Raw genomic sequence first — 57671 nt, forward strand, 5'->3', positions numbered from 1 at the left:
CCTATAACTTTGGGGGCTTTTTTTCTACCCTAAACTTCTCAAACACGCTCTTACTTTCAAAGAGTATGAAGGATTTAATGACTTTAATATTTAACAGAAAAACAATTTCAGCACAGTTACTGGCAGACATAGTTTCTGTGTCAAAAGCCACATTATTGAATTGGGAAAGAACTGGAAAACTAACTTCAGTTCAGAATCCAATTACCAATGCAAAAGAATATGAAATTTCTCAACTAATTCATTTTGAAGAGGTGAGAAACATGATCGGAACAAATTGGAATCAAGAGTTCAACGTACAAGCTCTAAGAAATTATTCATCGATTGAACTTTTTGCAGGTGCAGGCGGACTTGCCCTTGGTTTGGAAAAAGCTGGATTTAGTGCAGTTGCCTTAAATGAAGTTGATAAAGATGCCTGTGATACGCTCCGATCTAATCGACCCTACTGGAATGTCATTCAAAATGATGTAAAAAATGTGGACTTTACTAGGTTCGCTGATATCGATCTTATTGCTGGTGGCTTTCCCTGTCAGGCATTTTCTTATGCAGGGGAAAAGCTAGGATTTGAAGATACTAGAGGAACATTATTTTTTGAATTTTCTAGAGCAATAAAAGAAGTAATGCCCAAAGTCTTTTTAGGTGAGAATGTAAGAGGTTTATTAAATCACGATAATGGAAAAACTTTATCCGTTATTACGTCAGTTATATCTGATTTAGGGTATACACTAATTGAACCACGGGTATTAAAGGCTCTTTTTTATCGCGTTCCTCAAAAAAGAGAACGTTTATTTCTTGTTGGGATTAGAAATGACTTAGTTAAGTTTGCAAAATTTAAGTGGCCATCACCATATCACAGAATACTTGTTTTAAAGGATGCTTTGAAAGCTGGTGAGCTATATGATACTGATGTACCAAAATCAGAAGGTCAATCTTATCCAAAAAGGAAGAAAGAGATTCTATCTTATGTCCCTCAAGGTGGGTACTGGAGGGACTTACCCAACGATCTCCAAAGAGAATACATGCAAGGTAGCTACTTTTTGGGAGGTGGTAAAACAGGGATGGCTCGTAGGCTTTCGTGGGATGAGCCAAGTTTGACGCTCACTTGTTCTCCTGCTCAAAAGCAAACAGAAAGATGCCACCCAGAAGAAACAAGACCGTTAACAATTAGAGAATATGCAAGGGTACAAACATTCCCTGACGAATGGCAATTTCTAGGTTCCATAAGTAGCCAATATAAGCAAATTGGTAATGCGGTTCCTGTAAATCTAGCTCACGCGGTTGGAAGAAGTGTCGTTACACTGTTAAACAGTATTGAGGAGAAAGTCGATCAAACTGGAGATTCTTTAATATCCTCTAATGAGCTATCTCAACCAAAACAATTGAGTTTATTAAACATATAACATGAAGTCATTTTAGGGTGTATCAATGGAGAGTAATGTACCAATTTATTCCTCAATAGAAAATTTATCATTGGAACCAGTACAAAGTGAGTCAAGTAAAATTTGCCAGTTCTAGTAATCATTGAAGGAAATAAAATAATGAGTTTTGTTTTAGAGCACGAGGTACTTCCGTTAAGCGAAGATGAATCAGGAGCAGTTCGGATTGGCAAGTCAAGAGTTCTACTTGAGATTGTAATTCGAGCTTTTCAGGACGGAGCTTCTCCAGAGGCAATTACACAAAAGTACTCAACACTTTCACTGTCTGACGTTTATACTGTAATCGGTTACTACCTTCGACACCAAGATCGAATAGAAGCTTACCTCGATCGCCGCGAGCAACAGGCAGAGTCTGTTCGTCAACGATTATCAAACATTCAACCTGATATGAGTTTGATTAGATCGAGACTTGTAGCTCAGCAAAAAAACTGATTCTTGTTATGTTGCGATTTCTGAGTGATGAAAATTTGAATGGTGATATCGTTCGAGGACTATTATTGCGCCAACCAGATCTTGACCTATTGCGGGTTCAGGATGTTGGTTTGCAGGAGTTAGACGATCCAGCAATTCTAGACTGGGCAGCAAACAACGAACGTATTGTTTTAACCCATGACCGTGCAACAATGCCCGATTTTGCCTACGCACGCTTGTTGAAAGGACAGCAAATGTCGGGGTTATTTGTGATCAACGATCGGATATTGGTCAGACAAGCGATAGAAGAGTTGATTTTACTCATTACCTGTAGCGAACAAAAAGAGTGGAAGAATATCGTTTTATATTTGCCATTGTGAAAAAACAGCCCATATCATGATTCTTAGACGACAAACATTTCACCCATTAAAGTTCTTGACAAGGCTTTTACATTTCCCCATCCAAGCATTGGATCTTTAATCCAACGTATGGGAATGACAACAAAACCAGATTTTCCTTGTGCTACCTTTTTTCAGTTGATTCTTGCTGCCTCAATCCCCCTTGAATCCTTATTCCCCGTAGATTGAGCAATTACCTTATTTTTAATTTGCAGTAATCAGACCATCCTGTACGCGAATGATACGTTTGGTTTGGGCGGCGATATCGGGTTCGTGGGTGACGATTACGATGGTGATGCCGCGATCGTTCAGTTCGGTGAGTAATTTCATTACCTCTTGAGAAGTGTGAGTGTCTAGAGCTCCCGTTGGCTCATCGGCGAGAACCAGTGCAGGTCGATTGACCAAAGCCCGCGCGATCGCTACCCGCTGCTGCTGACCACCCGAAAGTTGACTGGGACGATTGCTCATGCGATCGCTTAAGCCCACCATCGCCAAGGCTTCGGCGGCTTGTTTGCGGCGTTGCGCTTTGGGCACGCTGGCATAGATCATCGGTAGCATCACGTTCTCTAGGGCTGTGGAACGCGCCAAAAGGTTAAATTGCTGAAACACAAACCCAATGCGGCGATTGCGAATATAGGCGAGTTCGTCGTCGTCCATGCTAGTGAGGTTTCTATCTTCTAAAAGGTAGCGACCTGTAGAGGGACGATCTAGACAGCCGATGATATTCATCAGGGTAGATTTACCCGAGCCTGACATGCCCATAATCGCTACATATTCACCTTCAGCAATGGATAGATCGATCCGCTTTAAAACTGGAACATCGACTTCTCCAAGGTGATAGGTTTTGGTAATTCTTTCCATCTCAATCACGATCTTTTCTCCGCTATTAATATTTCTGTATGTGCTAGGCAGAACTAAAACTACATCTCATCCACCATTTTATAGCTATTGCCAGAGTGTTTAGGATTGAAATCCGATCGCAGGGGGGAAGCGCCCAATCGAGGTTGTCCTCATCTAGCTCCGTGAAAGAGGTTAAAAGGAAGAGCAGATTTCCTGATATTCATGACAATCACAATATCCCAAACAAAGAGACGAGTGAAGCTTTAAAGCGTTCTAGGCAATCCGAGCAATTATTTGAGCCGATAATAGCTAACTCTCGCCGAGCTTACTTCAGAATCAGGAAATGGGTTTGCTTTCGATTAATTAGGAATTCTCTCGAAAGAACTCACAATGCTTTGAAAATAATCAGAATTGAGTTCTAGAGGATAGGGGACGACTCCATTCTTGCCGAACCAGCGCTCATACTGACCGATCGCTTTTGGATCGCCATCGACAATGCCCTCAATCAAGCTAAAAATACTGTAATTTACCAGCGATCGCCAATCAGATTCATCCTTAGGAACCATACAAGCGTATGCACCGTTCAAAACTGGTTGATCGGGAACTATCGAGAAATTACTATCTTTTAATGTACTGTTCTTCAAACCTAGTAGTAGAATGCCGTCGCTTGCAAAAGCATCAATCTTACCTTCCTGCAATTGCTTAACACCATCTGCACGGTTTTTTAGCAGCACAACTTGAACGGCAGGTTTCAGATCGTCTACATCTCCTTGGTTACTCGTCCCCTCAATCACCCCAACTTTTTTACCAGTTAGGTCGGATACCAATTTTATTGAACTATTCCCTTTGACTAGAAACTGTGTTCCAGTAAAGAAGAAAGGAACCGAAAAATCAACATATTTTTGTCGATTCCAAGTAAATGTGGTCGAACCACATTCGATATCCACCTTGCGATCTTGTACCATCTGAATCCGATCGCTGCTTGAAACCTCAACCAGTTGCAGCCTCACAGGTCGCTTTAGATCTTTTTCTAATTTTGCTCGAATTCGCTCTAGTAGATCGATAGAATAGCCAACCCACTGTTCCTTTTCATTGACATAGCCGAAAGGCACAGTATCTTTTCGCGCACCTGCGGTTAAAACCCCAGTCTTGGCAACCTTTTCTAAAATTGTGCCAGCCAAACTTGCTTTTGGAATACCAACCAATAAAGCGCTAACTAAGCCAACAATTGCAACTGTCTTACGCATATTATTAAGGTTACGAAGGTTTCTATACTTGACGCCTCCAACATACTTTAGCTATAGTGAAGAGGTCAAGATATAAAAAATGATCGCAAATTAAGTAATTCTAAAGAGGGGGGAATGTGAATTTAACGCATGTTAGCGGTGGTGTAGCTAGTTTATTGCTGCTGATGTCATCATTGACATCTCTCCCAGCAGTAGCTGCTTCGAAACCTCAAGAAGAAGCGTCAGGTACTCGTAGCATTCGCGATCGCATTGCAGCAGTTCAATCCACTTTGATGCAGAATCACGATCGAGCTTCGACATTTCAGGTAGACCGATCTTCTATTAATTCAAAAACCTTGCTTGCAGCATGGGGCGATCGCTGGATCAAAACTAGGCATGGCAACATATGGCAGAAGATCTGGGTCAAGCGATAAGAGTAATCGTTAGCAAGTGAGTGTTGCGAATTATCTGCCCGTTGTCCCAAAGTAAATCTTTTGGTTAGTTATGCAGCAGGCAAGCTTAAAATCACCCTTAGAGGCTACAAACCTTGGGCAGATAAATTTAGTTGTGATTCAAGCAACTCCTTTTTGCAATATTGACTGTGATTATTGCTATTTGCCCGATCGCTCTTCTAAGCAAACTTTGTCGATAGATTTGCTAGAGCCTATTTTCAGAAACCTTTTCAGTAGCCCACTTTTAGGTGATGAGCTTACCGTTTGTTGGCACGCGGGTGAACCCTTGTCGGTTCCAATTTCTTTTTATGAATCTACGTTTGAAAAGCTTAGCAAGGTAGATACAGAGTTTAATTTAGAAAACTGTATCGTCAATCATTCTATTCAAACCAATGCTACACTCCTAAATCAGCGTTGGTGCGATCTGATTAGCGAGTACAAAATTCAAGTTGGGGTAAGCCTAGATGGGCCAGCCTTGATTCATGATAGTCATCGCAAGACAAGATCTGGACTGGGAACTCATGCCAGTGTGATGCGCGGAGTTCAATTGTTGCAAAAGAACAATATTGACTTCCATGCGATCGCAGTGATTACCCAAGACTCATTAGATTATCCTGATGAAATTTTCCAGTTTTTCTGGGAGAATGGAATTAAGGAGGTTGGAGTTAATGCTGAGGAAATCGAAGGAATTAATCGATCGTCTTCACTCGAAAAATCTGGGACGATTCAACGTTATGCTGCTTTTATGCACCGCCTTTGGGAATTGACGAAAGCGACAAAGGGTGAATTTAAACTGAGAGAGTTTGAGCGTATCTGCCCATTAATCTACACAGGAGAAATACTCGACTCAACTGAGTTAACCCTCCCTTTCTCAATTATTACGATTGATGTGAATGGAAACTTCTCAACTTACTCTCCTGAACTATTGACAATGCCAAGTGCTGAATATGGGGGGTTTTTACTGGGAAATGTTTTACGAGATACCTTTGATTCCGTTATTGCAACAGAGCATTTCCAGCGAATTCATCAAGATATTCAGACGGGTGTTGAGAACTGTCGCTCCACATGCGAATATTTCTCTCTATGTGGCGGTGGCTCACCCAGTAATAAGTATTCTGAAACGGGTTCCTTTAAATCTATGGAAACCATGCACTGTAGGTATACGATCAAAACCCTGACTGATATTATTTTGAATGATGTAGAAGCACAGATAAGAAATATTAGCACTGCGCGCTAATCGCTGCGCAAAGCGTTGATGGGGTCTAACTGAGCGGCATTACGAGCGGGAACGACGCCTGCGATTAGACCTACTAACATCGACAGACCAAAGGCAACCACGACGGATAATCCTGAGACAATGAAGGGAAAGCTGAAGATCGTCGCCGCGCCAAAGGCGATCGCAATGCCAAACACAATTCCAATTGTGCCACCAAAGCAAGAGACAATCACCGCCTCGGTGAGAAACTGGTTGAGAATTGCGCGTTTGGTTGCGCCCACGGCTTTGCGAATGCCGATCTCTCGCGTGCGTTCTACGACGGAAACCAGCATGATATTGGCAATGCCAATGCCGCCAACCAGTAGGGATATACCCGCGATCGCACCGATCATGATTGTAAACAAGCCCACGATACTGGTAAAAGTATTGAGAATATCGGCTTGGTTGGTAATCCGAAAATCATCGAGTTGGGGTGGACGAATATTGTGGCGCAGGCGCAGCAAGTTCGTCACCTGAAATTGCGCTTCATCCAAGCGCTCTTCATCAGCGGACTTTAGCCAAACGCCACTGATCGAAATTCCTGAGAGCGAATTATTGCCAACAATGCGGGCTGACATATTTTTGAGTGGAATGTAGACGCGATCGTCCTGATCTTGCCCTCCCGTGTTTCCCTTAGGCTCCATTACCCCAATTACGCGATAGCGATTGCCTTGGATGCGAATGTCTTCGCCAACAGATCTACCTCCATTGCCAAATAAGTCATCTCGCACTTTCGAGCCTAAAACCACAACTGCCGCTGCCGTATCAAGTTCCTCTTGATTAAAAAATCTTCCTTCCTGTGGGCTGATATTGCGAATTGTCGAGAGATTTAAGTCTGTACCCAACGTTGTCGTTGAGGTATTTTGTCCGCCATAAACGATCTGGGTCTGACGCTGCAAAAAAGCCGTGGTTCCTTCTACGGCGGGAACTTGTTTGGCGATCGCTTTGGCATCTTCCCACGTTAGCGTTGAGGCAGAACCACCACCCGAACTAATGCCGCCTGTTCTCGAAGCCCCTGATGTCACCAAGAGCAAATTAGAACCTAAAGCCTGAATCTGCTGCTCTGTAGACTTTTGCACGCCCTGCCCCACAGAGGTAATCGAGATCACAGAAGCAATGCCTATAATCACACCTAACATGGTTAGTGCCGTGCGCAGTCGATTGCTCCAAAGAGATTCGATCGCCATCGCTAGGACTTCGCTGAGGGAGACAGAGATTTTACGCGATCGCGGCAGGTCGGGAAAGCGATCGGGCATCTTTGATGATTTCGGTTTTAACTGCTTGAGCATGGGGAATTACTGATAAAGTTGCTTTCTGATTTCGATCACTTTTTGGATATCTGCCTTAAACCCCTCCTCATCTCCACTATTTTTTTTAGCTTGGCTGCGCAAGCCATAGGCTTCGATATTTTGAGGATCGATCGCGAGGATCCGTTCGGCATCTTTGATCGCCTTGTCATTGTCTTTTGTGGTGATATAGGTGCGCCCTCGTTGCAAATAAACTGTTGGATCTTTGGGATAGAGCGCGATCGCTTGGCTAAAATCGTCAAGAGCAGGTTGAAATTGTTTGAGTTGACGGTAGGCTTCACCGCGATCGAGATAGGCTTTGCGATCGGTAGGATCCCCTTTAATCAAAGCATTCGCAGTCTCTATTTTAGAGAGCAGGAAAGATTTTTGGGTAGGTTCGTCCGTACCCTGTTGTTTGGAAAGTAACACGGCAGTTTTGGTATCTTGTTGCGCTCCTGCACTGTCCCCGAGCATTTGGCGCAGGGAACCTCGCATATCGTAGGCATCGATATTATTAGGGTCGATACGTAGTAGATCGTCGATCGCTTTGAGCGCCTCAGGAAACTTTTGCTGCCCGTAAAACAACTGAATTCGTCCCTCATAGGCAAGTAGGTTTTTAGGATTTAAACGAATGGCTTCGTCAAAGTCCTTTAGTGCATTTCGATCGTCTTTGAGGGATATCCAAGCACTTCCCCGCAGCACGTATCCATCACCATCTTGAGGATTGAGTTCGATCGCTTTTGTATAGTCAGCAATCGCACTCTTGTAGTCTTGAATGAATAACTTGGCATTGCCGCGATCGATATAGGCTTTACGATCTTTGGGATTGGTGGCAAGGATCTGATTTGCCAAACTCAACTTCTGCTCGTATATCTTTTTTTGATAACGATTCGCTTGTTGCTTCGCCTTTTTAAATTCCCCAAGTTCGGCATAGGGGATTAAAGCATTCCCAAACTTCGCGATCGCGGCGATCGGCATTCCCAGCAAGCAGATTAAATAAACGATGCCCAAACCAAATCTGGTAAATCGCCGCGATCGGACATTTTGAACGCGTTGCAGACTACCTTTCGCGAGATTGTAGCGCTTGTAAAAGGGAAGGTCGCTAAATTTCAGCGATCGCATGGCGTCATAAATCTGGGCGAGCAGCTCCTGTTGAGTGGGATTCTGAGCTTTATTTCGGGTTTTGCTTTGGGTGGACAAATCGCTTTCTTTTTGCGATTGCTCTTGTTTGCGAATACTCGCTACGAGTCTGGCACTGCGCCAACTATTGGGAATCGAAAGCGCAACCACAACGCCAATTGCCCCAATTAGAGAACCTCCCGTTCGATCCATGACTGCAATGAACAGGAAAAGTGCCACTGCCAGTACTTTAAAAATGACATCAGTAAATGGATAACGTGAGAACATCAATAAATCGACAATTCTGCCACCATCGAGGGGATAAATCGGCAGTAAATTGGCAAAATTGAGCCCGATCGCCATCCACATCGCTTCTGTCAGCCACTGAGGATAGATCGCACCTTGAGATAGACCAAATGCCAGACCTAAGCCAATTAACAATCCTGGTAGGGGCCCCGCCAATAAAACAATAAACTGTTCCGTTACGGAAGCATCATGTTTGCGCCCTGTCGCCGCCGCCCCAAACAGTGGAATAAAAAATACGGATGTATTCGTATAGCCGCATAGTCGCATCGCTAGCCAATGTCCAGCCTCGTGAAAAAACAATACAGCGACTAACACGAGAAGTCTGCTAGCATTTGGGAACCATGGTAAAAACGAAATCAGGGATAGAACTAAACTGCCGACAAATATCCAAATACCGAAACCGCGTTTTATACTTCCCTGTTCGACCTGCTGCATGCGATCGAAGCCCTCGATTTCTAGCTCAATTGGAACCTTAACCCGCAAGCTAGGATTCTCTTTAGCCAACTCTGCGCGTTTCTTAAGCATGGCTGCGGCTTTACCATTGCCGTTTCGGAGCTTAATCGCATGATGCCATGCAAACTTCCAGTTTAATTGAAACCTAGGCTGAGATGATGCTTGAGTCTTCTTTTTGTCGGGAACTAGCGAAATTTGTTGCCGTTCTAAGAGGCGATCGATATAACGCTTCCCTCTAATTCCTAAATCTTCGACATACTCAGCGATCGCCAGTGTCCTTGATGGTTTACCAATCTCTCTTACCTTGTCACAATGACTTTGCCATTGATACTCCATCGATACTGCATAGGGATCCCAAACCGTCGTGTCGGGAATATCGCCGATGAGTCCATAAGCTTTCCCATTCATGGTCAATAGGGTTGTCCCGTCATCAAAGCGGTTATAAAGCTCCACATCAAACAGGTTCGCAGGATCAGCAAGGTGGCGAAAGTAAACTTCAGCATAGGTGTGATACTCAGGATGACAAAGCAGTACGCCATAGGTAGGATTTGGGCTGAGTGGAATACTAGGGCTTAACTTTAGATAGGTTAAAAACTCAAAGCCCATCGCTTCTAATTCTGCAATCTGAATCTGAAACACTTCGATAAAGGTAGGTGGAACTTCTTCGGCTTGAATCTGTTCGTAGGATGAATATTGAAGTACTATCTTTAAGAGCCTTTGATAGACAATCAGATAGTTACTCCCAATCAGGAGGGCGTAAACAGCCAGACCATAGAGAATCCAAGAGTTCATAGAAGGTGATCGCAGTTATTTAGAGAAATAATTAGAATAGCGAATCGATTGAGTAGATGCCACAATTCGTAATTCTAGGAGATTTACAGAATCATGTCATTTACTATACATTCACTCTTCGTACTTAGCTAACCCTTAGCGACCTCGCGATGGCTGCATTCCCGGTACACCAAGGGGAATATTGGTTTGGGGACGCATTCCTTCAGGAAACGAGATTAGAATGTTTTCATTACCCGTTAGACCTGATTTGACTTCGGTTTTATCGTTTGCCGTCAGCCCTGTGACAATGGGTGTAAACATGGGTGCTCCACTCTCGCTCTTAACATAAACCCCTGTCACTGATACCCCTTTATCTGCTTGCCGAACGATCGCGACCGTAGGCACAACCAGCGCATTGTCCAGTTTCCCCACCTTAAATTCCATATTCACATTCATGCCCGAACGCAGTTGCTGTTTGTTATCCGAAACAATGGCAGCTTTTACTTCAAAACTGGTGACATTTTGGGTCACGGTTGATTGGGGTGAGATCTGCGTTACTTTTCCCTTGAATGTTTGTCCGGGGTAAGCATCTGCTTGAATCGTCACCTCTTGCCCTATCTTGATCAGAGCAATGTTCGTTTCCGCCACATTCGCTACGACTTGATTATTACTCGCTAGTGACAAAATCGAAGAAGAGGTTGCTGAAGAAACCGAGCTACCTGATGTTGCAGGGGAAACAAATGCTCCCGGATCGGCATATTTACGCGCCACAACGCCATTAAAGGGAGCGCGAATGATTGTATCCTCGATCTGTGCTTCGATGGTCTGTAGCGATCCTTGGGCGGCGATCGCCTGTGCCTCTGCCTGAGTAATATCCTCAGGACGCGAACCCACCTGTTGTAGCGATAGAGCCTGTTGGGCTTGCGCTAACTTGGCTCGATTGGCATCGCGGGTGGCGCGAGAGTTCTCAAAGTCTCTCTGCGAAATCGCCCCACTGTTATAGAGTGCTTGGTTTTGTTGAAAAGTGAGTTCGGCTTGACGCAAATCGGCTTGCGCTAAGGTCACGCTTGCCTGAGCTTGGGCAATGTCTTGTTCGCGATTACCCGCACGCAATTTTTGGGCAGTGGCTTCGGCGGCAGTGAGTTGTCCTTGGGCTTGGAGCAATTGGCCTTGCAGATTGGAATCATCCATATAGGCTAGGATTTGCCCCTGCGTTACGCGATCGCCTTCCTTGACCAGCAGACTCTTGAGGCGACCTGAGTTTTTGGGACTGACGTTGATCGACATTTCGGGTTGAACTGTGCCATTGGCTGGAACTGCGATCGGAAGGCTAACCCGCTCTACCGCAACAGTTCGGGCTTTGCGCCGACCCTCGCGGCTAGGTGGCGAAATATAGGTTTGAAACACATAAAACCCACCTGCTCCGATCGCACCTAAAACAAGCAATGCAATCAGTGTCCGCTGAATCGGAAATCTCCGCTTTGGCTTGGCTGGGGTGGCATCAAGATCGCGATCGTTAGGATCTCGATCTAGTGCAGTTTTGCTTTCTTGCTCTTGTGGTGGATTTAGATCTTGTTCAATCATCGAGCCTGCCTGTGTTTACTGTCATACAAGGGATTTTAGATGATTGCCAAAAATTTGACATCAAACAAATGCCACAAATGATACATGACTTTCGTCATATGTTTCCTGAAGAAAATATGTCCAGCGACTGTTGGCGATCGCACGGGCGATCGAATGAAGTTGGCTTCGGCTCAGTTCGACAGCGCTCACTGACCTCTGCTCGGCCAGCGTTAGAAGTTTAAGTAAAAGCTAGATCGTGCCAGTTTGGAAAATCTGGATTGCAGTGAGGTTTAGTTCGGGAAAGGTTTGGGAGATCAAGCGATCGCTATGGCTGTTATGCATTACTAGGGACAAAGAAGATGCTTTCTAAGATTTCTATATTATCTTTTGCCTAAATCAATCTAGCAATTAACAGTTTAAAAGTCTTGATCTCGTAGGGCTGAAAGTTTGCTGTGAAGCGATTCCCTTCGGGATGCGTTCCGCCGCCCGATTTTTCAACCTCGCAAATCGAGTTTTCCATCAGATCGCATTCTTGAATAGATGTGATTTGCAAGTTTGGTATTAAGAAAATATCTGTACTCACAGCCTGACCATAGGACTCATAAAAACGCAGAATCCAACCCGAACGATCTTCAGATTGCTTCATTGCTGAGAGAATGACATTAGCCGCAGAAGTACGCAGGAAACTGAAGTTCTCTTGGCTTAATGCCGAAGTCAACAGGCAAGGATGGTTTAACCCATAGCCCTGTTGCACGATTCCCGCCTCGCGCCAATTGCCTTGATGCGGAACTAAGCGATAGATAAACTCATGCTGACCGCGATCGCTCTGCGGCGAAGGGAAATTAGGGCTTCTCAGCAGCGTTAGTCTGAGTTGGTCTGGTTTGGCATCATAGCCATATTTGCAATCATTCAATACACTCAAGCCAATGCCCTCGCTACTCATATCTGCCCAGAACTGTGCTGACACTTCAAATTTTGCTTTGGCTGCGGCAGTTTCGCCCAAGGTGCTGCGCTCGATCGCACCCATAGGAATTTCATAGGTAGCAAAGGGCGATCGCCAACTGACGGGAAAAGCCACTTTTACGAGGGTATGCTCTTCTTGCCAATCCACCCAATTTTTCACGGTAAGGTAAGCATCATAGGCATTTAGTTGGATATCTTGCTGGAATTGCGAATTCCCAAATCGTCTTACAATTCTTAAGGTGACTCGAATTTCACCTCGCTCGTGGATAGAGATTCCTTCGACCCGAAGTCCAGACAATTGTTTGCTTTCGTACTCAGGATCGATATTCCAAGCATCCCAATATTGTCCGCGATCGCTAAAAAATTGCAGTTCGCAGGGTTGACGCAATAGGGAATGCTGGTAACGCTTATCAAAGATTTGCGAAATCTCACCAGACTCAGTATCTACAGTAACTTTGAGATATTGATTCTCTAAATAGATGGCAGTGCTATCTTCTGAAATATTTAATGACGGAACTGAGACTGACGCTGGTGTTTGGATTTGTAACAGCCGAAATCCATAGGTTCCCATACTGGGAATATCCGTAGCCCTAAACAGGATGCCATGTTCTGTTTGCTGCGTGGGAATCAACTCCGATGGGTTGTTTGGTTCGATAAAGTAAGAATTCTCAATGGGATTTCGATCGCTAGAGAATTCCTTGGGAATTTCAACAGGAATTTCAACTAGTTCGGAGCGCGACCAGTTTAGCAAATTCCATACTTGGTATGTCGTTTCTGGTTCGGATAAAGGCGGAGATGCGGCGGTACGCATTCTGCAAGAAATCGCTTCTGCAATCAATCCATTACAAATATCTCGAACTTCTGCCCAAGTGCGATCGGCATCTTCAAATACTTCAGGGATCGATGTGCCTGGTAAGATGTCATGAAACTGATTGAGCAACAAGCCCTGCCATGCCAGATCGAGTTGAGCTTTGGGATAATTTGCCGCTTTGACGATCGCTGCGATCGCGCAGAGTTTTTCGGCATTCCCCAGTAAGATTTCAGTTTGTCGGTGCTGTCGCTTTTGATCGGCTTTGGTTGTATAGGTGCCGCGATGGAACTCTAGATATAATTCATCATTCCAAGTAGGAATATTCGCATTGGATGCTTCAATCGATGCCTTAAGCGAGAGAATGAAGTTCTCGGCTGTGCCAGATTCCACCGTAAAAAAGAGATCGGATTTTGACCACTCCCGCCCAAGATCGAGCATATCCGCCGTGGGACCACCCCCGTGATCGCCAACACCATAGAGCCAGAGTCCGTCTTGGATGCTATGCTTTTGTTCTTGCCCAGAGAGGAACTTTGCGATCGCCACAGGTTCGATACCCAGACCGATCTCATTACTAAAATAGGTGAAAATTTTACTGCCATCCAAACCCTGCCACCAAAAGATTTGTTCAGGAAATTTGTTCGTGTCATTCCACATCAGCTTTTGCGTAACAAAGGCAGAAAACCCACTTTTTACAAGGATTTGCGGTAATTGCCAGTTAAACCCAAAGGTGTCGGGTAGCCAAGCAATTTCGATCTCGGTTTGGAACTTCTCTAAGAAATAATTCTTGCCATAGAGAATCTGACGGATCAGCGATTCACCGTTGGGCAAATTGCAATCTGGTTCCACCCACATGCCGCCCGTGAGTTCCCATTGCCGTTTTTGCACTGCCGTCTGAATTTGAGCAAATAATTCAGGTTGTTCCCGTTCCATCCAAGCATAGGATAGGGCTGTACTTTGATTGAAAATTAACTCTGGATATTGTTTTTGTAAATTCAAAACCGAAGCAAAAGTACGCTTCACGACGTCTTTGGTTTCTGCGATCGCCCATAGCCAAGCCACGTCAATATGGGCATTCCCCAGTAAATAAACCTTCCTCTGCTTGAGAAATTTGCCGATCGGTAAGAGCGAATCTCTGATTTTTGCCAGTTTGGTGAGGCTGCGCTCGCTAACCTCATCAGCTAGTAAAGTTTCCAATTGCGCGATCGCCTCTGTCAAATCCCTCTCCAATTCCGACTGCGTATGGAGAATGGGCAAATAGGCTTGAATCACTGCCAACTCATCGGCTAATTTACTAGGATCGCAAGGTTTGTGGGGGTATTCAATCAGGACTTCGGATTTTTGTAACGCGCCGCGATCGTGCTTGGGGCTATTCAACTCGATCTCAAGCAAAAATTCTTGCCCGACTTCCAGATTCTCACCCAGTAGCAGCCGACTTTTCTGATCGAATAAATCTCCCTCCAGTACTTTGCGACCATTCACCCATACCGCAGCAAAATCTGCCCACCAGATCGAACTCAATCTGGCAGTGGCTCCCTGTAGCGAAAGAGGTTCTCTGTGAGGAACAGTCCAAGTTTGCCGAAGATGAATGCCCGTTTCATTTTGTACGAAACTCAACATATCCTGTCCTCGGCTAGACTGCGCGATCGCGACAGGTTGCCATTCCGTAGATGCATCTAGATCGGCTTGTCGATACCAACCTGATAAGAGATTCAGACTTGTAAGCTGCCGCAGCTTACAAATAATCTGTTCTAATCTTTGAAGTTCCTGCACAATTCACTCATCCTATAGCTCAAATCTAGATCGCCTAGAGCGTGTTTGAGAAGTTTTTACCCCCCTTAATCCCCCCTTGCAAAGGGGGGAAACTTAAATCCTCTCCCTATCCTGCGGGAAGTCGCTTCGCGGCTAGTGCAAGGGGGAGCTAGAGGGGGTAAAAGCAGAAATTTATACGAGATACTAGACTTCTCAAACGCTTTCTTACAGGACATGTCAATATCCAACGAACTTGGCGATCGCTAGGTAATTCTATAATTAATCTTTGGGAAATAGTTGAAAAGTCTGCACGCAAACAAATATCCGATCCTCTTTTATCCCTTGGATAGAGAGAGGATCGGATGCCGTGTGTTAGCAGCTATAGGAATTACTGCAAAGTACGCTTAGTACTTCGATGCCATATTACTTACCTACCAAATTGCGGAGGAGCGATCGCTGGTTGTCCGATAGGTTATGCAACGCTCTTTTGGCATCATCTTCTTGTAGCAGCTTTAAAAGTTCCTCAATTTCATCTGCCACGGTATCGGGCTTTGCATTGGCTTTTGTAGAGTCTTCCACGATCCGATAGTCCCCATCAACTTCAGGATGACGGCAGACACCCCCCGTACAATCTAGGCCCAGTTGATGCCAGTAGAGTGTAGGCACAATTCTGCCATGCTGCCCAACATGTTCGTGTTTGATAATCTCTGATTGCAAGAAATTTTGCGTGGAGGGATAAAACTTCAACGTCCGAGCATGGGGTACGGTGAAGCCACCAAAAGCTTTACGATATTCCTCAGAACCAAGAATTTCACTGATGACCACGTCATAGCCCCGCTTTGTCAGGATGTCTGTAAAGACCTTAATCTCTGCATGATCGAGCACGGCTCTACCTAAAAAATGCTTAAAGCAAAGCTCAATAAACTTGAGGTTAGAACAGTTGAAATAGAAGTTATCTTGATAGACCTGAGAGCACGCCAGTGCATGTAAAAAATGTCTCACGCCTAACTTGCCGCTCAGAAACTCTTTCTCAGACTTAGCCAGCAACTTGCGCTCAAAGTTATAGGGTTGTCTTTCTAGCACTTGGGCATAGATTTGCTTTAGAGCCACTTGGCGCTCTTCTGGGCTGGATGAGCGACTGAGAGTAATGGGGCGATCGGCATTCATGGTTACACTTCTCCTGTACTAAGTAGCGAAAATATGGAAATAAATGGGAATGCGATTGATTTTGGTTGATGCTCGACGATAGAAATCAGTCATTTCTGGATTCAGTCATTTCTGGATAATGACATTACGGTCATATCGATATAGGGCTTGATCAGAATGGCGCACTCATTCGGCAGTTGTGTATTAATTACTTCTTGCATTTTGCGGTATGCCATCGAGCATTCCGTAGAAACCTGATAGGCACAGAGCACAGTTGACAGCCAGTCCCCCATTTGATCGCGAAAAAATTGTTCGTCATCGCGCAAAATTGCTAAAGCAATATATCGCAACACGTTTGACATATCGTATTTACAGCGATCGGCAAGCTTTGCGATCATGTTTGGATAGTTTAATGACATCAACTGGATCGATCGCTGCACAATGTCTTCACTGCGATCGCGCAAGAGATTATAGGTCTTAGCTCGATGGGCAAAGTCACTTGCATATCTCTCTAGCACGCCAAGATCGCTATCTTTGAGATACACTCGCTCAACTTCACGAGATCTATCTTCTAATACACGGTTAATCGTTAGCATAGATTTAGCCCTTATCTGAAATAGTTTGCGTTTATCACTTTTTTGGAGGAAATGACTAAATCGCAATAGGCATATTTTGAATTTAGATCTAAAAACGCAGTAAGGACTCTATGAGATAGCTTCCAAAATTCACGTAAAGACTTTAGACGTGAATATAAAGTTATGCTTACTTAAAACTATGAATTTCTGACGTTTTAAATTTTGTTAGCTGAATAATTAATCGCGCAAATAACTTAGTGTAAACCTGAGTAAATTGCTGCAATTAGTTGCTAAAACTAAATCGATATGACCATTGCAAGACATTTATAGATTCCCCACCCCCCCTAACCAAAAAACAACCTAGCTTTCAACTTAGGTTATTTTATTAAATCCTTAAACTGAACTTGATTGACACTTTAACAGGCTCCATATGCTTTAATCACACATAGACAACTAGAAATAACCTGTTAATTAAATTTAGTCAGAAATTAGATTTGATTTAACTAGAAACTATGTTTGAGATAGCCCCCTAATTTAAGTATGTATCTTTAGGAGTTTAACTAAAAAACAGTAGACACTCAGTTTTAAAGTTTCTAATAACTCATAAAAGATTTTATAAACAATTCATCTAATTACTGTCAAATCTTTATTCCAAGCCATTTCATAAGTTCAGAATAGATTATTAAGGATTTTTTTAGAGCGGAATTTAAACAAAGTTAATATTTGGAACTAAGTCCATCTATTCATGCCACAACGTTATATTTTGTCATGATAAATTTCTGACTTAGTAACTTTGTAAAGTCTGTACAGGCTTTCAAAAAATCCGAAGTGGTATGCCAGTGGGGATGCAAACGGCATGAAACGTAAAATGCAGATGTAAGTGCAGATGTGTAAAAATTAGTTCATAGAAAGTAATATTCGTCCTACTTACACTTACTCACTTACCTAAACTAGTTACTGATAGAGGCATTCATGCGTCCGGCACTACAAATTGACAATCTGCGAAAGACCTATGGTAGTACCGTTGCTGTAGACGGAGTTTCTCTGACCATTGCTCAAGGGCAAATCTATGGACTCCTTGGCCCTAATGGAGCTGGCAAAACCACCGTCCTGCGTTGCATCTGTACGCTTACCCGACCCGATGCAGGCGTTGTTACCGTTGCAGGCGTCACCGAGCCAAGGGCAATTCGACAAAGGTTGGGCTATGTGGCTCAAGAAGTTGCCCTAGATAAAGTCCTTACAGGTCGAGAACTCTTAAATTTACAGGCAGCACTTTATCATTTACCCAAAGCCCAGATTAAGGAACGGATTGACGCCGTTTTGGATTTACTGCAAATTACCGAGTATGCCGATAAGCTCACGGGTACTTACTCAGGTGGACTCAAAAAACGCCTAGATTTGGCATCTGGGCTATTACATCAGCCGCAAGTATTGGTTTTAGACGAACCGACTGTAGGACTCGATATTCAAACCCGCATCGCCATTTGGGAATTTTTACGCAAACTGCGGGCTTCTGGCGTCACGGTTTTATTAACCAGCCATTATCTCGAAGAAATTGATGCCCTTGCCGATCGCGTGGGAATCCTCGATCGGGGCAAAGTGATTGCGGAGGGCACGCCTGAGGAGTTGAAGTCTAAAGTTGGCGGCGATCGCTTGACCGTAAGAATTCGGGAGTTTGCCGATCGCCAAGAGGCGGAACAGGCCTTAACATGGATTCGCGATTTACCGTTTGTGCGCAGTAGCCTGATTAATGCTGCCCAGGGCAATGCGATCAATTTGGTGATTACCCCCGATGTGAATGCGGTGAGCAAAATTCAGGATATTCTCAGCCACGCTGGGGTGAATATTTTCAGCCTGTCGCAATCGCGCCCTAGCCTCGATGATGTCTTTTTGGCTGCCACGGGTCAGACCATTCTCGATGCTGAAATCGCTCAAGCCGAAGCGATCGCACCAGGCAAAAAACGTCGCTAGGAAAAACACTGCTAGGAATGAGAATTTATGCCCGTTAATAATTCCGATCGCGCCCCAGATGTCACGATCGTTTGGCATCGTCGCGATCTGCGTATTGATGATAATCCCGCCCTTGAGGCTGTCTCACAGATCGCGGATGGATGTGTTGTGGGTGCGTTCATCTTCGATCCTGCCATTCTTAAAAGTGATATGGTGGGCGGCGGTATGGTGGACTTTATGTTGGGTTGCCTGCAAGAACTCGAGCAGAGCTATGCGGCGATCGGTAGTAAGCTCCTCTTTCTCTATGGCGAACCCGTAGAAAGGCTCTTGCACCTCTCCCAAGCTTTGGGCGCAAACCGAGTTTTTTTTAATCAGGATGTGGAACCCTTGGCGATCGCGCGGGACAATGCTGTCAAAGCAGCCCTACAAGCCAATGGTATCGAGGTCAGAGGATTCATTGATATTGGGTTACATGCTCCCGATGCGATCGCGACGCAAGCGCACGAGCCTTACAAGGTTTACACACCCTTTTGGCGCAATTGGATCGACAAACCCAAACCTGCCCCCTGCGATCGACCTCAGAAATTATTGGGCTTACCGAACTATGACAAGGTTGCAGCGATTTCCCTACCAAGTCTGAAAGATTTGGAATTTAGCCACGCTCAAGCGATCGCAAAATCGGGTGAGGCAGAAGCGTTACGATTATTGGAAGCCTTTTGCGATTCCAATGGCATTTTACGCTACAAGGAGGGAAGAGACTTTCCTGCTGAGCCTGGAACTTCTATGTTGAGTCCGCACTTGCGATTTGGTACGGTTGGAATTCGGCGCGTCTGGGCTGCTACTGTGACAGCAAGCGATCGCGTGCGGAGTAATGAAGAACAGATTGGCATTCAAACTTGGCGACAGGAATTGGCTTGGCGCGAATTTTATCAACACGTTCTCTTTTACTTTCCGCAACTCGCAGATACTGCCTATCGCCCTAAGATGCAGCGATTTGAGTGGGATGAGAATCCCACATATTTTGAAGCTTGGTGCGAAGGACGAACGGGTTATCCGATGGTCGATGCAGCGATGCGACAGTTAAACCAAACGGGTTGGATGCATAACCGCTGTCGTATGATTGTCGCCAGTTTTCTCACCAAAGATCTGCTGATTAACTGGCAGCAGGGAGAACGCTATTTCATGCAGAAGCTGATTGATGGCGATCTTGCCGCAAATAATGGGGGCTGGCAATGGAGTGCCTCTAGCGGTATGGATCCCAAGCCCATGCGAATCTTTAGCCCGATCGCCCAAGCTCGTAAATACGATCCTGAAGGAGAATACATCCTCCAATGGTTGCCTGAGTTGCGCGGACTCACCCAAGCCGAGTTACTCAGTGGCAATATTCCTCCCCACCAGTGCAAAAAACGTAACTATCCCACTCCCATTGTCGATCACAATATTCAACAAAAGAAGTTTAAGGAACGTTATCAGGAATGCACCTAGTCAAATATTTCTTGTTAGGCTGTTTCACTCTCCTCAAGAATTTTAGAAGTTGCTTCAAAAATAATATCAAAACGGAACTCATTCAATAATTCCAGTAACATATTTGCTAGAAATTGTTGCTGTGAGGGAATCTTGTCAATCAGTTGTAGGATTTGACTGGCATCAACCCTGATGGTCGCTGTGTATAGCTGTGCAATCCAGTCATTGGGCATCACCAAAAGATCGGAGCGTGTCAAAAGTAGGGACGATCGCTTCAGTTGAGAGAGCTTGGCATCGAGCGTTTCTATCTTTGGCTCCTTTGCATATATATCTTCCTCTATGGAGGTTTCACAGGCAACAACACCTTGAATGCAAAAGCAGAAGGTGGTTCCTACATTCACTGTGCTTGTGAGCGTAATATCTCCCCCCAGCAGGCGTACCAATTGACGACTGATTGCTAAGCCCAAGCCCGTTCCTTCTTTAGATCTATGCCCTGATGCCGATTGCACAAAGGGCTCAAAGAGCTTTGGCATCTCTTCTAAAGCAATACCTTCCCCTGTATCTTCAATCTCAAACCGAACCAAAAGCGATGAGAGCGCGGGCTGATTTAAGAGTTCTATCTTACCTTCTGGGCTTGGGGCATCTACCTTAGCCTTTTCAGGGGCATCCCCCTGAAGACTTTTTGTTTTAGGAACTTCTTCAGAAATTTCTTCAGGGGACACCAAACTAACTCGTAGGGTTACACTTCCAGTCTGGGTAAATTTAATCGCATTGCTGAGTAAATTAATCAAAACCTGCCGTAATTTCCCTTCATCTGTATAGATGCACTGTGGTACATCTGGATTTAGTTCAAAAATCAGGTCTAGACCTTTTGATGAGGCTTTGAGCATCAACATCTCTCGAAGTGTATGCAGCAATTTAAATAGATCTAATACGCGTTTATGTAATGGAACCTTTCCTGACTCAAGCTTTGACATTTCTAAAATGTCATTGATCAAAGTTAAAAGATGCTCGCCACTCTGGCTGATAATGGATAGACTTTCTTGATGATCTTCCCCAATAGATTCGTCATAGGCCATCAATTGGGCAAATCCCATAATTGCATTTAAAGGTGTGCGGAGTTCGTGGCTCATACTTGCGAGAAACTCTCCTCTTTGGCGACTGGCACGTTCGGCTTCTTCTTTAGCACGGTGCAGATCTAGTTCGGATTGTTTGCGATCGCTAATGTCTCGTGCCACCCAAATCACAGTGTCTTCTGAAAGGGGGGAAACATTTGCCGAAAACCAGACTTCCTGCCCATCGATCGCCACGCTATATTCAAGATTTTGGGTTTGTTGGCTTGCCAAAACCTGATGAATACAGGAAATTTGGCGATCGCCGAGCTGTAATGAGAGGGTTTCATAGACCTCTACAATTTTTTCTGGGGGAGGGTTAAGTAATAAATGGGGGGTTGTAGGTGCGACTTTAATACATTGACCTCGGCGATCGTAGACCACGATGACATCAGTCATTGCGGCAAACAGTCCACTCAGCTCGGCGCTGGTTTGTTTTAACTCTGCGGTGCGTTCTTCTACTTGTAACTCTGATTGTCTTGCTTGCTCTTGTAGCTGCTCTACAGAGTCAACAACTTGTTTGTATAGCTCATACTCGATCGTATCCCCATGCTCAGTTGCCGTGACTAGCATGATTTCTAGATCGTTTTTGTCTCTCCATAACATGTCTAAAATTGACTGAAGCTTTGCTTGGGCAAGCTGACGCTCGTTGATCTCAGCTTGTAACTGCCGATTGAGCTGATCTAATTCAGCCTCAACAAAATCTCCATGCTCTGTGGTAGTGAGTAATGCAAGTTCTAGATCGCGATTTTCATGCTGCAACCTACTCACCTCTTGGCGCAGACTTTCCAGCTCTGCGTTGAGTTGCTTGCGATCGTCGTCCCCTGTTTGATTTTCTCTGGACACAGTAGTTAAGTCAGACAGTGCTGATACATAGCATAACCCTTACTCGAACATGCAATGTCCAAATGTTGTAAGGCTATCAGATTTGTGAGGGTAAGCTCAATATAAAATTTTCATGATTTGGTAACAATCTCAAACGAACTAAAACCTCACCAACCAAAACTTCCCTGTTCGCCTTTAAAAGGACCTACGATATCTGGGGTAATCCACCCACCGTAAAAACCACCTGGCTGAGGCTGTACGATTTCACCGTCAACATAGCAAACGTCCATGCTACCTGCATAAAAAGCGACGTGATCCTTGATTGATAAAAAGCTGAGGGTCGGATCGGGATAATACCAAGCCACATTTTTAGCAATGCGATTGCCAACCGTAACCGTGTAATATCCTGCCACACCTTTCCACTCGCAAAAGCTAGACTGGGGCTCAGGTGTAAGATATTCCATTTGAATGTCTTGGGGTGGAATATAGTAAACAGGCGGGTGACTTGTCTCTAAGACACGTTTGGCATGACAGGTGTCCGCGATCGTAACTTGGTTAAAAATAATTTGGATGTGTTTGCTTGTGGGTTCGAGATGTGGGGGGCGAGGATAGTCCCACACAGATTCTTGTCCTGTTTGTGGAGCAATGGGTTGAGGGCGGTTAAATAGGGACATGATTTGTGACTATTTGCTAAGAGACAATTTAGGAGTTAGGGCATCTCTAAAACTATTCTGCGGAAATTTTGGGATGAACTGCTAGGTCTGGTATATTACTTCACCACTCTCTAGCATAAGACGAATACCAATTGAATGGGTAAGGTAACAGATCTTCGCAGATGGGCGGCGTCATGACGTTGTTCCCTGCACTGGAGTTTCTACTGGTTACTGTAGTCCCTCAAAATGGTATGAGCATAGGACTAGCTTGTGGATTTTGGTTTGAAGGCTCTGAAGTAAAAAGTTCTAACACAGGGGAGTTGTAACTATGCGAAACCTATTCCCAATCGCTGCTTTCATGGTCGGTGGGTTCATGCAGCTATGTCTGCAACCGATGCAACCTGTGTCGGCACAGGCATCGATATCTCAGCCCGTCAATATCCCTGCAATTAAGCCCTATCAGCCCAAAGCAACAGCTGCAAATCGGTTGACTTACCAACAGGATCAGCTTCAGAATCTCGTTCCTGAAAACTTTGATGTAAATCGCTACCCCATTAGCGATCGCAATGCCGAACGTTGGCAAAATATTCTTTGGACGGTGACTGTCCTATCTCCTCAGACTGACTTTGTCGCTCAAGCCTTAGACAATATTCTGGCGCTTACCGCAAATCCAAAACTCACAGATAAACAGAAAAGTGTGGTGGATTCTGCCATGCAGGTGGGCACGCAGCTCTACTTAAGCAATCCTGGGTTTTATGCCAATGTCGGTCGCCATTTTGTCCAAACGATTGAGTATAGTAGCGATTCTCAATGGGTTGCCATGTCTTTATCAGCCTTGGCAAAATCTCGGATTCCACCGTCCAATCTAAAACAACTGGGATTGAGGGTACAACAAAGATTTCCCAATTGGCGGCAAGATGTCTTTTTATATACCACACTCCAAAATTTATCCAGTTCCCAAACGGCGAAAGCTATTCCTCCCCTCACTGACTTGCTGGCTTGGCAGATAGCGCCTGGTCAGCCCCAAATGTATGTGCTTTGCCAACCCAATCGAGAAATTCTTTGTCTCGCCGTTGCGAAAGATGGTAATGGGCGGTTTATGGAACAAAATGGTCAATTATGGTCGGTTCCTCTATTATTACAATCAATACATCGCCTAGAGTGGAATTTTTATCGAGGTCAAACCCCACAGGGGATTTATCGGATTGAAGGTCTTGAACCGCAACCTGATGACGAGGTGTTTAGAGCCTATGGTCAGTTTCCCTTGGTTAAGCTATTTCTGCCCTATGAGGATGGCGCTCAGGAGTTTCTCCCCAATCGCAAAGGCAAATTTACGGGCAATTTACAGACCTATCAGACACTGCTTCCTCCAACTTGGCGTAATTATTTTCCGATCCAACAGAGCTATTGGGCTGGCAAAATCGGAAGGTCACTTTTTCGCATTCATGGCACAGGCGAGGCCATTGATTTCTTTCGAGTGAAAACAAACCCGACTATCGATAGCTATTACTGGAATCCTACGCTTGGCTGTTTATCTGCCTTAGAACTGTACGATCGCAACGGACAACTACAACAGGCAGATGTCCCTAAAGTCCTCAATATCTTAAGTTTGTTAGGAAAAGGAAAGATTGCAGGTTACTTAATTGTGGTAGAAGTACCGAGCCGTACGGGCGGGCAAATTTCACCGATGGAAGTGAGAGAAGCGATCGCCCGCAGTAAATAAGAATCCCCCCAACAGGCAAGAGGTATTATGATAGAGACTGCGATCGCATGTTTTAGGGAGTTTTTTTGAATGTTTACAGTTGAGCTAACGTTAAAAGGTAGTCCGATTGCATTGTCAGTGCAACGCAAAGATAAAGAAACTGCCGAAGCTCTCTATAAATCTATTGCTGAGGCGATTAGTGGCAAAGGGGCTTCCCCGATCTTAGAGCTTACCTGCGATAAGCAAGAAACCAAGAAATTAGCGGTTATCGTCAGTGAAATCTCGGCAATTCAGATTTCTGAAAAAGCTGGAGCAACTGCAAATATGGGTGTAGGCTTCGTGCAGTAGCCAAACGTAATTGTAATGCCAGATCAGCCCCCCATCGATCGAGAAACATCCACCGACGCGATCGCCGTTAAAGATCTAACTTTTGCTTGGCAGTCTGGCGAAGTTGTTCTAGACCATTGCACATTATCCGTTCCCAAGGGTGAGTTTTGGATGCTCTTGGGAACCAATGGTAGTGGCAAGTCTACGTTACTCAAACTTTTAGCGGGTTTGCTAGAACCCCAGTCTGGCGAAATGCATATTGCCAGTCCTGCGGGATTTGTGTTTCAAAATCCCGACCATCAACTGGTAATGCCCACAGTAGGTGCAGATGTTGCCTTTGGGTTAGTGTCAGAAAATCTCTCTTATGTTTGGACGCAAATTCGCGTTCAAGAAGCACTCACTGCGGTTGGGCTCGAACATCTACAACGTCGTCCCATTTATGCCCTCAGTGGCGGTCAAAAGCAACGGGTTGCCATCGCTGGAGCGATCGCACGTCATGCTGAGGTCTTACTCTTAGATGAACCCACTGCCCTCTTAGATGGAGATAGTCAAAACGACCTTGTTGTAGCCGTACAGAAATTAGTCAAAGAGAAATCATTGACGGCTCTATGGGTGACCCATCGCCTGAATGAACTAGATTATGCTGATGGTGCGTTCCTACTCCAAAATGGCAAGGTTGTCGATCGAGGCGATCCGATTCGCTTGAAACATGCACTCTCTGAGACTTAATGGTAATTATTTTGGATAACGTTCCTTAATTGGTTTACGAATGTAATCGGGGCTTTTAGCTCTTGTAGGCAAGATACCTATGCAACGAATTTAAACAATCTAATACGATTAATTTGGGTTTCTCTAGCGCATAAGTCCTAAGCTTTTTTGACCTTTACGGTTACCCTATAAAGAGTTTACGAATCTTTGCTTTCTTCCAAGTCCCACTTCTTGATTTTTCTGCTAGAATCTACGCCATCTTGCTTATTCCCCAAATATTAGAAACTTATAAACTAAATAAAACGATTTACCAGAGATCGCAATAATTTACGAATCTCTATAAATTTCCTTTGTAAGGATGAACTAGCAGTGCCTGTGCACTAGTCTTAAAAATTCGTGAATTCTTGGGTACAATTCTTGCCTGAAAGGCTAAAGCTCTCATCTTTTGCTTTGATATATTTGCGAAGTCTGTGCTAAGCGAAATATAGAAGGAAAAAGCTCTAAAGGAGCTATCTGGGTTGCACCAATTTGGTTTTTTGATAAATAAGGGCTCGTGCAAGAGGTCTAGTGCGTTCTCAGTTGGACAACTAATTTCTAGAGTTAAAAAAACCTCTTGAAGAATGTTGCCACATATGGTAAGGTGCGCTACGCTGTAAATCCAAAATGCTTAGTAAGCGAAAAGCTAGTTCCATGAATTATCAAATGTCAACTTTTGTGGTAGAAAGCCACCAAGAAAAGCTAGAAAGGCATCTCCTTGAGTCTGCCATCCTAGATCACGAGCAATTATCTGTGGCAAAACGATTGCAAACTCGGCAGGAAGGTCCATTGTTAATGATCCTTTTACAGCTTAGTTTTATTGATATCAAGCAGTTCAGTCGTTTGTTAGATTGGACGGTACGGACAAAACTGGAAAGTTTTTAGATGGTTTTGCTGCGTTACTAAGGTTTTATTAAGTTATTAAGATCTAGCTGCTGAAGGGCTCTGCTTCCTCACGTTGAAATCATACTAAGCCATCTAAAATGAATAATTTGAGAATGATTTAACGGGGAAAGTAGAAATACCATTTAGCCACCACTTACAGGTGGAATTAATGCGACTTCGTCGCCATTTTGCAAAAGCGTTTCAGGTTCGGCAAATTCAAGATTTACAGCATAACGAGTCAGCGATCGCCAAGGTTCCAATTGGGTAGATAGGTTGGGATATTGGCTCAATAAGCGATCGTAGATTTTCTCAACAGCGGTATGAGGCGGCAGTGTCAGTTCGATTTCGCTTTCCGCGATCGCCTCTTGAAAGGCAGCAAACAGTTTGACCCGAACGGTAATCGTTTCGCTCATGTTTTATTGCTTGGCTGAAGCCTAGACTCGATCGCGGGTTTAATCATTGGCAAACTTTTCCAAAATCTCTAAGAGGTTTGACTGCGCGTGCGATGGAATCAATTCCACCAAGGGAATCTCGCGCCGACCGCCCCCAACCTTGACAAACACATTCGCCAAAACTTTAGTCACAGCAGTTTCATCAATGCGATCGCCACTGCTATCGGTAAGCATCGGGTAAAACTTTTCAGCCAAAACCGTGTGTAGGTGGGCATCCCCTAGATATAGATGCCACTTTGCAATATCAATGTAGACTTCTTCGGCGATCGCAGCGGCTAATTGCTCGATATTTTGAGAGGTACTTTTCATGGGTTTATCCAAGCTCAATTATTCGTCGTTGGGTACTTTTGAGAAAACACCCAAATTCCATGTCCTAAAAGCAATACAGCCCAAACACTTGTAACCCAAACTGCCCAGTCCCATTCAGCATAGGTAATCGATCGCACAAACCACATGCAGCTATTACTGGCTCCAAACACCCCCACATGCACGGCTAAATTGATTCCTCTTTCAAGGCGTTGGTAATCAGGGTCTCTAGGGTCGGGTGGCTTTGATAAACGAGGGGGCATAGGCGTGTTTCGTGAGATTGCTTATTTTTTTTAAGACTAGGTTTATGCTAACCCAAGGAGTGACAGGCTTGCCAGTGGGCTCTAATTTGGCACTTAATCTTTGCGAATATTTTCGGCCATATTAACGATCGGATTGCCGCCGATTGTGTCACCTCTACCCGCTACCATCTTTGCTTCACCGTAGCGCACGATCGCCGCGATCGCTTCAAGGCGATTCACCCATGTGGTCACTCGATAGGGTTGCTCTAGATTTTCTAATTGCATCCATTTGGGTAGGTTCGCAGACATGCGATCTAGGGATAGCGTAGCGATCTTGAGATTTGCGGGAGTTGGTTGGAGGTTTAAAGTCTGAAGGGCGCGATCTAGAGACTCAGCTTCCTGTTGCCAATTAGCAAGATTTTCCCCCTTAACCCATAGGAGATTGTATTTGAGCAGGGCTTGCCATTCCTGTTTGAGCGCTGTGTAACGAGCTTGGGCAGCGGCAAATGGACGACGGTGTGGCAAAATCTGAGCATCCTGATTGGTGTGGGCATGTCTGAGAATGTTCTCAAAACTAGGACGCAAATGCTCTGCGGCAAAAAGTGAATAGCCACTGGCAGGCAAATCTCGGATGGCTTGCAGTTGATCTAAAAGTTCGATGTCAGGTAAATCGCGAATTAACATACCTGGCAGAAATAGGACGGGCGACTGGCCGACTGCTGTCAATGTCGGTTTGACCTCTTGCCGAATAAAGCGGCTGGTCTCTCCCACATAGGTCATGGGCATCAGCATATCGATTTCGCCCTTGCTGACCCAATTCTCCCAGTTTTGCTGCATCCGGCTGAGCCGTTCGTTAAACTTCCAAGGAAATACGGCAGCGGAAATCATTAAATTGGGTTTGATTGCCCGCATCTCTTTCGAGACCCTACCGACAAACTGGTTGACTTGTTGGGCGCGAAATTCTGTCCAAGCCCACCAAAGCGATCGGTTATTGGGGCTAAGGTTAACTGGGTCAACCCCCGTCAACTGCATAAACCTCGATCTTGCCACGGGACTAAACCCAAAATCAGCCGATCCGAGATCTTGGCGTGGGTAGCGAATGTAGTCTAGCTGTAAGCCATCGACTTTATACTGGGTAACAATTTCACGGTACAACCGCAGCAGATAGTCTTGCACCTCTGGGTTGGCGGGGTCTAGAAAGGTCTTCCCTTCAGGCGCAAAAATACTGCCATTTTGCTCGATATTTGCCCATTGTGGATAGGCTTCCAGTACTGGCCCCACATAGTTTGCAGGTTTGCCAATTAAGGTATTGTGCCTTGTATTTCCCACTGCAAATACCCAGACCCAAGCATGAAGCTCCATGTTGCGCTGATGCGCCAACCTAATCGCTGAGGCTAGCGGATCCCAGCCCCGCGTTAGAGGATTTGATTGCGGTGCGACCCGACTGGGGTAAATGGGATAGCCCGCATTTACTGTTTCTAAAAAGACGGTATTTACCCCTGATGCTGCCATGCGATCGAATACCCGCGCCAGTCTCTCCTCTGAGCCAGATGCCACAATCGTGCCGCGATCTAGCCACATGGCACGCACTTCAGGCAAAGCCACCAACAGATCGGAGGGATAGTCTTTCCAAAGGTTTTGACGACTCAACTGCCAAAGCGTTCTGGCTTGGACAAACTGGCGATCGGCAATGAGTTGGGGCAGATCTTTGAGTAACTGTTTGGCGATATTGATCGTTGTGAGTTGATTAGAAGCCGTCCCCAGCGATCGCCCTTGGGCTGTATTGGCGGTAGTCATGGCATTTTCTACCCGCCCGATCAACTCCTGTAGCTCTTGGTGCATGGTTAGCGCTTCGAGGGTAAAGATGGGCTGATCGGAAATCGGCGGTAATGCTGGCGTTGGGGCGGGAATGTAGGTTGCTGGCGTGCGGGGTGGCAGTAAGAGCGGAATTTTTCTGAGAGAAGTCGTTTGGGTTGCTGTAGTTGTTGTGGTTGTTGTGGAAGCGATCGCAGGCGTTTGCGAGGGATTCGCTTGCGTAGGACTTAGGCTTGAAGTGGGGTATTTAAGGATCGGTTGCGAATTTGGCGGGTAAGTGAATGGAAGAGAAGGCTTGGGTATGCTAGAACTCGGAATGGGCTTGGTTAAGATCGAATCTGGGAAGGAAGACTGTTGTGTAGTTCCTCGTAAAGCTTGAGAATCAGATGCTGTAAGAACTGTGGCAACTTCTGACGATCGCCTGCTCGTTGTTTGCGGGTTAGAAACTTGAGAATTGGAAGCTTGAAGATTAGATTCCGCTGCCACAATCAGCCAGTTGCGATCGAAGGCATGATGGGCTTTATCCGTACCCCATGCCCAACCCAGATGGATCACATTGTTTTTGGCTAAAATAGCGGCTTTGTTTGCCGACCAATAGGCAACTGTGCGACTATTGCCCTCCGTAATTCGTAACGTACCTCCATTGGTCAAAGGGGTAGTACTGACTTCAGGGACGGCGCGTGCCCAATCGTACTCAATGCTCGATCGCAAAACTAAATTTGCAGGGGTCTCTACCTTACTATCCCAATAGCCACCCACCAGCGATCGCAACTGCGCCTGTACTTCAGGTTCTGAGTTTTTGCCTGCGGCTCCCGTAATAATTAACCTGCCACCGCGATCGGCCCAAGCCTTGAGAATTTGCATTTGCTGAGCAGTGAGGCTCTCGGCATTGGGCAACAGCACCACACTTGCCTTGTCTAGGGATGTTTCGCTCAGAGCATCTAGGGCTACGGTCACATACTTTACGCCTGTCAGTGTCGTGGCGATCGCTTCCCATTCAGACGAGTTCATGCGAATCACGGTAATGACGCGGCTTTGGAGTGGCAGGGGAGGCTGAGGGTTTGCCGCCGGCTGGGGCAGATTGAGTAATGGATCGGTGCTAGGTGGTAATTCCTGCGCTAGATCTGTTTTTTGAGTTTCGAATTTTTGCGATCGGCTGGGCTGTACTTGGGTTGATGTTGCCGGTTGCGTCTCAGCCGATACGGAATGCATAGAAACTCGCAGAGAAGCGCTCAGCGTATAACTCAACGCACTTAAAACGAGTGCCCTCAATACTAAGCACTGGTGAATTTGTAATTGCCGCATCCAAAACTACCCCACTTAAAACTACACCTTAATTTCACAATAGTGAAAACGTTCTTCGATCTTCTATAAAGCCTTAAATAAACTTACCCAAAATCTGTGTGTTTCGCCCCTCTCGATCGTACCAAATTCAGATCCAAATCCTAAAATTTGCTAAAAAATCGTCTAAACAACGACTAAGGCTAAATTACCTCATTCACGGGGAAGCGGTCTATAAGCTGAGTGGCGCGTCTTGCATTTTGGTAAAGTTGCTCGGGCAGGCCAGGCACATGGGGGATTTGAGACAAAAGATCGAGGGTACGTCTTGCAATTCTCACCACATCCCCTTCATCCAAACTGGTATGGCGACATAGCTCGACCCACTCGATGCCCAACGCCCATTGCTCGATCAGCCCCACAAGCTCGTATTCCAGCCAAATCGGGATCACCACTTGATGTCGTCTTTGCAGTTGAAACAGTTGTCGCCTGATTCCGCGTAAATTACCCAAGGCTTCTTCGACATCGGGGGACAGTCCAAAATCTGTCCAACTGTCCGGTCGGCTATTTTCGGTCACGAGGGCAGCGCAGACGGTGGCTAAATGGTGGGGGGCTAATTCATCGAGTTCGCCCGATAACAATGCCAAACCTAACCAAAGCTCATTTTCGCCACGTAAGGCTGCCACCACCTTACCTGCGTCCGTTGGATCCACATCTTTGAGACAACCAAAACTCTCTAAAATCTTGACGAGGCTGAGAAACTCTTGCCAATATTGCTGTCGCCTTTCGCCTACAACATTGCGCTGAAATTCGAGCTGTCTTTGCAATTGCTCTAGTTTTGTCACTTTTTTGGTAATACTGGCGCGATCGCTCCACTTCGTCGCAGGATGTTCTGACAATCGCGTTTCTAAACTTAAATATTTCGCCTCTTGTTGCAGGACTTCGGGGGGCGGCTCGGGCATGACGAGGGTGGGAATTTTCTCGGCGATCGCTTGGCTTTGCTCGTCACCCTTGAGCACTTGATTGGGCTTGAGTATCAAGTCAGGGGGATAGGTAAGTTCTAGATCGGTGATGCTTTCGCCCAAAAGGATGACATCTTTATAGGTAACGACATACCAACGATTGTCTTGCCCCAAACACACCAACCAAGGAAATTGCCCCGATCCTTGAACCTTTGCCGCTAAGACAGCAGAAATGGGGCCACCCTTTGCCAATCGATGCGCCAAGTTAAGCGTGAGCGTCGTGCCCGTCAGAATATAGGGAATATAGGTGGCGAGATCGTGCAATCTTTGTTCTTCGGCCTGTTGGCTTAAAATTCTCAGCAATCGCCTTTCTTCGCGCAGGCGATCGCGTAATTTTTCGTACCCTTCTAAAAGGTTCAAATCCACGCCCGTCAATTCTTGCTCTAAGCGTTTGGCTTCCGACTCGACCAGATCGAGGTTTTGAATCTGGGGGGCTAGGGCGAGATCGGCGAGGTACTGTCCAAAGCTGCGCTCGATTAATTCCTTAGCTTGATCGAGGCTATGGGTCTGGAGCAAGTTCATCACCATGCCATAGCTAGGCGTAAATTGACTGATCAGAGGATCTGCCTCGGCAACAGCCAAGTAAGCTGCTTCTTTAGCGCCTTCAAACGGTGTCTGGGCAGTGACGACATATCCAACCGTATCCATGCCTCGCCGTCCTGCCCGTCCTGCCATTTGCAAAAACTCGGAGGCTGTGAGTAGGCGATGACCGCGATCGGTTCGTTTAGACAAACTAGAGATCACCGTCGTCCGCGCTGGCATATTAATTCCCGCTGCCAGCGTCTCTGTGGCAAACACCACCTTGATTAAGCCTTGCTGAAATAACTCTTCTACCAAACCTTTCCATGCGGGTAAAATTCCTGCGTGGTGTGCGGCAATGCCTCGATAGAGCGCCGCGATCTGTCCCGATCGCCCCATATCAGGATTGGCTTGCAAAAATGCATCAATTTGGGTTTTGAGTTGGGCTGCTTCAGCATCATTGACGAGAGAGAAATTTCCTAACTCGGTTACGGCTTGATCGCAACCTTTGCGACTAAAAATAAAGTAAATCGCAGGCAGCATATCCCTTTGGCGCAAATGGGTGACCACTGCACCAATACTCGCGGCTTCTTGACGAATCGGCTTACCGTTTTTATCTCTGGCAGGTTTTTCCCTAGAAGCTGCCACCTTAGACTTGACATCCGTGGGTCTGAGTCGCGGGTTAATTTTTTTGCCCGAGTCATCCAGCAGCGGGAAAAATCCTTTGGGATGGCAAAAGAAATGTTGTAAAGGCACAGGTCGAAAATCGGAATAGATCAGTGCTGTCTCACCATGCACTTTGCCAATCCATTCTGTGAGTTGTTGGCTGTTGGCAACTGTGGCAGAAAGTGCCACAAGCTGGACATCCGTAGGGCAATAGATGATCGATTCTTCCCAAACAGTGCCGCGCTGGCGATCGTTCATGTAGTGGCATTCATCTAGTACCACCACGCTCACACCCGTCATCGATGTACCAACTTCTCCGATCGGCGTACCGTAGAGCATGTTGCGAAAGATCTCGGTTGTCATCACCAAGATCGGCGCTTCGCGATTGATGGAAAGATCGCCCGTAAGCAAACCCACATTCTCTGTGCCAAATTGTTCGCGAAAATCTCGTAGCTTTTGGTTTGATAGTGCCTTAAGCGGGGTGGTGTAGAGTACCCGATTGCCACTGGTCAGGGCATTAAAGATCGCATATTCGCCAATCAGGGTTTTGCCCGAACCTGTAGGCGCGCAGACCACAACAGATTTGCCCGCGTTAAGTGCAGCGATCGCGTCTAGCTGAAACTGATCTAATGAAAACGGAAAAAGTTGATCAAGGTTTAGTGAATCCACGCAACCACACGAATTAAGGACAAGAGTGTCTGAAATTACTATGATATCAAGATATCAACAACTAGCTGCGATCTGTGGCGATCGCCTGCAATTCTCATGATGGAAATTTTGGCTTAATTTCATCCAAAATATTGAGAATGGTCGCAATAGAAGTTCTTGAAAAGCTGATATCTTCGTTCAGGATTTCACAACTGAGGCAACCTAATTCCTGTCACTCAGCTTGGAATTCAAGCTGATGTCAGACTCGGAAGCATTATCTATAATTGTCTCCAGTTCGGCTTCCAGTTGCTCTATGGTTGGCAGGTTATCTTGCAAATGCTTGGGCATCTGATAAGTGGAAACTCCTATCGGTGTCTGCATTCCCTGAAGGGCAAACTCAACAATTGTCTTTTCCTTTGACTTGCAGAGAATAATGCCGATGGTTGGTTCGTCTTGAGGCGATCGCAGCAGGCTGTCCACTACGGCAACGTAAAAATTCATCTTGCCCGAAAATTCAGGTTCAAACTCAACTGCTTTCAATTCGATCACCACATAGCAATGCAACTTGACATGGTAGAAAAGCAAATCCAGCCGATATTCTTTGTTGCTGACTTCAATCGGATATTGACTACCCAGAAAAGCAAATCCCAGACCCAACTCCAGTAGAAATTTACGGATATGCTCGATGAGCGAGCGTTCCAAGTCTTGCTCTTTTACATCCTCGCTCAGACACAGGAAGTCGAACGAATATGGGTCTTTGAGCAGTTGGTTAGCTAGGTCAGACTGAGATTGAGGTAAGGCGCGATCGAAATTCGTGGTTGCTTTGCCTTGCCGATGATATAGATCGCTCTCAATCTGATGCTCAAGAACATTACGGCTCCAGCCATACTCAAAGGTTGATTGTATGTACCAAAGGCGTTCTTGAGTGCTTTTTACCTTGTCTAAAATGCGTACATTATGCCCCCAAGGAATTTGTGCAACAGCCTGTTGCACTATTTGCTCGTCAGGATAAGCTTCGGCAAAAGTCCTCATGTACTTGAGATTTCGCGACGAAAACCCTTTTATATCGGGGAACTCTTGTTGCAAATCTTTGGATAACTTTTCGATGATCTTCGCACCCCAGCCTTGCTGTTGCTGGCGACTGAGAATGTCACATCCGATTTGCCAGTACAGCATCACCAATTCTCGATTTACAGCTAGTGCTGCCCGTACTTGCGCTGTGCGGATACGCTCTTTCAGATCTTGCAGAAAATCTTCATAGTTATGAAAATCTTCGATTTTATCGTCTGCCATGGCTTATGGATAATGGATACCTTTAGCTTTATATCATCGATAACCGCTAACTTTATTTTGACAGTGCAGCTAGAACTCCTTCGAGCAGGGCGATCGCACTGCAATGCTGATTATGGGATTTTTAGCTTAATTTCACCCAGCCTCTTCAGAATAGTCGCAATGAGAATTGCTGAGTAAATGCACGCTAGCAAATGTACATAGAAAAATGCGATAAAATCCGATCGCGTCTTCACCATCCAATCCCTTAGATAAAGCGTGATTCGACCCACAATCCTGCAACGTATCGCGATCGCCTGCTTAAGTCTAGGAACTTTGCACTTTGGACTTTCGCCAGCGATCGCCCAGCCCGTCCCCAAAATTTGTCCCAGCGAACTGAAAACGCTTTCAAAGGCGATCGCCAAAGACTTACCCAGTTATCTCACCCGCACCTACACGCGCTTGGGCTTTAAGCGACAAATTATCACCGTCAGCTTGCCCGAACTCGAACCCCTGCCTCTTGCCAAAGATCGCAGTCCCAGTCCAAACGATCCGCAACAGGTATTTTTCTCTGTGCTCGAAAGGCAGCCAGGCAAGGTCGAGACCTCCCAACGCGCCTACTGGTTATTTATTTCTGACACGAAGCTAGGCTGGCGCTTATCTATGGCATTTACCCGCATCAGCAATGCCCCACCTGAAGATGTGAGCGACGGTGCGATCGCCAATGCTGTAAGTACGTGGCTCAAAGAGCATTGCACCGCATCCAATCGGAGCTAGAACAAATTCAGAATAGCGAGCGATCGCAGCCTTAATTGTTTGTGAATTGTCGTTTGGATTTTTAGGTTGTGCAGTCAAGATGCCTGCGCTACAAATTTAATGACAACTTAATGCCAACTAAATTTAGGATTGCTTTGGTAAAAATCTACTGAAAACAGCCTGTGCTTTTGTCCGCTCTTGTCTGAACAAATGCTTGACTTTACTTGGCGGGGATCTTGAGAAGTATTAAAATATCTTACAATTACAACAACAACAATAAATATTCTCGTTAAGCAATCTTAGGTTCTTAGAAAATTCATGAGTAAAGTTTACGAATGGTTTGACGAACGCCTTGAAATTGGGGCGCTCGCCGAGGACGTAACCAGTAAATACGTGCCTCCCCATGTCAACATCTTCTATTGCTTGGGCGGGATTACGCTCACCTGCTTTTTAATTCAGTTTGCTACTGGCTTTGCCATGACCTTTTACTACAGACCAACTGTAGCTGAAGCCTTTGACTCAGTCCGTTACATCATGACCGATGTTAACTTTGGTTGGCTGATTCGTTCCATCCATCGTTGGTCTGCTAGCATGATGGTGCTAATGATGATCCTGCATGTTTTCCGCGTTTACCTCACAGGTGGCTTTAAGAAACCCCGTGAACTGACTTGGGTAACTGGCGTAATCTTGGCAGTATTGACCGTCTCTTTTGGCGTAACTGGATATTCCTTACCTTGGGATCAAGTTGGCTACTGGGCTGTGAAAATCGTTTCTGGCGTACCTGAAGCCATTCCTATTGTGGGTGGGACAATTACCGAACTATTACGTGGTGGCGCAAGCGTCGGTCAAGGTACTTTGACTCGTTACTATAGCCTGCACACCTTTGTACTTCCTTGGTTGATTGCCGTATTCATGTTGGCTCACTTCCTCATGATTCGCAAGCAAGGTATTTCAGGACCTTTGTAACTCGTCCTTATCGTTTGCCATTTTCCTCTAATCACTAAAAGCTGCTTTATGTCAAAAATTGAAAAGCTACCCGATCTAAACGATCCCATTTTAAGAGCCAAGCTAGAAAAGGGCATGGGTCACAACTACTACGGTGAACCCGCTTGGCCAAACGATTTGCTTTATATCTTCCCAGTGGTAATTACAGGTTCGATCGCTCTTTGCACCGGTCTAGCAGTTCTAGACCCTGCCATGATTGGCGAACCTGCAAATCCATTTGCAACGCCCTTAGAAATTTTGCCTGAGTGGTATTTGTATCCAGTATTCCAAATCCTGCGTACAGTTCCTAACAAATTGCTAGGGGTTGTCTTGATGTCTGCTGTTCCCTTGGGCTTGATCTTAATTCCCTTCATCGAGAATGTGAACAAGTTCCAAAATCCCTTCCGTCGTCCAGTAGCAATGACCGCCTTTTTGTTCGGTACTTTGTTTACGATCTATTTGGGTATCGGAGCAGCCATGCCGATCGCTAAGTCTCTAACCTTGGGCTTGTTTTAAGTTAATTCCTTCAAGCTAAGTTACATTCCATAGACAAAAAATCCGCATTCATCCTTAAGGGGAATGCGGATTTTTTATTAGACCTGTAGGGACAATTCGTGAATTGCTTCTACGCAAAAATCATCGAGGATTGCTATATGGGCTAAGCGATTCGCTTAAGCGGCAGAAACAATGAGAAGCTTCTTCTATTCTCGAAAAGCGATACGACCTTGCTTGGGTAGGCTAAATGCCACAAAAGCAGCAAGGTAAAGACCATAGACAATTAGACCAACAATGCCAAAGAAGGCTAACTTCTCAGGCTCAATCCCATGATGAAAAATATCTTTATAGCCAAGCGGTGGCTCAAACCAAATCTTGCAAATACTGCTCTGTTTCTCAAAGGGGGCAAAAGCGCAGTTAGAGAATACAAGACTGATACCAGCACCGATCGCGCAATAGGTGGTAACAGCCCATCGCCAAGCTTTGTAGAGTGGTTTTAGGCTACTTCGCATGGCATTGATGTCTTCATTGAGATCTTCCCAAAACCAAAGGGAAACTGGAATCAAGATCCTAGCAACTAACCCTGCTAGAAAACTAATGGGTAGGCTGCCTATCATCATATAGACCGTAATTGCTAATAAGCTTGCCACTCGCCAGTAAATAATCAGCGATCGCTGGATTGCCTTAGATTTTGCTTTAAATGCCCAGATTAAAAGAACCAAGGGCAAAAAAACTGTGAATATCAAAGCAAGGCGAAAATCTAACCAAACTAGCTGTCGAATAAAAGATTCTTCCATAATTATTAAGCGATGAGTGGTCAGCAACCAGCAGTCAGCTTAACCAACTTGTAGAGGAAACACAAGCTAATGAAACTGTCGGGTAAGCCCTATGTATTTTCCCAAACCCATAGACCAAACATAGGAGCATTACCCCTATATTCGTTTTTGTGTTTGCTGGGAATATTATCCCCAAAAGGGCGAACGATGGGACTTGAACCCACGGATGGTGGTACCACAAACCACTGCCTTAACCACTTGGCTACGCTCGCCATCTGTAAAAATTGGACAAAACATAGAATAGCATCGATCGCGTCTTAAGTTAAAGAGGATCTTGAATCATTTTGTTTATCCTTTTGACGACAGATTGAGCAACTGGCGAAAATTATAGTCGTAGTAGGCTTTTTCCCAATTTGATGCCGCTTTAATTTGCTTGACGGTCAAGCCCACCGCTCCTTCAAAATTGACATCAAACAGATTGGCATTCTGAAAGTTGGCACGGGTAAGTAGACTGTCTCTGAGATCGGCATCAAGCAGATTGGCATTTTGAAAGCTCACATCACTCAGATCGGCATTACTCAGATCGGCAAACCAGAGTTTGGCTTCATCTAAAATCCCATGGGTAAAATTGGTTCGCCGTAGGTTGGCATTACTCAGATCGGCATTTTTGAGATTAGCACCACTGAGATTGAGATCGCAGAGGTCGAGATCTCTTAGTTTGGCATCGCTCAAATTAATGTTACTGAGGTCAATATCTCTAATTTCAGCGCCCTTAAGGTTAACGTTACTAAGATTGGCAAGAAAGAGTTGGGTCTCACGGATATGAGCGTTACTGAGATTGGCATAGCTCAAATCAGCCATCAATAACTTTGCTGAGTAAAAATTTGCTTGACTCAGGTTGGCGCCACTTAAGTTGGCACGCCGCAGATCGCTCTTACTCAAGTTGGTATGGGCAAGATTGGCATTTTTTAAATTGGCAAAGCTGAGATTGGCATCTTGGAGATTGGCATGACAGAAAATAGCCTCTGAAAGATTTGTGTTGGCTAGGTTTACGGCAGTGAGATCGAAGAAACTCAGATCGAAACCGCTTAGATCCTCATCGCTAAAGTTCCGTTCCCCCGCAGCATAGCGTGCGTGAAATCTTTGTTTTGCACCTGCTCTGCCCCCTAGAACGGCAGGATTTCTAAAACTTTTAGCAGGCGGGCGATCGCCTAAAACCGCATCATCACAAGTAGGCACAGAACTTAGCTCTAAACCTACATGAGAAGACGAACTTAAAAGATCGAGGCTTTTGCGATCTTGCCTTTGGTCGAGACGTTGCTGCATCATGTCTGTCAACCTTGCCTATCGAACCATGCTTGAGGAATAGAAAGCTCAGAGATTTCTATCATACGTCTTTCACCAAAACTTTCCTGCTAATTTTTTGGCGATCGCTTGTACTATGATCGTTCTCAAGATTGCGTCTTAACCTTGAGTAAATTTATCCCTATGACTACACATTTTATTACGGCTGAAATTGACCTAAACGAAGCAAAGCCTGACTTAGTGAAAGCGATCGCTGAGGAAATCTCTAAACAAGGCGAACCCCTACGCTGGGCGATCGCGTCAGTCGATCGAGAAAAGCAAACAGCTACAGTTGAAGCCGTTGTAACGCAGCTTCCGACGAAAGCGCTATAGTTCGGTCTAATTCCCTTCCATTGCAGTTACTTCGACGAGTGATTCGGAACCCAGTGCAAATCCTAATCACTCTCTTTGTCGATCTTCCTTTCAGCCCCAACATCGCTCAGTGAAAGACTAAAGATTGTTAAGTTTGAGATAGATGGAATTCTTCTAACGCGGGGAAAAAATTGCTGTTCTCATGGTTAGAACTACTGAGCTTGATGAGGGCAAATCTTTGCAACGGGCTTAACGCCAGCCATTGTTCTAAGCGAATTGTGTGCCCTACTTCTAGGGATTTTAGATGTACGCTTTCGGGAATAGTCGTCGCATTGAGCCAATCAGGATTGCTCGCAATCTCTAACTCACTAGGGTAAGTGCCTGAATATTCCAATACCCAAGTTCTTAATAGGGAACGATAGTTAAAGATTTCTGTTTCCCGTTCGCAGGGTAGGTCAACCAAGGTTTGACGCTGGGCTGTAGTAAATTGGTGCCAATGTTGCAGTTTGAGTTTGATGCCACAGGTATCGAGTTTAAATCTCACTTGCATGGGAATACAACGCAAAGATTCCACAAAGTCAGCTTCAAACTGAAAGAACTGAGTCATATCCGAGCCTAATAAATAACGCCTATTTTAGATCGGTTTAGATCGCCCGAATTCTCAAACCCAGAAATCGTAAAGCTTGCAAAAAAGCTAACAGTTCGTATGACTCAATTAACAGCTAATAGCTGTGTACCGATCGCGCCTTGCTACTTAGCCTTGTTGAGACTTATGATTCAGTTATGTGTGATTCGTCTCCTGTGACTCAAGGCATCCCTTCATGATTTGCTTAGGAGTTTTAAATATTATGACCTCTTTGATTGATTAAATTATGGGACTGAGTTTTAAGTTTGCGATCGCTTCGGATTTACATATTGCCTTACCTAGTACGATTTACGAGCACCCTGGGCGATTTCATCTAGTTGAGTTCAGCATTCCTGCTCTAGAGGTGGTTTTAGACCATTTATCGCATTTTGACCTAGATTTTTTGCTCTTACCCGGCGATCTGACCCAACATGGCGAAGCTGAAAATCATGCTTGGCTGGCGAATCGCTTGGCACAATTGCCCTACCCTGTCTATGTCATTCCCGGCAATCACGATTTGTCCACCCCCGATTGTTTCAAACGATTTACGCCCCACTATCAAAAATTTGGCTACGACCATCAGCCCGAGAACCAGCTCTATTACGCGCAGGAAATTTTACCGGGCGTGCGTTTGATTGGGCTAAATTCCAATTGGTTTGATGACAATGGTAAGCAGATTGGTTGGCTCGATCGCGAACAGTTTGATTGGCTTAAAACCATCCTTGCTGATCGCTCTGCCCAATTGACCTTGGTGACGATCCACCACAATATTTTGGAACATATGCCCAATCAGTCAAAAAATCCACTGGGGCAGCGCTATCTACTTGACGATCCTGAGCCTTTTTGTGAGTTGCTGCAACAAGCGGGCGTGCAATTGGTATTTACAGGTCACTTACATGTTCAGGATATTGCTTGGAGCGATCGCTATGGTTTTTATGAAATCACCACAGGCTCGCTGATCAGCTATCCTCATCCCTATCGCGTCCTGACCTACGAGCAAAGCGAACAGGCTACAAGGCTAAATGTCCAGTCTTTTCGAGTGCGATCGCTCCCGCAACAGCCCGATTTACAGCATTTTTCGAGGGAGTGGATGGGCGATCGCTCTTACCCCTTTGTCCGAAAGCTTTTGACCCAGCCGCCACTAAATCTATCTTTAGAAGTAGCTGAAACGCTCATGCCTCAGCTACGCTATTTTTGGGCGGATCTAGCGAATGGGGATGCTAAGTTTAGCTTTCCTGAGTTTCCACCTTACCTACGCACTTACTTTGAAGCCTTTAGCGATTCCCCCCCTGCCGATAACGATGTTACGCTCATGTTGTAGCATCATCTAAGGAGAGAACAGTCAAACAACAGCCCTCACCTAGTCATTGACTAGAGCCATTACCGCGATGAGTCAGCCACCTATTGATTCTTTATTAAAAGATTTAAAGAGCGAAGATGAGGACATTCGCACGCAGGCAACTCAGGAACTTTGGCAAATTTGGTTTATGCAAAAGGGTGATTATGGACTCGATCTAATTCGGCAGAGTCAAACCCTATTAGAGCAGGGCGAAACTAGAAGGGCAGAAGATTTACTCACAGAATTAATCAACGACCAACCCGATTTTTCGGAAGCTTGGAATCGTCGTGCTGTCCTCTATTACACCTTGGGTAAATATCAAAAATCGCTCAAAGATTGTCAACATGTGATCGAACTCAATCCTATCCATTTTGGCGCGATTCACGGGATGGGATTATGCTATGCCGCCCTCGGTGACTATATGTCTGCCATCAAAGCTTTTCGCCGCGTCTTAGAACTTCAGCCCTATGCTTTGATCAACCAAAAGTTGATTTTAGAATGTACGGCTATGCTGAATTAAGGAAGATATTTCTAGAGATCGAGGACAACTTTGGAAGTTCTGGTTTTCGAGATGCAGATCGATACAGCATCGGGATTGAGGAATTGCGGAAGTAGATTTACGTTCTTTACGAAGGGATTCTAAGAAAAGCTGACTCTCAAGTGTGGCCAAGAGCATCCCCAATCTGAGAAGAATGCTGTGTGATTTTCTGTGGTGTGGGTCATTCTTAAGATAGATTTTAAAAAAGGCAAAGAAACCCGTGCGATCGCCCTGTACAATTCAGATCGTAGGCGACTGAGCGTGCGACTCAAAGAATTAATCACTGTAATTTCTTCGTAGGAGAACCGTTTTATGTCTGAACCTAATGGCGTTATGATGCAATATTTCCATTGGTATGTGCCACCAGATGGCAGCCTGTGGAACCAGCTAGCAGAGACCGCTAAAGATTTGGCTAAGATTGGAATTACCTCCGTGTGGCTGCCTCCAGCATACAAAGGTTTAAGCGGTGGTTACGATGTCGGCTATGGAGTCTACGATTTATTCGATCTTGGTGAGTTTGACCAAAAGGGATCGGTGCGAACGAAATATGGTACAAAAGCAGAATACCTCCATGCGATTAAGGTGGCACAGGCTGCGGGTATCAGCGTCTACGCCGATGTTGTCTTCAATCATAAGCTCGGTGCAGATGAAGCAGAAGAAGTCGAAGCCACACCCTTCGATCCTGAAAATCGCAATGCTCCAATCGGCGAGTATCAAACCATCAAAGCTTGGACGCATTTCAACTTCCCCGGTCGCGGCGAGCAATATTCCAGCATGAAGTGGCATTGGTGGCATTTTGATGCGATCGACTACAACGCCTATAACGAAGGAGAAAATGCCGTTTACCTACTCAAAGGGAAGGAGTTCGATCGCAATGTCGATTTAGAGAAAGGCAATTTTGACTATCTTATGGGTTGTGATTTAGATATGTCTCACCCTGAAGTCTGTGGTGAGTTGAAATACTGGGGTGAGTGGTATCTCGATACGACGGGTGTTGATGGTTTCCGATTTGATGCCGTCAAACATGTATCCGCGCATTTTTTTCAAGAATGGATCGAACACGAACGCAACCATGCCCAACGCGATTTATTTGCCGTAGGCGAATACTGGTCCTATGAAGTCGAGGCTCTCCACAGCTTTATCGAAACCACCAATGGGAAGGTGAGCCTGTTTGATGCACCGCTACATTTAAACTTCCAAATTGCCAGCAAGTCAGGCAATAATTACGACCTCCGCCAAATTTTTGACAATACCCTCGTACAACAACAGCCCGCCCTAGCAGTAACGCTGGTTGATAACCATGATTCGCAGCCTTTACAATCGCTGGAATCAGTGGTTGAAGCTTGGTTTAAGCCCCTCGCCTATGCCTTAATCCTACTGCGTCGCGAAGGATATCCCTGCATTTTCTACGCTGACTATTACGGTGCGTACTACAAAGATAATGGGAACGATGGCAATGAGTACGAAATTTGGTTAGATAGTCATCGCGAACTGATCGACAAATTCTTACTTGTGCGGCAGACCTATGCCTACGGTGACCAGTATGATTATTTCGATCATGCCAATACAGTGGGTTGGACAAGACTGGGAGACGAAGAACATGCAGGTAGCATGGCAGTGATCTTGAGTAATGGGGATAATGGGAGTAAGTCTATGGAAGTTGGGCAACCCAATCGCACCTACATTGATATCACCGAGCATGTCAAAGAACCGATTACAACCAATGACGAGGGCTGGGGAGAATTTCGATGTAATGCTGGCTCTGTATCTGTGTGGATACCGCAGAAGTAATCTCATTTCTCCCCATGCATGCTACAAAAGCGCTCCGCATCTACAACAGGGTGCGGAGTGTAGTTGTGGTGGAGTTCAAGTGAAAAAGTATAAGGATAGATGAAGCTATGAACCAATTACCAGAGCAGGTTCAGAAAAATATTGAGACAATTATTGGGCTTCAAGCTCAGCAAGAACAAAATATTCCAGGACATCATCGCCTTGTAGAAACGATCGCTACGGCTTTTGGTCAGCCATGGTTTCTCTATGCAGAACTTGTATTCTTCACGGTTTGGAGTATCTATAGTTATTTGGCGAATGTTGGTCTTTTGGATTGGGAATTTCCTCTGTTTAATTTACACGAGCAGGGAATTGATGTGGCGGCACTGCTGATTTCCACGGGTGTCCTGATTTATCAAACCCGTCAGGAAAAACTCGACAACGAGCGATCGCATTTGATCTTGCAACTGAATCTGCTCACCGAGCAAAAGATCGCCAAACTGATTGCGCTGGTGGAAGAATTGCGTGTCGATCTACCCAACGTGCAAAATCGCTACGATCTTGAAGCCGAAATGATGCAGCAAGCCACAGATCCACAAGTTGTTTTGGATGTGCTTCAAGAAACGCTGAAACAGGTATCCATTGAAGTAGATCGACAGGTATCTGAAGAAGATCAGACTCTCACAGAGCCTAACGTATGATTAAATGCTAGAGATGGCTTCTCGTTGTAAAATCGCATCATTGAGTTTGCCACTCCGAAAGCCTTCGAGATCGAGGGTAATCGTCTTAAACCCAAAGGTGCGAAAAGCCTCTGTGAGTTCCGTTAATTTTATGGTTGTGACAAAATCAGCAATTCGATCTAAGGGAACTTCGATTTTGGCAGTATCTTCGAGCGATCGCACCCTTATATCTCCTAACCAGCCCATGTCTCTGAGATATTGTTCGGCATTCCCTACGCGATGGAGTTTCTTGATCGTAATTTCTTCTCCATAGGGGAACCGAGAACTCAGACAAGGTTGCGAAGGTTTATTCCACCAAGGCAGTCCTAAATATTGCGAGAGAATTCTTACTTCTAACTTACTGACTTCCACTTCGGCAAGTGGCGATCGCACGCCTCGCTCTTTAGCAGCGGCAATACCGGGGCGATAGTCCTTGAGATCGTCAGCATTCAGACCGTCCACCACATAATCATAATCGAGGGACTTGGCTAGGGGTTTGAGCGTGTCGTGGAGTTCGCTTTTGCAAAAATAACAGCGGTTGACAGGATTTGATGTGTAGTTAGGATTCTCCATCTCAGCGGTCATGACAATTTGGTGGGGAATGCCAATATGTTGTGCCTGAGACTTTGCCGCTTCTAGATCGGAGGGCAATAGCGAAGGAGAATTTGCTGTAACGGCTAAAGCGCGATCGCCCAGCACATCAAAAGCAATCTTTGCCACCAAGGTGCTATCAATGCCCCCAGAGTAAGCAATCAAAACTTTTTGTGATTCTGCAAATATTTGCCGCAGTTGGTTCAGTTTGGCTTCCAGTCTAGAATTATGCATAGGTACTTTAAGTAAAAAACTTGGAATTGCTAAATTGAAAGATTGTGCTCTGTACGAAACTCAAATCACGATCTTTCAAAAAGGCAATTAAATTTGGTATGAGTTTGTATTTAGTATATTGATTCTAAACCTTTCACCACTTGCAACTGTTGTAAAATGGAATACTTCCAAGTGGATTCCAGCGTTTTACCCCAACATCTTAGTGCGATATTCCCTATGACTGCCACCCAACTGCCGACCTCAGCCACAAATTTAGCCAAAACTGAGCGCGATCGCCAGAAATATCACATTGTCACCTTTGGCTGTCAGATGAATAAGGCAGACTCGGAACGCATGGCAGGTGTCCTAGAAAATATGGGTTATACCGCCACCGATGAAGCGGAGACAGCAGACCTAATTTTGTATAACACTTGCAGCATTCGCGATAATGCCGAGCAAAAAGTATATTCCTATCTGGGCAGACAGGTAAAACGCAAACATGCAAACCCCAATCTCACCCTTGTCGTGGCTGGATGTGTGGCACAGCAGGAAGGTGAAGCGCTGTTGCGGCGCGTACCAGAACTAGATTTAGTGATGGGGCCTCAACATGTCAATCGTCTTGAAGACCTCTTAACCCAAGTCTTTAATGGCAACCAAGTCGCTGCTACCGAAGAAGCCTATATTGAAGAAGACATCACCAAACCAAGACGAAACAGCACGATCGCAGCATGGGTAAATGTAATTTATGGGTGTAATGAGTCCTGCACTTACTGCATCGTGCCCGCCGTACGCGGTAAAGAGCAATCTCGCACCCCCGAAGTAATTCGCCAAGAAGTATTGTCTCTAGCAGCGCAGGGCTACAAAGAAATCACGTTGCTGGGACAAAATATTGACGCCTATGGGCGCGACCTGCCCCCCGGTGGGGTGGGTGCTGGGGTGGGGGGTAAAATTACGCTCACCGATCTGCTCTACTTTATTCACGATGTTGAGGGTATTGAGCGCATTCGCTTTGCCACCAGTCATCCTCGTTACTTTAGTCCGCGTCTGATTAAGGCCTGTGCCGAGTTGCCTAAAGTTTGCGAACATTTTCATATTCCGTTTCAGTCGGGCGATAACGATGTGCTTAAGGCGATGGCACGGGGCTATACCCAAGAGAAATATCGCCGCATTATCGATTCGATCCGCGAAATTATGCCCGATGCCTCGATCAGTGCCGATGCGATCGTGGCTTTCCCTGGTGAAACCGAGGCGCAGTTTGAAAATACGGTGCGGATGGTAGAAGAGATTAGCTTCGATCTGGTGAATACGGCTGCCTATTCACCACGACCTGGTACGCCTGCGGCATTGTGGGACAACCAACTCAGTGAAGAAGTCAAGAGCGATCGCTTGCAAAGGCTCAATCATGTGGTGAACCAAAAGGCAGCAGAGCGATCGCAGCGCTATCTGGGGCGCAAAGAGTCGGTTTTGATCGAAAGCGTTAACCCTAAAAATGCCAAACAGCTCATGGGACGTACGCGTGGCAATCGTCTGGTATTTCTAGAAAATTCGGGACTATCGGAGTCACAGTTTGCAGGATTAATTGGGCAAATCCTCAATTTGCAAATTACCGAAGCAAGACCTTTTAGTTTGACTGGTGTTATTGCATAAACTTGTGCTACACTAGCAAATCGCGCGGGTCGCTAACTCAATGGTAGAGTACTCGGCTTTTAACCGATTAGTTCCGGGTTCGAATCCCGGGCGACCCATTTTTTTGCTTGTTGGCTATGACACTTGGCGGGCAATCATTTCACCCACCACAAAGCCGATCCCAGTATCAAAAGATGCTGGGATTGGTAGCGTTAACAAAGAAAATATGTAACCTGAGTTCGGGTTAAGGATTTCGGAACAAATCAAGCCGACTTGCTGGAACCGAGAGGTTTGATCCCCCTGCCCTATCGGGCATCCCCCTTGAAAAAGGGGGACAAGTGAGTTCTCCCCCCTTTTTTCAAGGGGGGCTGGGGGGGATCCTTGGGATGTATAGCGTTTCAGGTTTTCTTATCCCAAACTGACGTTATGTATGGAAATTATCGCCAGATTTGGTTGACGCGATCGCTAATTTCAAGCCCCTGTGCGTAAGTTTCAGCCAAAACTGTAACGTGACCTAATTTGCGACCGACCTTAGACTGGGGTTTGCCATACCAGTGAACGTGAGTATTCGGAAGTTGTGCTAAGGCTTGGCGCTGCGAGGCATAATCAGAAACCTTATCTTCAAATCCTAAAAGATTAACCATCACTGCCACGGGACTTGTCATGGCGACACTGCCTAAGGGCATTCCACTGACAATCCGCAACAATTGCTCAAACTGAGAAGTAGCACAGGCTTCGATTGTGTAATGCCCTGAGTTATGCGTGCGTGGTGCGATTTCATTCACACTGACTTTACCGTCATGGGTGAGAAAGAATTCTATCCCAAATACCCCGATCGCATTCAAACTGGTCAACATTGTTTTCGCGATCGCTTCCACTTGTGCTGCTACGCTTGGCTGGATTCGAGCGGGAGCAAGCACGCGCCGACACACCTGATTTTCTTGCTCTGTTTCTACGACAGGATAGATGGCTACTTCTCCAGATTCCGATCTGACTGCAATGGTGGCTAGCTCTCGCTCAAACGGAACAAATTCTTCTAAAATCGCTGCTGCCTTTGCCATGCTTGTCCAAGCTTCTAGTAGCTCAGATTCGGATTTTACTACCCATGTGCCCTTGCCATCATAACCATGTCGTCTTGCCTTCAGCACGATCGGATAGCCCAGCGATCGCGCGGCTGATAAAAGCTCTGCGTCACTTTCTACTTGAAAAAACTTGGGTGTAGGAATGCCCTGTTGCTGAAAATGCAGTCGTTGCAAATATTTATCTACGCAAGTTGTTAGCGTCTCTAGGCTGGGTAAGAATTTTACGCCTTGGCTTGCGAGTTTCTGAAGCTTCTCAATATTGACGAATTCATTCTCAAAGGTGATGACATCGCTCAATGCTGCCAATTTCTCAGTGGCGACGAAATCATCGACTGCACCCAAAATCACGCGATCGGCTTCTCTTACCGATGAATCCTCTTGACTTCCAGCCTGTATAGCCAATTGCAGATGGATCGGCTTTGCGGCGATCGCCATCATCCAAGCCAACTGACCACCACCAATAACCCCAACACGTTTTACTTCCAAATTTAAGTCCAAATTTAACACCTTCAAAACCTATGCGGAGATTCCCTTTCCTGTCATTATCTATCGAGTTTGATACGGATTCGGCGAATTTACACGAAATGGCACTGCACCTAAAGATTTAGGTTCCATTTGCCAGCGATCGTTGATGACGATGTACTCAGCCAACTTATTGTTTCTGTTATCTTTCAATAACACACCATAAGCATCTTCTTGGGCGGTGTTTCCGAGCTTATAGAGAAATTCATACCTGCGAATATAGTCAGCGGCAAACCAACGCGATCGATTCACCGTAATCACAACCCTTTTGGCATCGGGATCGATCGCTAGGTCATCAACCCATCCATCCTCTAGGCGCTGTACCATCCACCATAAGCTTGGTCTTACAGGTTCTAGGGGAATAATGTTGGTAGTTTGTACTGTTTGGGCCGATGCTGCCAAGTCTATGGATAAAGGGATGGAAAAACTCACAAGTGAGGCAATCGCGCATGACAATCCCAAATATATGCCGTTGCTGGGGGCGATCGATTTCATAGGGGTGAAAACTCTAACCTTTTGTGTACTCTAATCCTAAAGCAAATATTGCAATACTGACGATAGGGACGTCTTTGTCTGAGGAATGTTCTGGCTAATTTGACAATAGCTATGAAACCTAACTTAAAACAAAGGGATGTAGAAAACTACATCCCTCAAAAATTTTGAATTTATATTTTGAATTTATATGGAGAATTTATTGTGAAGCTAATTAAGCTTCTGTTGTGACGGCTTCGGGTTTAAAAGCTTCATCGAAGCTCTTATAGCAATTTTGCCGATCGAAGATGTGGCAGCGATCGCCAATCTCTTTCATTAAGCCCCAAGAGAATTTTGTGGTGTAGAGATATTGACCCCAGTTTTCCATGAGAGACTTATGTGCCATTCTCAGGTTGTAAGAAGGAATTCCCGTCGAGATATGGTGAGGAACATGCACGTTGATATCGTGGCATAAAACTTCAACCCAAGTGGGATAGTCACAATGTACCGTACCTGTGAGCTGATCGGTAGCAGCATGCCAGTCTTCTTTCAGTTTAAATTGAATGTTAGGCATGGTGTGATGCACGATCGTAAATGTACTCATCCAGAAGTGATACACCAACCAAGGCATTAGGAAAAAATTGACCCAGCCAAAGATGCCACCAGCAGCGATCATTAATGGGAAAGCGATTGCAGCATAAGCGATCGTTAAACCTGCTGAGAAACGCACTTGGTTCTTTTGTTTCTCAGGGTAAAGATCGGTATTGTAGTGCAAAACAGCCCAGTGGATAATTGAACCGATCCACCAAAACCTACCTCTAATGAGTCGGTAGATAGATTGTTCGTAGGGATTGACGCTATTGTACATTTCTACGGTAAAGGGATACCACGCATTATCTTCACCCATTTTATTGGTGTGGGCATGGTGATGATCGTGCTTAATACGCCAAGGATGGAATGGATAGATCAGAGGCAAAAACACGAGATGCCCGATCAGATCGTTTACCCATAACTTGTTAGAAAAGGAACGATGACCGCAGTCATGTCCAATTACAAAAAATCCTGTGAGGGCAGTGCCTGTAAAGATCCAAGCAAGGGGTAGTAAATACCAAGGGGAAAAAACTAAGCTGACATAACCTAGTGTGACGGCAACAACGCTCAGTACGAGACCCAGAAATGCTTTGGTATTATTTTTGGCAAAGCACTCAGGGGGCAGGGTTTTAATAATATCTCGAAGCGTTGTTTCAGAGGTGAGCGTATGTGGAGAAGCTTGAAGCTCAGAAATATTGGTTTCGCTACCGGCGAGCATTAGTTTAGTTGCTCCCCGAGTCAGTTAGCGATCCGCTGAGCGATTCATTTAAACATTCACTGAGGCGTTGACGGCTGAGGCTTTGCAATTGTTTAAAGAGGAGCTCGGTATCAGACTGTAGCTCTAGAAGTTCGGCGTGCAGTTCATCGTTGTAGAGCTTCTTAGTCGGAGCAGCCAAACTTGAAACTTTCTCACGATGCGAATCAATCTTATTACTCATACTATCTTTTTAAAGGTTTATGTCACACCAAGATTAACAGTGGCATTGTAGCTTAGTTTTTAGATACATTTGTTTACCTATTAACATTTACTATAGGTAATTATGCTAAGTAGCAATTATATCTATTTCGATTTATGTACTTCTATGTACATAGATGTATTGACAGATACAGCCCAACACAAAACGATCTGACCTTAAAATCCATAAGCAGAAAATTCAAGTGAATTCTACTTGCTTTAAAGGGAATTGACTTTGGGCTTAATATTTTGTTCCAAGTGGGGTGTCAGCAAATAGGATCGGTGCGATCGCTGCCGCAGAGCCAAGACGGGTATCGAGATTGTCTTCGAGGCTAAAGTATTGATCGATGCGATCGCAAAGTCCCTCAGGGGTAAGACTTTGAACGTTATGGCTGATGATGTAGCTTTGAGAGGGCGAACCTCGAAACGCGATAAAGGCTTCTTGACAATAGGCAAGTTTAGACTCTGGAGCTGCCTCTAGCCAAGCGTCTCCTCGGATTGTACCGCTTAATAACTTGGCGCCATGCTCTGGTTGAATGGGACGACGAGGGGTTGCAAATGCAGAATCAGTACCTATAAAACTCAGGAAAATCAACAGTATTAAACATGCAGTAACAAATGATGCAAATAAGTACCGCATAACTTTAAAATTAGTGTAGAAAATTTGGGTAGGGTTAGGTTCTGATGACTTCACAGAGTTAATCTTATTATCTCAAACATTTCGATTCTTCTGGGATCAAACCATATTCACTTGACTTTTGCATATTTCTATAATCAGATATGCAAATTAAACCTTCATGGTTGATTACAGACTAATGTGTTTACATATACAGAAGTTTGTCTAAATTTCCTACATCGCAGTTGAGTTTTACTTTGAGTTTCGATATCAAGCGTCGATACCGAAATTTTGATTTAGGTTGACACAAAGTTACTTCTGCATTATTTGAACCCCACTTATTTGCCAGCCTGCCAGATGTCTGAAAACTATCTCAATCACCCTACCTTTGGCTTGCTGTCTCGTGTCTGTGCTGTTGACGAATACCGTAGCCTATTCACGACCCTCTATGCACAAAGATTATTCTTTTTGATCACCAATAGTCCTACAGGAGTTCAGTTTGAGCCTGTTTCTCGGGCTGATGCTAAATTGCTGGTGGAAAATCGTTTGCGGGCTTTGCGCCGCGTTGGTCCTTTGAATGAACATGATATTTTGCAAAATGTCTACAAACGTACGTTTGCCCAATGACCTCCAGCATCTCGCTTAAATCTGCTGCCAAAATCAACCTATATCTGGAAATCACAGGAAATCGCCCAGATGGTTATCACGAACTCGTGATGGTGCTCCAGACTATTGACCTTTGCGATCGCCTAGACCTTCGCACCATTAGCTCAGATGCCATTCATATTTCTTGCGACAACGATCGCGTCCCCACAGATGAGACCAATTTGGCATTTAAAGCGGCAAGGTTAATGCAGCAAAACTATCCTGGTTTGGGGGGGGTAGAAATTGCGATCGCCAAGCAAGTCCCCATGGGTGCAGGGTTAGCGGGGGGATCGGGAAATGCGGCGGCGGTATTGGTGGGACTCGATCGCCTTTGGGATCTCGGACTCACCCAATCAGAACTTTGCGATCTGGCAGCACAGTTAGGATCGGATATTCCTTTTTGTGTGGCTGGAGGAACAGCTTTGGCAATAGGTCGGGGAGAAGTGCTGTCACCCTTACCCGATCTGCAAAACTTAGCACTGGCGATCTGCAAGCCTAGGGATCTATCTATTTCTACGGTGTGGGCCTATCAAACCTTTCGATCGCAGGGATTGTTAGCGACTAGTCCTGTACGAGAGCAGCACAATTCGAGCCAGATGTTGGCAGCGATCGCGGCGCGTGATGAGACCACGCCGACAAGGGTAGGGCGTTTGTTATACAACGATTTAGAACGGGTGGTGCTGCCTGCCCATCCTCGTATTGCTACGCTCAAAGCATTTTTACAACAGCAGGAGTGTCTGGGTGTCCTGATGTCTGGTTCGGGATCTACGGTATTTGCGATCGCGCAAGACTTAGGACAAGCCGAACGAATTGCTGCTAGCTTACAAGCGGATGCTGACAATAGCGACCTCGACATTTGGGTAACGACTAGCCTCATTGGTGGCGTTTTGGATGTTTAGCATCAGAATTACAGAAAAATATGAAGCAAATCCGCAGATTTATGGCTAGGCGGCGGGATCGGTTTGGATTTCAATCAAGGTAACTTATGCTGGATCTGCCGCGAGAGAGATTCAACCGTGTTATCCCAAGAAATTCAAGAAATTAAAATCGTGGAAAAACCACAGTCCTTCTTTCCAGACGAAGCCAGTATTCCACCAGAATTTCAGTTATCGGAGCCCATTCATCAGACGGAGTACCTGATTGCAGGCGAACTACGTCATTGGGATGGTGCAGTAGAACAGGCGCGATCGCCCATTCTCGTCCAGACTAAAGATGGTTTAGCGCCCAAAATTGTGGGTAGTTTCCCCTTACTCACTGAAATCGAAGCCTTACAAGCTTTAGATGCTGCTGTTCATGCCTACAATAATGGCAGAGGCATTTGGCCCACCATGTCCGTTGCGAAACGCATCGAGCGCGTGCAAGAGTTTGCCTATCGCATGGGTGAAAAGAGAACAGAGATCGTCAAACTCTTAATGTGGGAAATTGGCAAGTCCTATCAAGATTCCGTCAAGGAGTTCGATCGCACGATTGACTATATCCAAGACACGATTGATGCGCTTAAGGATCTCGATCGGAGTTCTTCTCGGTTTGTGATCGAACAGGGGATCATCGGGCAAATCAGGCGATCGCCGCTTGGGGTGGCACTTTGTATGGGTCCTTCTAACTATCCCCTCAACGAGACTTTTACTACATTCATTCCGGCTCTGATTATGGGCAATACGATCGTATTTAAGCCACCTCGTCCAGGGGTACTGCTTTATCGCCCACTTTTAGAAGCTTTTCGCGATTCTTTCCCCCCCGGCGTTGTGAATACGATCTATGGTGCTGGGAGTAAAGTCACGCCTCCGTTAATGCCTACAGGAAAAGTCGATGTCCTTGCATTTATTGGCTCCAGTAAAGTCGCCGATTCCCTCAAAAAGTTACATCCCAAAACCCATAGGCTACGGTGTGCTTTGGGGCTAGATGCTAAAAATCCAGCGATTATTTTGCCCGATGCCGACCTCGATCTGACCGTGCAAGAATGTATTTTAGGTACGCTCTCTTACAACGGTCAGCGCTGCACTGCTTTAAAGATTTTGTTTGTCCACGCCCAAATTATCGATAAATTTCTCGCCAAGTTTACCAAGGCGATCGACAATCTCAAGTGCGGTATGCCTTGGGAAAAGGGTGTAAATATCACTCCCTTACCTGAAGGTAGAACGGATTATCTCAAGTCTGTGGTTGAAGATGCGAAACACTTTGGCGCTAAGGTCATCAATGACAATGGTGGCAGCATCAATGAGACTTTCTTTTATCCTGCGGTGCTTTACCCGGTGAATAGTCAAATGAAGCTCTATCGCGAAGAACAATTTGGACCTGTGATTCCCATTGTGCCCTTCCAAGATATTGAGACCCCGATCAATTACTTGACCGATTCTGACTATGGGCAACAGGTGAGCATTTTTGGCAAAGATGCCGATGTGATTGCGAATCTCATCGATCCCCTTGTAAACCAAGTGGGTCGCGTCAATATCAACAGTCAATGTCAGCGCGGGCCTGACACATTTCCGTTTACAGGTCGCAAAGACTCCGCTGAAGGAACCCTTTCGGTAGCTGATGCGCTCAGGGTATTTTCCATTCGTACCATTGTCGCCGCAAAGGAAGTCGATTTGAATAAAACCATGATCTCTAAAATTGTCAGAGAACATAAGTCAAACTTCCTATCGACCGACTTTATTCTTTAAAACAATTAACTTACACGCTAGCTCTCTCCAGAAGAGAAAATTCATGAATTACCCTTTCTGGAGAGATGCCTGATAGCGAAGTAGGATCACAACCTAATAGGCAAAATACGTCTTGTCATAACCTACAACTTAATGGCAAAAAACCTCAAGTTTTTTTATTTGTCTATTCATGCAACGGCTCTATCAAATAGTTGTCATTTTTAAAGCTGATTTTAAAATCGGTGTAGGGTTTCTTTAATAATTGAGGGAATGGCAATTTTTTTAGATTAAGTGCTTGGTCGTGCCGACTAATCGCAATAGGTTTGTAATCGACAATCTGTCCATCAGCAGAAACAGTTAATTTAAAGGTGCTGAGCTTATCACTAGAATAGTTAATAATGCCTGCGCTCCAATCAGGAACTGCCATCACAGGTATGAACTTATATAAAACTGATTCAAGCTCTATTCTGTCATTATATTCAAGCTCTTTTGTTCTATCTTGATCATTTGTAATATAGTTTGGAAAAGTATCTCGGATGTTGGAAGGAACATAGAAATGCCTACATATAGATCTTATAGAATCCCCGACATTACAAAATTCATTAGCGCCAGGATATATAGATGCCCAAGGAATAATCTGTACGATTTTTTTGCCATCATTAGAAATCAAAACCTTGAAATCTGCAACCTCAATGCCTGTATCACTTTTTAACTTAGATAAAAGTTGCTCAATAGATTCCTTTTTCAGTGCTTCACTGAGAAAAGCTAGTCTATCTCTAAGAACATAAGCATCTGATATATTTCCTGCAATGAAGTCTATAATTTGCCCATTTTTATCTATCAAAACTCTGAAACTGATTCTTCCATCTCTTCTTTGAGCTATAGGGATAGCTTCAAATTTAGCAAGCTCAAGCTCAATCATTTGCGCCAATTTACTTGCTAAATTTAACCAGATTTGAGGCTCTTGAATTATCTTCGATTTATTGTTATTGCCAAGATAAAAATTTGTACTGCCGATTTGATTAAAAAACCCAAGTTTACTAAACCTAGTTATGGATTGAAGATCTTCTACCCTTTCTAAGCGTTTAGAAAAATAATTTCTTAGCCAAAGGACATCAGGAAAAGTGGCGAACGACAGAAGGGCTTGACAGTGATAAGCTCGATTGTAATCGTGTACTAGATAGTCATTTCCAAATGTTTGCCATGGATCTATTATTCTCGTAAAATCTGAATGGAGAAGCCAGAAGCATTCTGCACGTGGTTTTCCTAGCGTCGATACTTGAGTTAATTGATTCGCCTGTGATAAATCAAGCTTTACATCTTGAATTGCATAAGCACCGGACATATACAAACTAAATGCATTACGTATCAAATAAAATTTCTCATTCTCGCTCAACTTTTCCCCTAGTTTGATTTTTGCGAGTGTTAAGATTGCTTTATTTATATCTACATCATTTGAAAGCCTATTTTCTTTTTCGGTGTAGGGGTCTACATCCTCTGGTTGCCGATTTTTCTGTTTAGCTTGATCTACTGCCGCTTCCGCTCGTTGGAGCAAGTTCTCAATTTCGCTGAGTACCTTTTGATCGATTTCGCCTTGCCAGTTATTTTTTTGCCATGCAGACATCAACATCGCTCTTGCCTGTGCATTCCAAAACTCAGGAATACCAAAAGCCGAGCCTTTTTTGTAGATTTCGATCGCTTGGTCAAAATTGCCTAATTTTTCGTGCAAAAAGCCACTGGCGATCTGGGTTACATAGTCATCAGGAGAAAAATTTAGGGCGCGTTTATAGTCCTTAAAAGCTTGCGACCACTCTCCCCGTTTTTCGCGTTGCTGCGCTTGGTCAAAATACCAATGTCCAACAAGATTGAGATTTTTGTTGAAAGCAAAAGATGAAGCTAAGAGAATTAGAGCAACCCCGAACGTGACCACCGCATGAAGTGAACCCGAAATCTTTACGCTGATCAAAATGCGTGAAACATACTGCCTACCGCCCCCTGTCAGTGCCCCACTTGCCACAAAAGCCAAACCTGCACCTTGTCCGAGCGTGCTAAAGGTTCCCAAAAGATCGAAACCATCCTCCGAAAAAGCCTTAGCTGTTTGAGTTGCAAAAGAAGTTGCAAGCACCAAACAGAAAAAAGTACCGAGATTCCACATCCAGTCATATTGATCGAAAAATATCTCGAATCGTGACTTTTGAGCAATCGGTTCGAGATACCACCACCAAGCTGACTCTGAAGGCTGAAGATTTTCACGAAAGCGCTCGAAATGCTCAACGCGACAAATCACATTTGCTTGCTGAGTTAACTCAATGTCTAGCGCAACTAGTTTTTCTAAAAATTCATCACTGATCGTAGGGCGATCTGAAAGTGCCTCATAAATGCGATCGCGCGATCGTAAAACCCGCAAAACCTCACGAGACGATAATTTCACATCAGAGTCAGATTGAAAAATTGTGAGGGCATCTGCATAGTCTGCAATCAACTTGGCAAAGTCCCAAGTATTTTCCTGACTATCGGGCTTATCCATAACGCATCTTTACACTTCGTCCTTGGTTGACCTTTTGCCAAGATAACATTAGAGCTAGTCCCCCAATCAATCAGGATTCAGATTATTCAATCGAGCTACAGGCGGGGCGCTAGAGACACAAGCTACTAAGCCTAACGCACGACGATCGCAGCGCAACTGCAGTGGTGAATCACATAATCGCTGACACTCCCCAGCATCAAGCGCTCAACAGAGCCTAGCCCTCGCGAACCTACCACCAAAAAGTCTGGGGCTTCATCCTTGACGACTTGGCAGATTGTATCGCGGGGCAACCCCATTTCCAAACGCGTTTTGCATGGGGTATTGGCTGCCGTGCAAGTTTCCTCTGCTTTTTGCAAAATCACTTGTCCTGCCGCCAAAATTTTCTTTTCTAGCTCAATATCAGGAAATCCGCGCAAACCGACCCAATCTCCCGTAGGCATCATAACTTCTGGAATATAGCTACTTAGCGGCTCGACAACGGTCAGCAACACCACAAGGGACTGGGTAGGTGCAGCTAGGCTTAAACCTTTTTCTAGAGCGCGTTCGCTGGCTTTCGATCCGTCAATGGCAATAAGGAATTTCATAAAAATCTAAAAATGTTGATTGGACTTAGCAGTTATTGGCCGTTTGCGATCGTATTTTTGAGTAAATAAATAGCAAACAAGGTGCTTGGTTGAACGACAGATCGCAAACAACTAATGGTTATATATTCATAATCAGGTTCAAATCTGTAAATATCTTGATTGTTCATCTCTTTTAACATCTCATGACAAGCGATATTCGTATTGGTTTTGCAGAGTCGGTTGGTAATACCCCACTCATTCAAATCGAGTCTCTATCTCAAGCGACAGGTTGCAACATTTTAGGCAAAGCCGAATTTTTGAATCCCGGTGGTA

Annotated in this window: 52 protein-coding genes and 2 tRNA genes (1 of these 54 running past the window's edge); 26 read left to right on the forward strand and 28 right to left on the reverse strand. The window is 45.1% G+C overall.

What is annotated here, in order from left to right; all coding sequences use genetic code 11:
* Nucleotides 1-77: 77 nt before the first annotated feature.
* From dcm to V2H45_RS05395, 3 genes are all read left to right on the forward strand, one after another.
* Nucleotides 78-1397, forward strand: a complete 1320-nt coding sequence (dcm, locus tag V2H45_RS05385) for a DNA (cytosine-5-)-methyltransferase (RefSeq protein ID WP_408648734.1) — start codon at nucleotides 78-80, stop codon at nucleotides 1395-1397.
* A 138-nt stretch (nucleotides 1398-1535) separates the two neighbouring features.
* Nucleotides 1536-1865: a DUF433 domain-containing protein gene (locus tag V2H45_RS05390; RefSeq protein WP_330482598.1), complete on the forward strand. Its 330-nt coding sequence runs from the start codon at nucleotides 1536-1538 to the stop codon at nucleotides 1863-1865.
* 8 nt (nucleotides 1866-1873) lie between these two features.
* Nucleotides 1874-2224, forward strand: coding sequence for a DUF5615 family PIN-like protein (locus tag V2H45_RS05395; protein WP_330482599.1), 351 nt, complete (start codon nucleotides 1874-1876; stop codon nucleotides 2222-2224).
* 222 nt (nucleotides 2225-2446) lie between these two features.
* Here the strand turns inward: V2H45_RS05395 and V2H45_RS05400 are convergent, their stop codons facing one another.
* Both V2H45_RS05400 and V2H45_RS05405 read right to left on the reverse strand, forming a co-directional pair.
* Nucleotides 2447-3112, reverse strand: a complete 666-nt coding sequence (locus tag V2H45_RS05400; protein ID WP_330482600.1) for an ABC transporter ATP-binding protein — start codon at nucleotides 3110-3112, stop codon at nucleotides 2447-2449.
* Between the two features lie 329 nt (nucleotides 3113-3441).
* A complete protein-coding gene (locus V2H45_RS05405) occupies nucleotides 3442-4329 on the reverse strand; it encodes an amino acid ABC transporter substrate-binding protein (protein WP_330482601.1) in 888 nt (295 codons plus the stop codon).
* A 116-nt stretch (nucleotides 4330-4445) separates the two neighbouring features.
* Between V2H45_RS05405 and V2H45_RS05410 the strand changes: the two genes are divergently transcribed.
* Nucleotides 4446-4742, forward strand: coding sequence for a hypothetical protein (locus V2H45_RS05410; RefSeq protein WP_330482602.1), 297 nt, complete (start codon nucleotides 4446-4448; stop codon nucleotides 4740-4742).
* A 70-nt stretch (nucleotides 4743-4812) separates the two neighbouring features.
* A complete protein-coding gene (gene grrM, locus V2H45_RS05415) occupies nucleotides 4813-5997 on the forward strand; it encodes a cyclophane-forming radical SAM/SPASM peptide maturase GrrM/OscB (RefSeq protein ID WP_330482603.1) in 1185 nt (394 codons plus the stop codon).
* Here the strand turns inward: grrM and V2H45_RS05420 are convergent.
* The 3 genes from V2H45_RS05420 to V2H45_RS05430 all read right to left on the reverse strand — a co-directional run bounded on the left by V2H45_RS05420 (nucleotide 5994) and on the right by V2H45_RS05430 (nucleotide 11534).
* Nucleotides 5994-7271 carry an ABC transporter permease gene (locus tag V2H45_RS05420; protein ID WP_408648735.1) on the reverse strand — a complete coding sequence of 426 codons (1278 nt, stop codon included), beginning with the start codon at nucleotides 7269-7271 and terminating at the stop codon, nucleotides 5994-5996. The two genes, grrM and V2H45_RS05420, sit on opposite strands and share 4 nt — an antisense overlap.
* Before the next feature lie 39 nt (nucleotides 7272-7310).
* Nucleotides 7311-9971, reverse strand: coding sequence for a tetratricopeptide repeat protein (locus V2H45_RS05425; protein WP_330482605.1), 2661 nt, complete (start codon nucleotides 9969-9971; stop codon nucleotides 7311-7313).
* A gap of 135 nt (nucleotides 9972-10106) precedes the next feature.
* Entirely contained in the window at nucleotides 10107-11534 is a 1428-nt protein-coding gene (locus V2H45_RS05430) for an efflux RND transporter periplasmic adaptor subunit (protein WP_330482606.1), read from the reverse strand.
* A gap of 68 nt (nucleotides 11535-11602) precedes the next feature.
* On the opposite strand from V2H45_RS05430, the gene V2H45_RS05435 reads away from it, so the two are divergent.
* Nucleotides 11603-11755 carry a hypothetical protein gene (locus V2H45_RS05435; protein WP_330482607.1) on the forward strand — a complete coding sequence of 51 codons (153 nt, stop codon included), beginning with the start codon at nucleotides 11603-11605 and terminating at the stop codon, nucleotides 11753-11755.
* 149 nt (nucleotides 11756-11904) lie between these two features.
* On the opposite strand, the gene V2H45_RS05440 is transcribed toward V2H45_RS05435, so the two are convergent.
* The 3 genes from V2H45_RS05440 to V2H45_RS05450 form a co-directional block, all read right to left on the reverse strand.
* On the reverse strand, nucleotides 11905-15057 hold the full coding sequence (locus V2H45_RS05440) for an alpha-mannosidase (protein WP_330482608.1): 3153 nt from the start codon (nucleotides 15055-15057) through the stop codon (nucleotides 11905-11907).
* Nucleotides 15058-15459: 402 nt separating this feature from the next.
* The gene (locus V2H45_RS05445; RefSeq protein WP_330482609.1) at nucleotides 15460-16203 is read right to left on the reverse strand and encodes a phycobilisome rod-core linker polypeptide; all 744 of its coding nucleotides are present in this window, start codon (nucleotides 16201-16203) and stop codon (nucleotides 15460-15462) included.
* 101 nt (nucleotides 16204-16304) lie between these two features.
* On the reverse strand, nucleotides 16305-16778 hold the full coding sequence (locus V2H45_RS05450) for a globin family protein (RefSeq protein ID WP_330482610.1): 474 nt from the start codon (nucleotides 16776-16778) through the stop codon (nucleotides 16305-16307).
* A 951-nt stretch (nucleotides 16779-17729) separates the two neighbouring features.
* Between V2H45_RS05450 and V2H45_RS05455 the strand changes: the two genes are divergently transcribed.
* Both V2H45_RS05455 and V2H45_RS05460 read left to right on the forward strand, forming a co-directional pair.
* Entirely contained in the window at nucleotides 17730-18728 is a 999-nt protein-coding gene (locus V2H45_RS05455) for an ABC transporter ATP-binding protein (RefSeq protein WP_330482611.1), read from the forward strand.
* Nucleotides 18729-18755: 27 nt separating this feature from the next.
* Entirely contained in the window at nucleotides 18756-20192 is a 1437-nt protein-coding gene (locus V2H45_RS05460) for a cryptochrome/photolyase family protein (RefSeq protein ID WP_330482612.1), read from the forward strand.
* A gap of 14 nt (nucleotides 20193-20206) precedes the next feature.
* Here V2H45_RS05460 and V2H45_RS05465 read toward each other — a convergent pair whose 3' ends face one another.
* Together V2H45_RS05465 and V2H45_RS05470 are read right to left on the reverse strand one after the other, a co-directional pair.
* Nucleotides 20207-22129 (reverse strand): ATP-binding protein, encoded by a 1923-nt coding sequence (locus tag V2H45_RS05465; RefSeq protein ID WP_330482613.1) that lies wholly within the window; start codon nucleotides 22127-22129, stop codon nucleotides 20207-20209.
* 146 nt (nucleotides 22130-22275) lie between these two features.
* Nucleotides 22276-22782 carry a DUF427 domain-containing protein gene (locus V2H45_RS05470; protein ID WP_330482614.1) on the reverse strand — a complete coding sequence of 169 codons (507 nt, stop codon included), beginning with the start codon at nucleotides 22780-22782 and terminating at the stop codon, nucleotides 22276-22278.
* Nucleotides 22783-23089: 307 nt separating this feature from the next.
* Between V2H45_RS05470 and V2H45_RS05475 the strand changes: the two genes are divergently transcribed.
* The 4 genes from V2H45_RS05475 (at nucleotide 23090) to V2H45_RS05490 (ending at nucleotide 26419) form a co-directional block, all read left to right on the forward strand.
* Nucleotides 23090-24484 (forward strand): hypothetical protein, encoded by a 1395-nt coding sequence (locus tag V2H45_RS05475; protein WP_330482615.1) that lies wholly within the window; start codon nucleotides 23090-23092, stop codon nucleotides 24482-24484.
* 69 nt (nucleotides 24485-24553) lie between these two features.
* Nucleotides 24554-24811, forward strand: a complete 258-nt coding sequence (locus V2H45_RS05480; RefSeq protein WP_330482616.1) for a hypothetical protein — start codon at nucleotides 24554-24556, stop codon at nucleotides 24809-24811.
* 15 nt (nucleotides 24812-24826) lie between these two features.
* Nucleotides 24827-25519: an ABC transporter ATP-binding protein gene (locus tag V2H45_RS05485; protein ID WP_330482617.1), complete on the forward strand. Its 693-nt coding sequence runs from the start codon at nucleotides 24827-24829 to the stop codon at nucleotides 25517-25519.
* 669 nt (nucleotides 25520-26188) lie between these two features.
* Nucleotides 26189-26419 (forward strand): DUF2949 domain-containing protein, encoded by a 231-nt coding sequence (locus tag V2H45_RS05490; protein WP_330482618.1) that lies wholly within the window; start codon nucleotides 26189-26191, stop codon nucleotides 26417-26419.
* A gap of 143 nt (nucleotides 26420-26562) precedes the next feature.
* On the opposite strand, the gene V2H45_RS05495 is transcribed toward V2H45_RS05490, so the two are convergent.
* The 6 genes from V2H45_RS05495 to V2H45_RS05520 all read right to left on the reverse strand — a co-directional run bounded on the left by V2H45_RS05495 (nucleotide 26563) and on the right by V2H45_RS05520 (nucleotide 34660).
* Nucleotides 26563-26832, reverse strand: coding sequence for a MoaD/ThiS family protein (locus V2H45_RS05495; RefSeq protein ID WP_330482619.1), 270 nt, complete (start codon nucleotides 26830-26832; stop codon nucleotides 26563-26565).
* A gap of 39 nt (nucleotides 26833-26871) precedes the next feature.
* Nucleotides 26872-27180, reverse strand: coding sequence for a DUF3181 family protein (locus V2H45_RS05500; protein WP_330482620.1), 309 nt, complete (start codon nucleotides 27178-27180; stop codon nucleotides 26872-26874).
* A 14-nt stretch (nucleotides 27181-27194) separates the two neighbouring features.
* A complete protein-coding gene (locus V2H45_RS05505) occupies nucleotides 27195-27440 on the reverse strand; it encodes a 2TM domain-containing protein (protein WP_330482621.1) in 246 nt (81 codons plus the stop codon).
* A gap of 93 nt (nucleotides 27441-27533) precedes the next feature.
* Complete coding sequence (locus tag V2H45_RS05510; RefSeq protein WP_330482622.1) at nucleotides 27534-30539, reverse strand: family 10 glycosylhydrolase; 3006 nt, start codon at nucleotides 30537-30539, stop codon at nucleotides 27534-27536.
* 179 nt (nucleotides 30540-30718) lie between these two features.
* On the reverse strand, nucleotides 30719-33388 hold the full coding sequence (locus V2H45_RS05515; RefSeq protein WP_330482623.1) for a DEAD/DEAH box helicase: 2670 nt from the start codon (nucleotides 33386-33388) through the stop codon (nucleotides 30719-30721).
* Nucleotides 33389-33589: 201 nt separating this feature from the next.
* On the reverse strand, nucleotides 33590-34660 hold the full coding sequence (locus V2H45_RS05520) for a PDDEXK nuclease domain-containing protein (protein WP_330482624.1): 1071 nt from the start codon (nucleotides 34658-34660) through the stop codon (nucleotides 33590-33592).
* A gap of 255 nt (nucleotides 34661-34915) precedes the next feature.
* Between V2H45_RS05520 and V2H45_RS05525 the strand changes: the two genes are divergently transcribed.
* The 3 genes from V2H45_RS05525 to petD all read left to right on the forward strand — a co-directional run bounded on the left by V2H45_RS05525 (nucleotide 34916) and on the right by petD (nucleotide 36892).
* A complete protein-coding gene (locus V2H45_RS05525; protein WP_330482625.1) occupies nucleotides 34916-35413 on the forward strand; it encodes a hypothetical protein in 498 nt (165 codons plus the stop codon).
* Nucleotides 35414-35710: 297 nt separating this feature from the next.
* Complete coding sequence (gene petB, locus V2H45_RS05530) at nucleotides 35711-36358, forward strand: cytochrome b6 (RefSeq protein ID WP_330482626.1); 648 nt, start codon at nucleotides 35711-35713, stop codon at nucleotides 36356-36358.
* Between the two features lie 48 nt (nucleotides 36359-36406).
* Entirely contained in the window at nucleotides 36407-36892 is a 486-nt protein-coding gene (gene petD, locus V2H45_RS05535; protein ID WP_330482627.1) for a cytochrome b6-f complex subunit IV, read from the forward strand.
* Between the two features lie 185 nt (nucleotides 36893-37077).
* Here petD and V2H45_RS05540 read toward each other — a convergent pair whose 3' ends face one another.
* From V2H45_RS05540 to V2H45_RS05550, 3 genes are all read right to left on the reverse strand, one after another.
* Nucleotides 37078-37668, reverse strand: coding sequence for a DUF3177 family protein (locus V2H45_RS05540; RefSeq protein WP_330482628.1), 591 nt, complete (start codon nucleotides 37666-37668; stop codon nucleotides 37078-37080).
* A gap of 178 nt (nucleotides 37669-37846) precedes the next feature.
* Nucleotides 37847-37919, reverse strand: a tRNA-His gene (locus tag V2H45_RS05545).
* 76 nt (nucleotides 37920-37995) lie between these two features.
* Nucleotides 37996-38976, reverse strand: coding sequence for a pentapeptide repeat-containing protein (locus V2H45_RS05550; RefSeq protein WP_330482629.1), 981 nt, complete (start codon nucleotides 38974-38976; stop codon nucleotides 37996-37998).
* A gap of 159 nt (nucleotides 38977-39135) precedes the next feature.
* Between V2H45_RS05550 and V2H45_RS05555 the strand changes: the two genes are divergently transcribed.
* The gene (locus tag V2H45_RS05555) at nucleotides 39136-39324 is read left to right on the forward strand and encodes a hypothetical protein (protein WP_330482630.1); all 189 of its coding nucleotides are present in this window, start codon (nucleotides 39136-39138) and stop codon (nucleotides 39322-39324) included.
* Nucleotides 39325-39451: 127 nt separating this feature from the next.
* Here V2H45_RS05555 and V2H45_RS05560 read toward each other — a convergent pair whose 3' ends face one another.
* Entirely contained in the window at nucleotides 39452-39910 is a 459-nt protein-coding gene (locus V2H45_RS05560; protein WP_330482631.1) for a nitrate reductase associated protein, read from the reverse strand.
* A gap of 265 nt (nucleotides 39911-40175) precedes the next feature.
* Between V2H45_RS05560 and V2H45_RS05565 the strand changes: the two genes are divergently transcribed.
* The 4 genes from V2H45_RS05565 to V2H45_RS05580 all read left to right on the forward strand — a co-directional run bounded on the left by V2H45_RS05565 (nucleotide 40176) and on the right by V2H45_RS05580 (nucleotide 44276).
* Nucleotides 40176-41249, forward strand: a complete 1074-nt coding sequence (locus V2H45_RS05565; RefSeq protein WP_330482632.1) for a metallophosphoesterase family protein — start codon at nucleotides 40176-40178, stop codon at nucleotides 41247-41249.
* 67 nt (nucleotides 41250-41316) lie between these two features.
* Nucleotides 41317-41787: a tetratricopeptide repeat protein gene (locus V2H45_RS05570; RefSeq protein WP_330482633.1), complete on the forward strand. Its 471-nt coding sequence runs from the start codon at nucleotides 41317-41319 to the stop codon at nucleotides 41785-41787.
* A 330-nt stretch (nucleotides 41788-42117) separates the two neighbouring features.
* Nucleotides 42118-43596: an alpha-amylase gene (locus tag V2H45_RS05575; RefSeq protein ID WP_330482634.1), complete on the forward strand. Its 1479-nt coding sequence runs from the start codon at nucleotides 42118-42120 to the stop codon at nucleotides 43594-43596.
* A gap of 107 nt (nucleotides 43597-43703) precedes the next feature.
* Nucleotides 43704-44276 (forward strand): DUF1003 domain-containing protein, encoded by a 573-nt coding sequence (locus V2H45_RS05580; RefSeq protein ID WP_330482635.1) that lies wholly within the window; start codon nucleotides 43704-43706, stop codon nucleotides 44274-44276.
* On the opposite strand, the gene larE is transcribed toward V2H45_RS05580, so the two are convergent.
* The gene (gene larE, locus V2H45_RS05585) at nucleotides 44277-45119 is read right to left on the reverse strand and encodes an ATP-dependent sacrificial sulfur transferase LarE (protein ID WP_330482636.1); all 843 of its coding nucleotides are present in this window, start codon (nucleotides 45117-45119) and stop codon (nucleotides 44277-44279) included.
* A gap of 216 nt (nucleotides 45120-45335) precedes the next feature.
* Here larE and miaB point away from each other — a divergent pair, with 216 nt between their 5' ends.
* Both miaB and V2H45_RS05595 read left to right on the forward strand, forming a co-directional pair.
* Complete coding sequence (gene miaB, locus V2H45_RS05590) at nucleotides 45336-46745, forward strand: tRNA (N6-isopentenyl adenosine(37)-C2)-methylthiotransferase MiaB (RefSeq protein WP_408648736.1); 1410 nt, start codon at nucleotides 45336-45338, stop codon at nucleotides 46743-46745.
* 26 nt (nucleotides 46746-46771) lie between these two features.
* Nucleotides 46772-46843, forward strand: a tRNA-Lys gene (locus V2H45_RS05595).
* A gap of 318 nt (nucleotides 46844-47161) precedes the next feature.
* Here V2H45_RS05595 and V2H45_RS05600 read toward each other — a convergent pair.
* The 5 genes from V2H45_RS05600 to V2H45_RS05620 all read right to left on the reverse strand — a co-directional run bounded on the left by V2H45_RS05600 (nucleotide 47162) and on the right by V2H45_RS05620 (nucleotide 50940).
* Entirely contained in the window at nucleotides 47162-48292 is a 1131-nt protein-coding gene (locus tag V2H45_RS05600) for a 5-(carboxyamino)imidazole ribonucleotide synthase (RefSeq protein WP_330482638.1), read from the reverse strand.
* Between the two features lie 60 nt (nucleotides 48293-48352).
* Nucleotides 48353-48823: a hypothetical protein gene (locus tag V2H45_RS05605; protein WP_330482639.1), complete on the reverse strand. Its 471-nt coding sequence runs from the start codon at nucleotides 48821-48823 to the stop codon at nucleotides 48353-48355.
* 211 nt (nucleotides 48824-49034) lie between these two features.
* On the reverse strand, nucleotides 49035-50108 hold the full coding sequence (locus V2H45_RS05610) for a fatty acid desaturase (protein WP_330482640.1): 1074 nt from the start codon (nucleotides 50106-50108) through the stop codon (nucleotides 49035-49037).
* 4 nt (nucleotides 50109-50112) lie between these two features.
* A complete protein-coding gene (locus V2H45_RS05615) occupies nucleotides 50113-50328 on the reverse strand; it encodes a hypothetical protein (protein ID WP_330482641.1) in 216 nt (71 codons plus the stop codon).
* A 258-nt stretch (nucleotides 50329-50586) separates the two neighbouring features.
* Nucleotides 50587-50940, reverse strand: a complete 354-nt coding sequence (locus tag V2H45_RS05620; RefSeq protein WP_330482642.1) for a hypothetical protein — start codon at nucleotides 50938-50940, stop codon at nucleotides 50587-50589.
* A 378-nt stretch (nucleotides 50941-51318) separates the two neighbouring features.
* Here V2H45_RS05620 and pipX point away from each other — a divergent pair, with 378 nt between their 5' ends.
* The 3 genes from pipX (at nucleotide 51319) to V2H45_RS05635 (ending at nucleotide 54269) form a co-directional block, all read left to right on the forward strand.
* The gene (pipX, locus tag V2H45_RS05625) at nucleotides 51319-51588 is read left to right on the forward strand and encodes a transcriptional coactivator PipX (protein WP_330482643.1); all 270 of its coding nucleotides are present in this window, start codon (nucleotides 51319-51321) and stop codon (nucleotides 51586-51588) included.
* Complete coding sequence (gene ispE / locus V2H45_RS05630; RefSeq protein ID WP_330482644.1) at nucleotides 51585-52505, forward strand: 4-(cytidine 5'-diphospho)-2-C-methyl-D-erythritol kinase; 921 nt, start codon at nucleotides 51585-51587, stop codon at nucleotides 52503-52505. The genes pipX and ispE overlap by 4 nt, the downstream gene beginning before the upstream one ends.
* Before the next feature lie 141 nt (nucleotides 52506-52646).
* Complete coding sequence (locus V2H45_RS05635; protein ID WP_408648737.1) at nucleotides 52647-54269, forward strand: NADP-dependent glyceraldehyde-3-phosphate dehydrogenase; 1623 nt, start codon at nucleotides 52647-52649, stop codon at nucleotides 54267-54269.
* A 163-nt stretch (nucleotides 54270-54432) separates the two neighbouring features.
* Here the strand turns inward: V2H45_RS05635 and V2H45_RS05640 are convergent, their stop codons facing one another.
* Nucleotides 54433-56775: a tetratricopeptide repeat protein gene (locus V2H45_RS05640; RefSeq protein WP_330482646.1), complete on the reverse strand. Its 2343-nt coding sequence runs from the start codon at nucleotides 56773-56775 to the stop codon at nucleotides 54433-54435.
* A 131-nt stretch (nucleotides 56776-56906) separates the two neighbouring features.
* Nucleotides 56907-57359 (reverse strand): universal stress protein, encoded by a 453-nt coding sequence (locus V2H45_RS05645; RefSeq protein WP_330482647.1) that lies wholly within the window; start codon nucleotides 57357-57359, stop codon nucleotides 56907-56909.
* A 182-nt stretch (nucleotides 57360-57541) separates the two neighbouring features.
* Between V2H45_RS05645 and V2H45_RS05650 the strand changes: the two genes are divergently transcribed.
* Nucleotides 57542-57671, forward strand: partial view of a cysteine synthase A gene (locus V2H45_RS05650; protein ID WP_330482648.1) — the start only. Its footprint extends 878 nt past the window's final position; the window shows 130 of its 1008 coding nt (coding positions 1-130); the start codon lies at nucleotides 57542-57544; the stop codon falls past the right edge of the window.

The sequence above is a fragment of the Tumidithrix elongata BACA0141 genome (assembly GCF_036349135.1).
Taxonomy (GTDB): Bacteria; Cyanobacteriota; Cyanobacteriia; order Pseudanabaenales; family Pseudanabaenaceae; genus Tumidithrix; species Tumidithrix elongata.

Coding starts and splice junctions, on each gene's coding strand:
- V2H45_RS05475 (WP_330482615.1), top strand. CDS start 23,090: ATGCGAAACCTATTCCCAATCGCTGCTTTCATGGTCGGTGGGTTCATG.
- V2H45_RS05495 (WP_330482619.1), bottom strand. CDS start 26,832: ATGAGCGAAACGATTACCGTTCGGGTCAAACTGTTTGCTGCCTTTCAA.
- V2H45_RS05610 (WP_330482640.1), bottom strand. CDS start 50,108: ATGCTCGCCGGTAGCGAAACCAATATTTCTGAGCTTCAAGCTTCTCCA.
- V2H45_RS05390 (WP_330482598.1), top strand. CDS start 1,536: ATGAGTTTTGTTTTAGAGCACGAGGTACTTCCGTTAAGCGAAGATGAA.
- V2H45_RS05450 (WP_330482610.1), bottom strand. CDS start 16,778: ATGCTAACGATTAACCGTGTATTAGAAGATAGATCTCGTGAAGTTGAG.
- V2H45_RS05430 (WP_330482606.1), bottom strand. CDS start 11,534: ATGATTGAACAAGATCTAAATCCACCACAAGAGCAAGAAAGCAAAACT.
- petB (WP_330482626.1), top strand. CDS start 35,711: ATGAGTAAAGTTTACGAATGGTTTGACGAACGCCTTGAAATTGGGGCG.
- V2H45_RS05640 (WP_330482646.1), bottom strand. CDS start 56,775: ATGGATAAGCCCGATAGTCAGGAAAATACTTGGGACTTTGCCAAGTTG.
- petD (WP_330482627.1), top strand. CDS start 36,407: ATGTCAAAAATTGAAAAGCTACCCGATCTAAACGATCCCATTTTAAGA.
- V2H45_RS05505 (WP_330482621.1), bottom strand. CDS start 27,440: ATGCCCCCTCGTTTATCAAAGCCACCCGACCCTAGAGACCCTGATTAC.
- V2H45_RS05395 (WP_330482599.1), top strand. CDS start 1,874: ATGTTGCGATTTCTGAGTGATGAAAATTTGAATGGTGATATCGTTCGA.
- V2H45_RS05435 (WP_330482607.1), top strand. CDS start 11,603: ATGCCACAAATGATACATGACTTTCGTCATATGTTTCCTGAAGAAAAT.
- V2H45_RS05575 (WP_330482634.1), top strand. CDS start 42,118: ATGTCTGAACCTAATGGCGTTATGATGCAATATTTCCATTGGTATGTG.
- V2H45_RS05555 (WP_330482630.1), top strand. CDS start 39,136: ATGACTACACATTTTATTACGGCTGAAATTGACCTAAACGAAGCAAAG.
- V2H45_RS05460 (WP_330482612.1), top strand. CDS start 18,756: ATGCCCGTTAATAATTCCGATCGCGCCCCAGATGTCACGATCGTTTGG.
- V2H45_RS05565 (WP_330482632.1), top strand. CDS start 40,176: ATGGGACTGAGTTTTAAGTTTGCGATCGCTTCGGATTTACATATTGCC.
- V2H45_RS05490 (WP_330482618.1), top strand. CDS start 26,189: ATGAATTATCAAATGTCAACTTTTGTGGTAGAAAGCCACCAAGAAAAG.
- V2H45_RS05580 (WP_330482635.1), top strand. CDS start 43,704: ATGAACCAATTACCAGAGCAGGTTCAGAAAAATATTGAGACAATTATT.
- ispE (WP_330482644.1), top strand. CDS start 51,585: ATGACCTCCAGCATCTCGCTTAAATCTGCTGCCAAAATCAACCTATAT.
- V2H45_RS05500 (WP_330482620.1), bottom strand. CDS start 27,180: ATGAAAAGTACCTCTCAAAATATCGAGCAATTAGCCGCTGCGATCGCC.
- V2H45_RS05615 (WP_330482641.1), bottom strand. CDS start 50,328: ATGAGTAATAAGATTGATTCGCATCGTGAGAAAGTTTCAAGTTTGGCT.
- V2H45_RS05480 (WP_330482616.1), top strand. CDS start 24,554: ATGTTTACAGTTGAGCTAACGTTAAAAGGTAGTCCGATTGCATTGTCA.
- pipX (WP_330482643.1), top strand. CDS start 51,319: ATGTCTGAAAACTATCTCAATCACCCTACCTTTGGCTTGCTGTCTCGT.
- V2H45_RS05560 (WP_330482631.1), bottom strand. CDS start 39,910: ATGACTCAGTTCTTTCAGTTTGAAGCTGACTTTGTGGAATCTTTGCGT.
- V2H45_RS05425 (WP_330482605.1), bottom strand. CDS start 9,971: ATGAACTCTTGGATTCTCTATGGTCTGGCTGTTTACGCCCTCCTGATT.
- larE (WP_330482636.1), bottom strand. CDS start 45,119: ATGCATAATTCTAGACTGGAAGCCAAACTGAACCAACTGCGGCAAATA.
- V2H45_RS05455 (WP_330482611.1), top strand. CDS start 17,730: ATGCGTCCGGCACTACAAATTGACAATCTGCGAAAGACCTATGGTAGT.
- V2H45_RS05550 (WP_330482629.1), bottom strand. CDS start 38,976: ATGATGCAGCAACGTCTCGACCAAAGGCAAGATCGCAAAAGCCTCGAT.
- V2H45_RS05405 (WP_330482601.1), bottom strand. CDS start 4,329: ATGCGTAAGACAGTTGCAATTGTTGGCTTAGTTAGCGCTTTATTGGTT.
- V2H45_RS05520 (WP_330482624.1), bottom strand. CDS start 34,660: ATGGCAGACGATAAAATCGAAGATTTTCATAACTATGAAGATTTTCTG.
- V2H45_RS05420 (WP_408648735.1), bottom strand. CDS start 7,271: ATGCCCGATCGCTTTCCCGACCTGCCGCGATCGCGTAAAATCTCTGTC.
- V2H45_RS05605 (WP_330482639.1), bottom strand. CDS start 48,823: ATGAAATCGATCGCCCCCAGCAACGGCATATATTTGGGATTGTCATGC.
- V2H45_RS05485 (WP_330482617.1), top strand. CDS start 24,827: ATGCCAGATCAGCCCCCCATCGATCGAGAAACATCCACCGACGCGATC.
- miaB (WP_408648736.1), top strand. CDS start 45,336: ATGACTGCCACCCAACTGCCGACCTCAGCCACAAATTTAGCCAAAACT.
- V2H45_RS05645 (WP_330482647.1), bottom strand. CDS start 57,359: ATGAAATTCCTTATTGCCATTGACGGATCGAAAGCCAGCGAACGCGCT.
- V2H45_RS05540 (WP_330482628.1), bottom strand. CDS start 37,668: ATGGAAGAATCTTTTATTCGACAGCTAGTTTGGTTAGATTTTCGCCTT.
- V2H45_RS05445 (WP_330482609.1), bottom strand. CDS start 16,203: ATGAATGCCGATCGCCCCATTACTCTCAGTCGCTCATCCAGCCCAGAA.
- grrM (WP_330482603.1), top strand. CDS start 4,813: ATGCAGCAGGCAAGCTTAAAATCACCCTTAGAGGCTACAAACCTTGGG.
- V2H45_RS05470 (WP_330482614.1), bottom strand. CDS start 22,782: ATGTCCCTATTTAACCGCCCTCAACCCATTGCTCCACAAACAGGACAA.
- dcm (WP_408648734.1), top strand. CDS start 78: ATGACTTTAATATTTAACAGAAAAACAATTTCAGCACAGTTACTGGCA.
- V2H45_RS05570 (WP_330482633.1), top strand. CDS start 41,317: ATGAGTCAGCCACCTATTGATTCTTTATTAAAAGATTTAAAGAGCGAA.
- V2H45_RS05510 (WP_330482622.1), bottom strand. CDS start 30,539: ATGCGGCAATTACAAATTCACCAGTGCTTAGTATTGAGGGCACTCGTT.